At 30.0% G+C, this 40,574-nt stretch carries 41 protein-coding genes; 5 read left to right on the top strand and 36 right to left on the bottom strand.

What is annotated here, in order from left to right; genetic code table 11:
- Positions 1-213 precede the first annotated feature (213 nt).
- The 8 genes from N4A57_RS02190 to N4A57_RS02155 all read right to left on the bottom strand — a co-directional run bounded on the left by N4A57_RS02190 (position 214) and on the right by N4A57_RS02155 (position 6,701).
- Positions 214-723 carry a GNAT family N-acetyltransferase gene (locus N4A57_RS02190; protein ID WP_293655819.1) on the bottom strand — a complete coding sequence of 170 codons (510 nt, stop codon included), beginning with the start codon at positions 721-723 and terminating at the stop codon, positions 214-216.
- A 462-nt stretch (positions 724-1,185) separates the two neighbouring features.
- Positions 1,186-1,929, bottom strand: coding sequence for an ABC transporter permease (locus N4A57_RS02185; RefSeq protein WP_293655818.1), 744 nt, complete (start codon positions 1,927-1,929; stop codon positions 1,186-1,188).
- Positions 1,916-2,647, bottom strand: a complete 732-nt coding sequence (locus N4A57_RS02180; RefSeq protein ID WP_293655817.1) for an ABC transporter ATP-binding protein — start codon at positions 2,645-2,647, stop codon at positions 1,916-1,918. Before N4A57_RS02180 ends, N4A57_RS02185 begins: the two co-directional genes overlap by 14 nt.
- Positions 2,648-2,709: 62 nt before the next feature.
- On the bottom strand, positions 2,710-3,474 hold the full coding sequence (locus N4A57_RS02175; RefSeq protein WP_293655815.1) for a MerR family transcriptional regulator: 765 nt from the start codon (positions 3,472-3,474) through the stop codon (positions 2,710-2,712).
- A gap of 411 nt (positions 3,475-3,885) precedes the next feature.
- Positions 3,886-4,545, bottom strand: coding sequence for a type A chloramphenicol O-acetyltransferase (catA, locus tag N4A57_RS02170; protein ID WP_293655813.1), 660 nt, complete (start codon positions 4,543-4,545; stop codon positions 3,886-3,888).
- 126 nt (positions 4,546-4,671) lie between these two features.
- Positions 4,672-4,983 (bottom strand): YciI family protein, encoded by a 312-nt coding sequence (locus N4A57_RS02165; RefSeq protein WP_293655811.1) that lies wholly within the window; start codon positions 4,981-4,983, stop codon positions 4,672-4,674.
- 5 nt (positions 4,984-4,988) lie between these two features.
- Complete coding sequence (locus N4A57_RS02160; RefSeq protein ID WP_293655810.1) at positions 4,989-5,555, bottom strand: flavodoxin family protein; 567 nt, start codon at positions 5,553-5,555, stop codon at positions 4,989-4,991.
- Between the two features lie 294 nt (positions 5,556-5,849).
- On the bottom strand, positions 5,850-6,701 hold the full coding sequence (locus tag N4A57_RS02155; RefSeq protein ID WP_293655809.1) for a MerR family transcriptional regulator: 852 nt from the start codon (positions 6,699-6,701) through the stop codon (positions 5,850-5,852).
- An 82-nt stretch (positions 6,702-6,783) separates the two neighbouring features.
- Between N4A57_RS02155 and N4A57_RS02150 the strand changes: the two genes are divergently transcribed.
- Complete coding sequence (locus tag N4A57_RS02150; protein ID WP_293655807.1) at positions 6,784-8,130, top strand: MATE family efflux transporter; 1,347 nt, start codon at positions 6,784-6,786, stop codon at positions 8,128-8,130.
- Between the two features lie 239 nt (positions 8,131-8,369).
- On the opposite strand, the gene N4A57_RS02145 is transcribed toward N4A57_RS02150, so the two are convergent.
- The 9 genes from N4A57_RS02145 to N4A57_RS02105 all read right to left on the bottom strand — a co-directional run bounded on the left by N4A57_RS02145 (position 8,370) and on the right by N4A57_RS02105 (position 15,396).
- On the bottom strand, positions 8,370-9,026 hold the full coding sequence (locus N4A57_RS02145) for a (Fe-S)-binding protein (RefSeq protein ID WP_293655805.1): 657 nt from the start codon (positions 9,024-9,026) through the stop codon (positions 8,370-8,372).
- 341 nt (positions 9,027-9,367) lie between these two features.
- Positions 9,368-9,793 carry a hypothetical protein gene (locus N4A57_RS02140; protein WP_293655804.1) on the bottom strand — a complete coding sequence of 142 codons (426 nt, stop codon included), beginning with the start codon at positions 9,791-9,793 and terminating at the stop codon, positions 9,368-9,370.
- Between the two features lie 518 nt (positions 9,794-10,311).
- Positions 10,312-11,109 carry a GNAT family N-acetyltransferase gene (locus tag N4A57_RS02135; RefSeq protein WP_330671425.1) on the bottom strand — a complete coding sequence of 266 codons (798 nt, stop codon included), beginning with the start codon at positions 11,107-11,109 and terminating at the stop codon, positions 10,312-10,314.
- Between the two features lie 378 nt (positions 11,110-11,487).
- On the bottom strand, positions 11,488-12,117 hold the full coding sequence (locus N4A57_RS02130; protein WP_293655803.1) for a CatB-related O-acetyltransferase: 630 nt from the start codon (positions 12,115-12,117) through the stop codon (positions 11,488-11,490).
- A 192-nt stretch (positions 12,118-12,309) separates the two neighbouring features.
- Positions 12,310-12,483, bottom strand: coding sequence for a hypothetical protein (locus N4A57_RS02125; RefSeq protein ID WP_293655802.1), 174 nt, complete (start codon positions 12,481-12,483; stop codon positions 12,310-12,312).
- 32 nt (positions 12,484-12,515) lie between these two features.
- Complete coding sequence (locus tag N4A57_RS02120; protein ID WP_293655801.1) at positions 12,516-12,761, bottom strand: hypothetical protein; 246 nt, start codon at positions 12,759-12,761, stop codon at positions 12,516-12,518.
- Positions 12,762-12,777: 16 nt separating this feature from the next.
- Entirely contained in the window at positions 12,778-12,897 is a 120-nt protein-coding gene (locus N4A57_RS02115; protein ID WP_330671424.1) for a DUF6144 family protein, read from the bottom strand.
- A gap of 207 nt (positions 12,898-13,104) precedes the next feature.
- Positions 13,105-14,526, bottom strand: a complete 1,422-nt coding sequence (locus tag N4A57_RS02110; protein ID WP_293655800.1) for a S41 family peptidase — start codon at positions 14,524-14,526, stop codon at positions 13,105-13,107.
- A 390-nt stretch (positions 14,527-14,916) separates the two neighbouring features.
- Positions 14,917-15,396, bottom strand: a complete 480-nt coding sequence (locus tag N4A57_RS02105; protein ID WP_293655799.1) for a tetratricopeptide repeat protein — start codon at positions 15,394-15,396, stop codon at positions 14,917-14,919.
- A 517-nt stretch (positions 15,397-15,913) separates the two neighbouring features.
- Between N4A57_RS02105 and N4A57_RS02100 the strand changes: the two genes are divergently transcribed.
- From N4A57_RS02100 to nhaC, 3 genes are all read left to right on the top strand, one after another.
- Entirely contained in the window at positions 15,914-17,275 is a 1,362-nt protein-coding gene (locus tag N4A57_RS02100; RefSeq protein WP_293655798.1) for a sigma-54 interaction domain-containing protein, read from the top strand.
- Positions 17,276-17,682: 407 nt separating this feature from the next.
- Positions 17,683-18,606, top strand: coding sequence for an agmatinase (gene speB, locus N4A57_RS02095; protein ID WP_293655797.1), 924 nt, complete (start codon positions 17,683-17,685; stop codon positions 18,604-18,606).
- A 116-nt stretch (positions 18,607-18,722) separates the two neighbouring features.
- Positions 18,723-20,129, top strand: coding sequence for a Na+/H+ antiporter NhaC (gene nhaC / locus N4A57_RS02090; protein ID WP_293655796.1), 1,407 nt, complete (start codon positions 18,723-18,725; stop codon positions 20,127-20,129).
- 235 nt (positions 20,130-20,364) lie between these two features.
- Here the strand turns inward: nhaC and N4A57_RS02085 are convergent, their stop codons facing one another.
- The 10 genes from N4A57_RS02085 to N4A57_RS02040 all read right to left on the bottom strand — a co-directional run bounded on the left by N4A57_RS02085 (position 20,365) and on the right by N4A57_RS02040 (position 28,109).
- A complete protein-coding gene (locus tag N4A57_RS02085; RefSeq protein WP_293655795.1) occupies positions 20,365-20,910 on the bottom strand; it encodes a hypothetical protein in 546 nt (181 codons plus the stop codon).
- Positions 20,911-21,091: 181 nt separating this feature from the next.
- Positions 21,092-21,514, bottom strand: a complete 423-nt coding sequence (locus tag N4A57_RS02080) for a VOC family protein (RefSeq protein ID WP_293655793.1) — start codon at positions 21,512-21,514, stop codon at positions 21,092-21,094.
- 348 nt (positions 21,515-21,862) lie between these two features.
- Entirely contained in the window at positions 21,863-22,387 is a 525-nt protein-coding gene (locus N4A57_RS02075; protein WP_293655791.1) for a GNAT family N-acetyltransferase, read from the bottom strand.
- A gap of 87 nt (positions 22,388-22,474) precedes the next feature.
- Positions 22,475-23,281, bottom strand: a complete 807-nt coding sequence (locus N4A57_RS02070; RefSeq protein WP_293655789.1) for an MBL fold metallo-hydrolase — start codon at positions 23,279-23,281, stop codon at positions 22,475-22,477.
- Between the two features lie 324 nt (positions 23,282-23,605).
- On the bottom strand, positions 23,606-24,208 hold the full coding sequence (locus tag N4A57_RS02065) for a nitroreductase family protein (RefSeq protein ID WP_293655787.1): 603 nt from the start codon (positions 24,206-24,208) through the stop codon (positions 23,606-23,608).
- A gap of 123 nt (positions 24,209-24,331) precedes the next feature.
- On the bottom strand, positions 24,332-24,892 hold the full coding sequence (locus N4A57_RS02060) for a TetR/AcrR family transcriptional regulator (RefSeq protein WP_293655785.1): 561 nt from the start codon (positions 24,890-24,892) through the stop codon (positions 24,332-24,334).
- Between the two features lie 327 nt (positions 24,893-25,219).
- A complete protein-coding gene (locus N4A57_RS02055; RefSeq protein WP_293655783.1) occupies positions 25,220-25,915 on the bottom strand; it encodes a DinB family protein in 696 nt (231 codons plus the stop codon).
- A 328-nt stretch (positions 25,916-26,243) separates the two neighbouring features.
- Positions 26,244-26,693 (bottom strand): peptide deformylase, encoded by a 450-nt coding sequence (gene def / locus N4A57_RS02050; RefSeq protein WP_293655781.1) that lies wholly within the window; start codon positions 26,691-26,693, stop codon positions 26,244-26,246.
- Between the two features lie 188 nt (positions 26,694-26,881).
- The gene (locus N4A57_RS02045; RefSeq protein WP_293655779.1) at positions 26,882-27,403 is read right to left on the bottom strand and encodes a hypothetical protein; all 522 of its coding nucleotides are present in this window, start codon (positions 27,401-27,403) and stop codon (positions 26,882-26,884) included.
- A 112-nt stretch (positions 27,404-27,515) separates the two neighbouring features.
- A complete protein-coding gene (locus N4A57_RS02040; protein ID WP_293655778.1) occupies positions 27,516-28,109 on the bottom strand; it encodes a TetR/AcrR family transcriptional regulator in 594 nt (197 codons plus the stop codon).
- Positions 28,110-28,209: 100 nt separating this feature from the next.
- Between N4A57_RS02040 and N4A57_RS02035 the strand changes: the two genes are divergently transcribed.
- Positions 28,210-28,494 (top strand): YciI family protein, encoded by a 285-nt coding sequence (locus tag N4A57_RS02035; RefSeq protein WP_293655777.1) that lies wholly within the window; start codon positions 28,210-28,212, stop codon positions 28,492-28,494.
- A 56-nt stretch (positions 28,495-28,550) separates the two neighbouring features.
- Here the strand turns inward: N4A57_RS02035 and N4A57_RS02030 are convergent, their stop codons facing one another.
- The 9 genes from N4A57_RS02030 to N4A57_RS01990 all read right to left on the bottom strand — a co-directional run.
- A complete protein-coding gene (locus N4A57_RS02030; RefSeq protein ID WP_293655776.1) occupies positions 28,551-29,228 on the bottom strand; it encodes a class I SAM-dependent methyltransferase in 678 nt (225 codons plus the stop codon).
- A 280-nt stretch (positions 29,229-29,508) separates the two neighbouring features.
- Entirely contained in the window at positions 29,509-30,858 is a 1,350-nt protein-coding gene (locus N4A57_RS02025) for a TldD/PmbA family protein (RefSeq protein ID WP_293655775.1), read from the bottom strand.
- Complete coding sequence (locus N4A57_RS02020) at positions 30,858-32,249, bottom strand: TldD/PmbA family protein (RefSeq protein WP_293655774.1); 1,392 nt, start codon at positions 32,247-32,249, stop codon at positions 30,858-30,860. Before N4A57_RS02020 ends, N4A57_RS02025 begins: the two co-directional genes overlap by 1 nt.
- A gap of 236 nt (positions 32,250-32,485) precedes the next feature.
- Positions 32,486-34,210 (bottom strand): methyl-accepting chemotaxis protein, encoded by a 1,725-nt coding sequence (locus N4A57_RS02015; protein ID WP_293655820.1) that lies wholly within the window; start codon positions 34,208-34,210, stop codon positions 32,486-32,488.
- A gap of 42 nt (positions 34,211-34,252) precedes the next feature.
- Positions 34,253-36,835: a Xaa-Pro dipeptidyl-peptidase gene (locus N4A57_RS02010; RefSeq protein WP_293655773.1), complete on the bottom strand. Its 2,583-nt coding sequence runs from the start codon at positions 36,833-36,835 to the stop codon at positions 34,253-34,255.
- Positions 36,836-37,271: 436 nt separating this feature from the next.
- Positions 37,272-37,745, bottom strand: coding sequence for a PTS sugar transporter subunit IIA (locus N4A57_RS02005; protein ID WP_293655772.1), 474 nt, complete (start codon positions 37,743-37,745; stop codon positions 37,272-37,274).
- 11 nt (positions 37,746-37,756) lie between these two features.
- Positions 37,757-38,512, bottom strand: coding sequence for a glucosamine-6-phosphate deaminase (gene nagB, locus N4A57_RS02000; RefSeq protein ID WP_293655771.1), 756 nt, complete (start codon positions 38,510-38,512; stop codon positions 37,757-37,759).
- Complete coding sequence (gene nagA / locus N4A57_RS01995) at positions 38,493-39,662, bottom strand: N-acetylglucosamine-6-phosphate deacetylase (protein WP_293655770.1); 1,170 nt, start codon at positions 39,660-39,662, stop codon at positions 38,493-38,495. Before nagA ends, nagB begins: the two co-directional genes overlap by 20 nt.
- A 95-nt stretch (positions 39,663-39,757) precedes the next feature.
- Positions 39,758-40,574 (bottom strand): PTS transporter subunit EIIC (locus N4A57_RS01990; protein WP_293655769.1); only part of this gene is annotated, 817 nt, incomplete at its 5' end.

The raw sequence follows: 40,574 nt of genomic DNA, 5'->3' as shown, positions 1-40,574 counted from the left end.
TTGACAGCATCCTGTTTGAATTCGGCACTATACTGCTTAGTTCTTTTTCCCATTTGTAACCCCTCCTAATACTGTTTTATATTATAGCCTAATTTTAGGAGTTGTACGAGTTTTAGTTGTCCGATTTATATTCTAACAGCAGAATAATGCATAATTAATTTGCCAGAAATAATGTTTATTAGATATAATTTTGAACCCTTACTCACCTATACTTTATATTGCATATTTTTTTGAGAAATCATTAAGCTTTTCTCCATTCATACGATAAACACGAATATTTTTTACCATACTTGCCCCCCAATTAACATATCTCTCAATTGCAACTGTGTTCCAATCATGGCACCACCATTCTAAACGATCACAATTTCTTTCTTTAGCAATATGTGCTAAATAAGAAAGCATCATTTTTCCAAAACCATTACCTCTTGAATAGGGTTCTATATATAAATCTACTAAGGCAATCCCTGGTTTCCCTAAAAACGTAGAGAAACTTTTGTGAAAAAAAGCGAATCCTATGGGTTCTCCTTTATATTCACCAATAAGGGCTTCTGCTCCACCTTGATCAAACATATATTTTTCTAAGATATCTGGTGTTACAGTAACTTGATCTAATTCGTTTTCGTAAGACGCTAAATCACGAATATACTTTACAATCAAATTCGCATCTTTCTTTTCCGCAAAACGAATCTGAAAATCCAGTGTTTTTGTTTCAATTCTATCCATCTTATTTTCCTCCTTTAGATCTCAATATTTTACTATTGTGTCGTATATTTTGTCTTTTTTATAATTTTATACCAGTTTTTAACATTTATCAATTATATTTTCTGATTATTCAACACATATAAATATCTTCCTTATTTCATTGATAGTTTCTTTTTCCTTATGCTTGTCCATCCATCCCTCATAAAAAAAATGATTCAATCCCATAACATACCCTCACCTTAAAAATAGCCATTAACTCACAGACGGGTTCACCTCTGCTATTCCTATAAAAGCAGGCTTTATTTTCTGATCAACTAACATAAATCCATAAATAAGTACTAAAAAATAAGTAACATGCTAATAAATGCTTTTAAGCTACCTTTTGTCTGTTTACGGTGGTATCTCCTATAACGCAAAAAATCACCCCCTTCTTATATAAATATGATATAGGTGGGTGATTTAGTTACAATTTTAATTTGGTTTTTATTCCCATTTGAAAAATCGAAGAGCTACCCCAGTACATATTACCCCAAGAGCAATCATTACAATAATGGGTATCATCACACGATCTACCGTCAAACCAAGTGAAGCCGCCTTTAAAAGCTTTATTCCTTGTGTTAAGGGTAATATATTGGAACACTTTTGAAGTGCTGTTGGCATAATTTCATAGGGCAGCGTTGCTCCTGAAAAAATCAACATAGGGAAATATAATATACTTGCTGCAACACTTGCTATCTTTAAATTTGGATCAATTCCGCCTACCATAATGCCTATACTAAACATAGATCCCATTACCAAGAAATAAGCACCTAAAAACTGTAGCCAAGAACCATTGAATCGAAAGCCAAAGAAAATCGCTGCGGTTCCATAAACAAGTATAAGTGAAGCAATCGCATATAATGCATAAATGACTACCTGCACTGCTAAAATCACAGCAGGACTTATAGGTGTTACTTTAAATCTCTTTAGAATTTTTTTATGACGATAGTCGGACACCACCAATGGTAATCCCATGACTCCCCCTGCACATATTGCAATTGTAGTGATAGCTCCAAATGATTGTTCTAAAAAAGTATATCCTGCACCATCAAAGGCTAATTTATTTCCGTAAATAATACCAAGAAGTATTGTTACCACTACTGGCATGCAAATTGCAAAAATAAACATATCCATCCCTCGAAGGGACAATTTCAGTTCTGTTTTCAACATTGTTCTAAATGCTCTCATGATCATATTCCTCCTCTTCTGTATACCATAAATAAGCTTCTTCAAATTTTTCATAAGGGCTTGCTGCAATTGCTTCCTGCACCGTTCCATAGAAAATACTTTTTCCTTTTTTAAGAATACAAATCCTATCACACAATGCTTCTACCTCATCCATGAAATGGGAAGTTAAAAAGATAGTAATTCCTTTCCTTTTTAAATCCAAAAGTCCTTTCCATACCTCTCTCCTTGCTCTCGCATCAAGTCCTGTTGTTAATTCATCTAAAAACACAACTTCTGGGTTAGGAATTAAGGCAAGTATAATAAATAAATGCTGCTTTTGCCCTCCTGAAAGCTCACTCACTTGACTTTTACATTTATCCAAAAGACCAAACTGTTTTAACAATTCTCTATAATCCCCTGGCTGTTTGTAGAGGGATTGTGTTACTTTACAGAGCTCTGCTACTGTTAGTTTATCCTGATAGCTTGATTCTTGAAATTGTACGCCAACTTTCTGATATAATTTCTTTCTTTGTTTTTCTGGATGCATTCCTAAAATAGAAATGGAGCCGTGATCAAATTCCTTTGTCCCTAAAACACATTCAATGGTGGTACTTTTCCCAGCTCTATTGGCACCAAGCAATCCAAACACTTCTCCCCTTTTAATAGATATGCTAACATGATCTACGGCCTGTATATTTCCGTATGTTTTGCATAAGTCATGAATTTTAACTGTTTCCATGTATAAAAACCCTCCTCTTTTTTAATATATAAAAAAGAATAACACCATCATAAAGACTGGTGTTAAACTGTAGGGTTTATATTAAATTTTCCTTCCATGTCTTTTAACTGATTTAAAACGCAATTTGCATTTAATTCCGCGTTACTTAGTGAAGTAAGAAGCTTATCACATGCTGTTACAATATCTTCGTCCCCTTTTGGTGTATTAAGAACCTGTCGTACATCGATCTCTGAATTCTTTGATAGGGCACTTACCATACGCAAAATGGCTGCAAGTGAATAATTTGCACAACGTAAAGAACGGATGATCTTTAATAATTGAATATCATTTTTAGTATATACCCTATAGCCATTTTGTTTTCTCTTTACAGAAAGTAACCCATTCATTTCCCAATTTCTTAACGTATCTATGGTAACTTTTAAGTACTCTGCCGTTTGTTTTCTTGTGAAAGCTACATCCTTTTCTTTGTCTTGTATACCTGAGAGTAATTTTTTTGTGATTTCTATAGCCTCTTCTACATTCTTCTGTTCTATTTTAATTTGATTGATATAGTTATTTGTATATGCAATTGCCTTTTGAAATTTACCTTGGGCAGATAATTTAATAATATGAATGATGTTTTTCCTAAGACCATTTTGCAATACCTCAACTTTAAGTGCTGTCCTAGCAATCTTAAATTGTGCAATATGCAAATCTGAAAAAACGCGATATCCATTGGATAATCTTTGAGGTTTAGGGATCAATTCTAGTTTTTCATACAACCTCACTGTATTAGGGTGTATACCTATTACCTTTGCTGCCTGTGCTGTCTTATATTTATTTTCCATAATATCTTCACCTCCATTTATCCTTATTATAATGCAGGTTTAAAGTCTGGTGTTATAGTGTATACTTTATCATTAATGAAAAAAAAGCAAACCCAATATTCAATCACTTGAGTGCAAATGAAGTTCGTATTTTTCTACTATTATGTAGTATATATTTTATCTTTTTCATAATATTACAGATAACGCATCTACAATATTATAAAAAAATTTAGTATTTATCAATTCTATTTTTCAATTATTCAACACATGTAACAGCATAGCATGTTTGTTCGATTTAATTGTTTTTTGTCTATGCTTGTCCCCCCCTTCTTATATATATGATGGTAAGGGGTGATTTAGTTACATTTTTAATTTAGTTTTATTCAATACGTAATATGAGAAATATACGAAAACTATAACTAAAATTTATGCTCAGTTGCTTAGTAACCACTCATCACAGTTCTGTGACAATATTTGTAATTCGTTAAAAAATCTGCTTGTATGGTATCCATCACAAACTGCATGATGCACTTGTAAAGAAACTGGTAATAATATTTTTCCATCTTGTTCAAAATATTTACCATATGTAATTATTGGTAAAAGATAAGTTCCATCTGCATAAATGTTGAGGTTAAATCCTGTAAAACTTATCCAAGGAATACAAGAAACAGGAAAGGTGTTTTTAGGTTTATTTTCTTTTGCAGAATAATTTTTTACATTACCATATTTTTTAATATCATCAAGATAATTACAATAAAATAATCTAAAATCATCAGAACAGATTGTCCAAATATTAGTAAATGTTTCGTTATCCTTATGAAAAACAGTAAAACATGGATTCATATTTTCCCAATAACCAAGATTACCACTTTCATCAAAACAAGTACGAAATTCTTCGTGTCTGTTTATTATTTTTGTAGCCATATAAATCAAAACAGGATATAATTTTATGTTATTATTTTTTAGTTTAATAAGCAAAACTGTAATATCAATATTAGCTGTCATGCTGTATGTACATCTAACATTATTCAGAAAGTGGTCAAAATATGGCTTTCTACTCCAGGTTTCTTTATCTATTAAATTAAATTTCATTAAAACCCTCTCCTTACGTACAAAATATAAATAATCTTTACTTCACTATATAATCACCCTCCTCTTCTTATATAGACATGATAAGGATGGTGATTTAATTACAATTTTTAGCTTCCTAAACATTATTTATCTTGGAATGTTCCTTTTTTTTTCAATTTCTTCAGAAAGAATTACTAAATCCCATTCAAATAACTCGTATCTATATAAACTCCGTTTTATTAGAGGATCATTATCAGCAACTTCTTTTGCTTCTGCTAAATCTTTAGCTTCAAAAACTATCATTCCACCAACTGTATTTAAAAATCCACCTCCAATAAAATATCTCTCGGATGCTACTTTACTTAAATACTTAATATGATCATTAAAATCATTTGAATTAGTTTGAGTTCCTTCTACTTTAGAATCAATTCTTACAAACAACTTATCGCCTTTTTTCATTTCAATTATGCCTCCAAACTTTTAATTATCCAAGCTATATTTTGTGCAAATCGTACAATATATGATTTTGCCTTTTCGTCCTTTTCAATATCTCCTTTATGTACTCCAACACCAATATTCCAATATGTAGAACTCGGAATAATCATTTCATTTACAAGATAGAAATCAATTAAACAATTTATGGTTGTTAACTGTCCACTTTCTCCTGCAATAGCAATTGGACCCCCTATTTTTTTAGATAATGGACGATTATTATTAAATGCAACATAAGTTAATCGCTGCAGAAAAGCCATTAATAAAGATGTTGGTGCTCCTACATATACAGGACTCCCCACAACAAATCCCTTATTTTCTAAAACTTCATCATATATACTATTAAAATCATCTTTTTGAATACATCTATTAATGCCTATACACTTATCGCAGTTTAGGCAATGATTTATCTTTTTACCAGATAAGCTAATAAATTTTGTACCTATATTATTCTTTTTTAATTCTTTATCAAATACTGACAATAATATCTCAGTATTGCCTTTTTTTCTTGGAGAACCAGAAACTATTAAAACTCCCATCAGTACCCTCCTGTAATTAATATATTAGTAAATATTTCATATATTTTAATTTGTTTTATAGTTTATTTTAGTATATTTGTGTCATATTTTTCTACTATTATGCAGTATGTATTTTATGCATTTATAGTATTTTGATCTTACAGATAACATATTTATAATGTTATACCAAAATTTAGTGTTCATCAATTGTATTTTTTATTATTCACTATATGTACTTATTAACCTTATATCACAATAACTTCTTTTTACCTATGCTTGTCCATCTATCCTCCACAAAAAACAACCCATTTTCAATCAACCCCATAGCACACCCGAAAGAGGGTCATTTTTAGATTTTTCTACCTGTATAGATATTTTCATCAAATGTTCTTCTTCACTTTTTTGAGTACAAGTATCCATTAAAGCTTCTTCATATGCATTGCCTACAATCACATAATCATTTAGTTTTATGTACTTCATAAGTCTCTTATAAGTTAAATACGTCGTATCATAATGCCCCTTATGAAAAGCTATTGCATACAAACCTTCTGGCTTAATCACTGTATTTTTACAAAGTATATTTGTTTTTGCATAAAAATAGGCAACATTATAATCCTGCTCAGCTAATAGCTCACTTTTTTCTACTATTGCACCAATACAAAAGGATTTACTATTGTTTTCACGCATGTATTTTTCTAAATTACTAATTGCTTTCTCATGCTCTACTTCCTCATAGTTTCTAACATAGTCACTAATTATAATTTTTTCTTCAGGCATATTAACAATATGGATCTTTTCAATATTGTTTATAGTCATACCTTCTTTCGTCATATTTTTTCTTTCTTCAATCATCTGTGCTATTTCTTTAAGTTCTTTCATCCTTTTATTTACTTCTTTTTGTTTTTTATCCAATAATTCTAGAAAGGAGTATGTGCTTTTATTTTCAAGATATTCCCTAATTTCCTTCAAAGATGTGTCCAACTCTCTCAGCATAGCAATTACCATAAAAGCCTCACATTGGGATAGAGAATAATATCTATACCCTTTTTCATCTACATAATGAGGATGAAATATTTCCATTTTATCGTAATAGATCAAAGTCTGTTTAGAAACATTGCAAAGCTTTGCAAATTGAGCTGTCTTGATTAAATTTTTATAACGACTCATAAAACACCTCTTGACTATATAGTTACTATATACGTTATACTAACATAATGTATTTAATCAATCAAGAAAGAGGTGCTTTAAAATGTTCAACACGCATATTACATCAAAAAGCTTTATAAAATTTGTATTTCCCTCTATTTTAATTATGGTATTTATCTCTTTTTACACATCAATAGATAGTATATTTATATCAAGATTTGTAGGGTCAAATGCCCTTGCTGCTGTAAACATTGCACTGCCTTTATATAGCGTTGCCTTTGCTTGTGGCATTATGTTTGCTACAGGTGGTGGTGCCATTATTGCAATAAAACTTGGTCAAAACAAATTAGATGAAGCTAGTAAAAATTTCACTTCATTGTTAATCATCGGTATCCTTTTCGGAATACTAGCAACTATCATATGCCTACTATTTGAAGAAACTCTTATTACAGCTTTGGGTGCTAGTAAAAATATTAAAACTCATGCTCTTGCCTATAGCTTTTATTTAATATTATCTTTTCCTTTTTTAATTATAAAGGTAGTCTTTGAAAGTATTCTAAGGGTAGATGGAAAACCTAACACAGCATTATTTATGACTTTATTAGGTGGAATACTTAACATTATATTTGACTATATATTTATGGTTCCTATGCATATGGGAATAGCAGGTGCTGGTCTTGGTACATTCCTTGGGATTGTTCTATCAAATCTTGTAGGATTCTACCATTTCACTTCCAATAAATCCTTACTTAAATTCAAAACTGCAAAGCCTGATTTTAAATTTATTCTTAGTACCATTACAAATGGTTCCTCCGAAATGGTAAATGAATTTTCTATTGCTTTAACAACCTTTATCTTCAATATGCTTACGATGAAGTATATGGGAGATAACGGTGTAGCTGCAATTACAATTATTTTAGGATTAAATTTTTTAATTATTTCAGTATTTATCGGCTTCTCTACGGGCGTTGCCCCTTTAATCAGTTATAATTATGGTCGTGGCAACGAAAAAAATATAAGAACCATCATAAGATTTTCTAAAAACTTTATCCTTATAGGCTCAGTCCTATTGTTTATAATTAGTATGAGTATTACAAATCAACTTGTAAACATATATACGGATAAAAGCAATGCTGTATATCCTATAGCTGTTGCAGGGTTACAATCCTTTTCTATTAGTTTTTTATTTGTAGGAATCAATATTTTTGGTTCTGCCTTCTTTACAGCTTTTGAAAATGGAAAGATCTCAGCACTGATCTCATTTGTAAAATCCTTTGTTTTCTTTATCATTGCTGCTTGGATTTTACCATCACTATTTAAAGTAGAGGGGATCTGGCTAATCACTCCTGTATCTGAATTTTGTTCTATGTTTATGGTACTTTTGTTTATGCTTAAGTATCAAAAGGTATATAAATATAATCTCATAGGAAAACTGGCTAGATTGAGATAAATATTCACTTTTATATCTCTCCACATTTTTTGTAGTGATTTGTGTTCTTGTTTCATTTTTTCAACGCTCTTTTTATAGATAATACAATGCTCAATGATGGTTATAAAAGCCCAAATTATTCTTTACTATATTTAAGTTTATCAGATATTTTTATTATCCTATATTCATATTCTTGATGTGATATTTTTCCTTCTTCATATTTCTTGTTTACTTTTATAAACGGTCGTAGTAATTCTCCCTTAATGTTTATCAATATAATCTTGTAATTGTTCGTGCCACTGTATAGTGTCGTATATCTGTGGTTCAGTTGTTTCACCCATTAAAAGATCAATCATATGTCTAGGTTTTTTACCTCCAATATGCATTGATTTGATACATGAAACGCAATATACACAAACATCATTACAAGGCATAGAATCTGCTCGTTCTTTCATTTTTTCGTGAACCTTTTCAACTGGTAGCTTAGGATAAAAAGTATCTCCGCAGCATATTGATCTCGTGCCAAAAAACTTTGTTTCCACAACATCAATGTTCATCTTTCTAAGCAGATTTCGTACAGCCTTGTGCACCTGTGGCTTCTCACGTACAGGACAGGCATCGTGTACCGACAACTTCAATCCTTTATAGTCAGGATATTGAAATATATCCAATCCATCAAATACTTCCCACAAAGAGATTGTTGATATTCCCTCGTATAAGGTTCTAAAACGTTTGTCACATCCAGCACAGACATTGATAATCAACGATCCTGCTTCAAGTTGTGGGTCATGTTTACAGCATATTTTATGCAATGCAACCTCCCCATAGTTTTCATTCAAAAACTTTAAAATTTTATTTTCTATTTCAGGCTTATATATACTTAAAGCACAGCCTGGATTAAAATATGTTTTTATCATAATACATTATCCTCCTGTCTAAAGTTGACTTTTATTAGGGTACCTTTTGTTTACTCTTTAATTTTAACAGGAGATAAGCAAAAAAATCTTCTCGATTTTGGATTTCTAATTTTTATGGTTGGAATTTTCTGTGTTTTCTTGAAAATATCTAATATAAATACTCTCTATTACAGTTTATCCTACTATCACGAACTAAACATATTCACATTCACTACATAGAATTCCACATCTTGATTCAATCACTTTTACTTCCTTCAATAATATCCTTTTGCTTTTTTTACTCAAAGATTTTAATACTAATTCATATGACATATCTATTAGTCTAGTGTAGGGGTGTATATCTATAAGATATTAAATTTACTTTTATTACGCCATAAGTAATTGATTGACCATATTGAAAATAATCCAAATGGAAGAAAAATAATATCTCCCGGAGTAATTAAACCCGTATATATATCTCGAGCCCATAAAGAAGTAAGAGAATATATCCATAGTATATTGGCCATTTGAGCAAATGTCCATCCCCACGAACTCAATCTTAAAAGACCTGGAATACTAATCATCAATATTGGAACAGCTAAAAAAACATCTGCAATTAGAAACCCTAAAGTAGATGCTTTAGACATTATATCCATTGTAATTCCAGTATTGGATTGTATAAAAATTTTAAACATCACTAGAATCCAGAAAGTAAGGCTAATTACTGCAGCAATACTATTTACCCCAATTATTACTTTAATACCTTTGGTTAATATTGATTTCTTCATATTTTTCCTCCTTCACAATAGATTAGACATATTTAACAACACATTTATAAATAACCATAATTCATCTCCTTTCTTTGCAAACACAGTAAGTGCTACAGAATCAATTTTTTTCTTTTATTTTATCTTTTTTATATTGAATCATATAATCCTCTCAGCAAAAGCGAATTTATTATTCATTTTTATTATATACTAATTTTTCTATTTGTAAATACTTAAATATCCTTCTTGCAACACGCTTATCTTGCAAAATGATAGTATACTATGCTTGTCTACCCATTCCTCATAAAAAAGTCAATCAATCCTAAAAGTATTAGTAATCTGCTAATAAATGCTTTTAAGCTACCTTTTGTCTTTCTATGGCGGTATCTTCTCTAACGCAAAAAATCACCCTCTTCTTATTTAAAGATGATAAAGGTGGGTGATTTAGTTACAATTTTAATTTTGTTTATATTCAATGCATAATATAAGGATATTAAGTTACAATATTTTACAAGTGATAATCCATTTCTCTAAAAAACTTATAATTTTGAAATCATTTCATACTGCCCAATAATATATTTAAATCCTAGCTTGATTAAAAATTCTTTCGTAGATGTAGACTCTTCGTCTACATTAGTAACATTAATGCTGCATGATCTTGTATTTTTTAGCAAATCCGTAACAATGCTTCGTGCAATCCCTTTACGTCTATAATTCTTATCTACTGCTATTTGAGGAATATCTCCCGTTTTCTTATCAATAATTCCATAGCCCACAATGTTATCGTCAAAATGTATAATAGAATATATAAATATATCTGATGTGGCGTTGATTGAATCGATAGAGTTTTGCCAAGATGGTTCAAAATCCCAAAATTTGATCAATCGTTCCCAATTAGTTGAATCAATTTTATCCATATGTTTCACTTTGTAGCTTGTCATGGACCTATATTTATTCTTATCTAACTGAAAACATGAGAAATTTCTTACAATCTCAAATCCTTGTTTTTTGTAAAGTTGAAATGCGGATGTATTAGATTGAATTACTTCAAGTAAATATTGATCCACTTTTTTTTCTTTGATTAACTCTCTAATACTTAAAAGCATAGCACTTGTTATCCCTTGTTTTCTATATTCACCTACAACACCTGTCCCTATGTCATACACGGTTAGCTTCCCATTCCAGTTTCTAAATCCATTTAAAACAAATCCCACTAACTCCTCATTTTTAAACGCACCTATGGAAAGGCATGAGACATAACCTTTTCTTTGAAGCATTTCTTTAAACTTCCAAAATGGCAAATCGATTTTAACTTGATAATCTGAAAATGCTCTTATGAATATTTGATGTAGTATTTCTATATTTGTATTTTCAAGCGTTTTATAAATAAATATATTTATCGCCCCCTACCTTTAGGTTAGAGTAAAATACTTTTGTGACATATTTATCTACTATTACGTAGTGTAATTCATATTTTTCATAATTATATACCAATTTTTAACATTTATCAAATATATTTTCTGATCCCCCAATAGAAATCCATAGATCAGTATTGAAAATATAAGTAATATGCTAATAAATACTTCCAAGCAATCCTTTGTTTTTCTAGGGCGATATATCCTATAACATAAAAAATCCCCCCTTCTTATATAAATATGTTTCTTAGGGGTGATTTTCTGCTTTATTTTTATTATCCATTATCCTTTACTGAAATATCACTCTAACTTATCAATGTTTCCTAATTGAATATATTGAATACTAGCTTGGATTTTTTCATATGGCCAATCCCACCACTTAATTTTTAGCAATTTAAAAATTACATCATCGCTAAACCTTTTCTTTATAACTTCTGCTGGTACTCCTCCAACAATCGTATAAGGTGGAACATGATTAGTGACTACCGCTCTAGTTCCAATGATTGCACCATCTCCAATTTTCACCCCTGACATGATTATAGCGTCATATCCTATCCACACATCGTTACCAATTACAATATCACCTTTATTATCCCAAGCATCTTTTGGTTTTAATGTTTCATCCCATTCTTCTCCAAAGATTGGAAATGTATAGGTAGATAGTGATTGCATTGTATGATTTCCGCTCGTCATAAGAAACTTTGCTCCGCATGCTATTGAACAAAACTTTCCAATTATTAATTTATCATTATTTACAGGATAATGATATAATACATTATTTTTTTCAAAATCTCTCGGATTATTATACAAATCATTATATATTGTATAATCTCCAACTTTTATATTATTTCTAGTAATTACATTTTTAAGATATACTGTTTGGTAATCATTACTTCTTGGATACACTTTATTTGAATTTGGAATAGTCACGTTTAATTCTCTCCTTTATATTATAATGGTATTTTATGACTACCCCATTATTACAATGCATTTTTTCATAAAATCACTCCTTAAATAACCTTTATCCATTAGTTTATGCAGTATTCTTCTATTTGCAAAAACATATTTCTATTTATATCTCATTTTAAAAAAATTGTGCATTATTATGACTACAGATTATACTCATTTTCTTTTGTTATAACTTTTAACAATAAAAACAATAAGAGATCCTGCTGACAATACCATAAATACAATTGCTAACCAATCAGGTATTGGTCCTACAAAACGATTTGTCAATATTGTTCCTGAACTAATTCCCAAAGATAATATTAAATAAAATAAATTCTTGTTTTTCACTTTTTTCTCCTTATATATGAGTAGTCTTTTCTTCATAATTGCAGTATGTATTTTATCTGTTTATAGTATTTTGATCTTGCAGATAACATATCTATGATATTAAACCAAAACGTTCCTATCATATAATAATCTAATTTTCCTTTTCTTTTTACACAATTTAAAGACTCAACACCTTTTATATTTTCTATCTTATTCTCATTAACTTTATTAACCCTTTCATTAATCAAGTTCTTATTATAAATATCTTTATTCTTTGAGCTATCACCATCTTTATGCATTCTACAAATTCCTATACTATGCGGTCTTTTTACTTCCTTCAATTCCATATCCACACTGAGACTTCATTCTAATCTTCTTAGTAGTTACCTTATCAAATTTGCTTTCTAATCTCTTCATTGTAGAATTTACCCATATAGTTTAGATCAAACCTTAATAATTAACATAAATCCCTGTTAGTCCAAATTCTTATACTATATACAACAATATGCTATACGAAGCATGCTAATATAAGCAATAAAATTGTATTAATGGATAAAATATCCAAACAAACTTCAACTAATTTCATTAGATACTTTTCATTCTATTTATCATTCACTATACTCTTTCTTTAACCCACTATGCTTACTTTATTTTGTATTCTTTAAAAAAATCCATCAATTCACCATCAAATATATAATCTGGCATTACCGAATTGCCTTCTATTCCTTTATCATCCATTAATAATTTTCTATCTCGAAGAGGTATATGTATAATTGTTTTTGTATTTTTTAGTTCAAAATAATCCGTCCCTCCACCTGCACCTGCTGTTGGCAATCCAAATAATACGCCTCTACGATTCAACTGCATCCATCTTGTAAAATAATCCCCCCCACTAGCAACCATTGGGTTTATACGAATAAATAATTTTTTATCCCAATTCTTCTGATAATGAATTTTTTTAGAAATAAAATCAAAATCATCTACTCCTGTTGTTCTTTCACCTGTTTCTTTATCGATAAAGTCATACTGAAAATCAAAGGGTTTTTCTACATTTAGTACATGAGCAAGATACAATACTTGATTAAAATTCCCTCCAGCTGTATCTTTTAAATCTATGACTAATACATCTGGATTTTCTTCTTCAATTAATTCAAAAGTTTTTTTCAAATCTTCAATTTCCCACTGATAGAAATCTCTTGGATGAAGTATAACATATTTTGTAGCATTAATTTTTCTTGTATAAAATATCAAAGAAGGATGTATGTATCTTGCATCATCTGGAATATCTTCTAAAGAAGCTTGCATCCCTTTTGTTAATAATAGCATATGTGGATTTTTTGACTTTTTTATTTTATTCACAGTAATTGTTGCACTACAATCTTTCCAAGTAAGGGTAGTTTCTTTGATTTTTCCCTCTTTATTCCTATAAGTTATCTTAACTGGATCAAAGTTTTCCCTAAGGGGCTGAAATGGAATTTCTAAAGTCAATCTTCTTGCAACTTTTTCATTGGTACTAGCCTTTGTAGATGCGGGAATGATTCTCCCCATTCTTTTGATTTCTTCTTTGATAACCTTCCCATTCCACGTTAAAATTTCATCCCCTATAGATAATTCATCTGTAAAACCTTTATATGCCTTGCCCACATAAATCTTGTCATCCTTATTCAAAGTTAAAACAACCCCTAAAAACCTCCCCTTTTCATAAGGCCACAGCTCTTTTTCTAACTGCCAATAAATATGTCCATCTTTAAACTTTGCCATAAGTTTTCTAATTTCACTTACAAAAGTCTCTTTTCCGCTGCTCCAATCAACTGTTTCTGCATGATCTATACATTCTTTTAAAAATTCATCTCTTGACACGTTTAACTTTTCCTCTAGGTATATATAGTTTTTTGCAAGAAGTGTACAAGCCTCTTTGTAATCTTCTTTGTATTCATTCACTTTCTCCTTACAGTTGATACACCCTTTATGATTTACAGTTTTAATTGGTTGTGAAAATGTTTCATATACAGGCAATTGTATAAGTAACAGGGTTAAAAAAATTGTTAGAATATTTGTTTTCATAATATTTACTCCCTCATTTTTCATTTTATAAATCTCAATCTAGATTAATCATCATAGGCTCAATCCCCCAATCGTGAATCTTACTACCTACATAAAGTAACGTAATAGGTTGCAAAAAGCTCACAGACGGGTTCACCTCCGCTATTGCTATAAATGCAGGTTTTATTTTCTGATCAACCAATAAGAATCCATAAATAAGTATTAAAAATATAAGCACTACACTAATAAATGCTTTTAAGCTACCTTTCCTTTTTTTATGACGGTAGTCCTATAACAAAAAAATCACAAATCACCCCCTTCTTATATAAATATAATGACAAGGGGTAATTTAGTTACAATTTCAATTTAGTTTATATTCAATACACAATATAAGAATATTATTCATTAAGATTACTCTATTTCATTCAACTTGTCAGAATAGAATTCTATTGCATCTTTATAATTTTTTATGTTTTCATCTGAGGATGTTTGAGCTAAATTAGTTAGCAGAATTTCTATTGCTTTAGCATATTCATTTAGGTTATATAAGGTCATAGCATAGAAAACTTTCATAGCTCTATTCTCTGTAAATTTAGCTAAACCTTTCTCAAGCACTTCTTTTGATTTTTGATACTGTCCTAATGTTCTATATGTACTTCCCAAACCTAAGAAAGCACCTTGCAAATCCTTCTCTGGCAAACCAATTGAGATAGCTTTTTCATAATAAGGTACTGCTTCTTTTTCTAAACTCAGCACATCAAAACTCCAAGCACATTGATAATTAATTATTGAACTGTCTGGATAGTCATTTGCAAGATTTATTAAAATTTCATTCGATTCTCTTAATTTTCCTTCTTTCCTTAGCTCAATAGCTATCTCTAATTCTTTCAAAACTAACCCCTCCTTAATCTTGCATAGTATTCTACTATTGTGCAATATATTTTTCCTTTTTTATAATGTTATACCCATTTTTAACATTTATCAACCGTATTTTCTGCTTATTTAACACATGTAAATATGCTCCTTATTTTATTAGTAGTTTCTTTTTACCTATGCTTATCCACCTATGCCTTATAAAAAATCAATCCCAACCTCCCACAGGTTTATTGTACCCTAACTCTCCTGTGTCCAGCAAATCGGGTATGGCTCATAGTATACGATCCTAATAATATTGAATACTATTCCCTTTGTTTTTCATATTTGAGAAATATGCTATAATTTTACTAAAGTTATTATTCATATTTACTTTTACTCTAGTATTTAAATAATAATCTAATTCTTTATGTCAATTATGTATAAATACTTACAATTAACTTTCCATGGTCAACTATCAAAACAGTTTTACATATTTCAACTAAACGAAAAGTAAGAAATTTTTTATTATTTCTTTAAGAAAGTAGGTATAGAAATGATAACACAATATTTAGAATACATGTCAAAACTATATGGGCAAATAGATGCCCTTATGATTGTCAACAAGCAAGGGATTATTGAATATTCTGCTATGACATGTGACAAAACAAATAGTTTCCAAAATGAAGGTATTACAGGAAAACATATTTTAGAAGTATACCCTTCCCTTACAGAAAAAACAAGTAGCGTCCTAAGGGTATTAAAAACCGGCAACCCTATTTATGACGAAAAACAAACTGTAACTGATTCTAAAGGTTTTTTATGGTCTTTTGTAAACTCTACATTTCCTATTGAATACAATAATGAAATTATTGGCGCTGTTGAAGCTTCCATATCTGCATCCAAATGGAAACAAAAAAATCATACTGTTCTTCAAAATTCGAAAAAGCAAAAATCCAATAATTCCTTATATACCCTTGATAATATTATTACAAAAAATCCATTACTCCTTCATACAAAAGAAAAAATCAAAAAAATTGCTCAAAATAATTCTTCCGTACTGATTTGTGGAGATACAGGCACTGGAAAAGAAATGGTTGCTCAAGCCATTCATAGTCACAGTTTAAGAAGGAATGAGCCATTCATATCTCAAAATTGTTCCGCAATTCCTTCTACGCTACTTGAAAGTATATTCTTTGGTACAGTAAAGGGAAGTTATACTGGATCAGAAAATAAAAAAGGGTTATTTGAATTAGCGAATAGAGGAACACTCTTCTTAGACGAAATAAATTCTATGGATATAGGCATTCAAGCAAAAATTTTAAAAGCAATAGAAGAAAAAAAAATTCGTCGTGTTGGTGGTGAATCCTACATTAATATTGATATTCGAATCGTTTCTGCTATGAATTCAAATCCGCTCAAAACTATTGAAGATGGACTCCTCCGGAAAGATCTCTATTATCGATTGAGTGTAATTCAAATAAATCTTCCGCCTCTTATAAATAGAACAGAGGATATTACACTTTTAACCGATTATTTTATAAAAAAATACAATAATGAAATGAATAAAAACATTACTGCTATAAGTGAAATGGTTGAAAAAACCTTTTATAATTATAATTGGCCAGGAAACATTCGGGAGTTTAAAAATGCTATTGAATCTGCTTTTAATCTTGCAACAGGAAATACAATTACCTTAAAAGATATTCCAGAATATATTATCTATCCTCAAAAAAGTGAAGAACCCCTTTTTAGAGAAGTATCGAAAAATAAATCTCTTCCTAAATTAGTACAAAGCTATGAAAAAGAAATTATCCTTGAAGCATTATCTACCTCAAAGAATATAACAGCAGCAGCAAGAAAATTGCAGATCACTAGACAATCCCTTCAATATAAAATGGAAAAATATAATTTATAAAAAAAGCTTATTACAATATAACAGAAATTATATATAAACAACCCATAAATTTCTTAATTTTAGTATTTAAAACACAAAAAAGCAAAAAAACTTGCATAAATTACGCAAGTTTTTTTGCTTTTTCTATATATTATCTTTTCTTTTCTTCTATAAAAATCTGTAAGTCATTTGAAATTCTATTATTTATATGTTTGATTCATTTTGGCATACTTATTGCTTATTCTTTTTATAGGTGAAATTTTTAAAAGTCCAGCATTTATAACCTCCTCTTATAATGGTTTTTATGCTGGACCAAATGATCCATATTTTTATTTCACTATTTCCAAAACTTACTGTTCCTAACTAAAGAGTTCCTTACTCTTACTAAAAATCTAAAAATATTTATAATTTAAAAGGAGGAATCACTTATGTCAACTGTAAATGAAATTATTAAAAATCACCAATTATGGGGAGGTTTGAATAAACCTGAAATATCCCTTACCAAAGCAGATATTGTTGTTTTTGGTATTCCTTTTGATGGAAGTGTTAGTTTCCGTTCTGGATCAAAAGATGCACCAAAAGCTTTAAGGGAAATTACCTATACTATTCCCCCCACAACTGAAGACTTTGAAGATATTTCTGCTCTAAAAGTATTAGATTTAGGAGACTGTGAAGGCAAAAACAGAGATGAAATATTTCATCTTGCAGAAAAAGCAGCTTACAACGCAGTAAAATCTGGTAAATTCTTCACAATGGTTGGAGGAGACCATTCGGCTACCATTCCAGTACAGAAAGGAATTGATCGTGCTCTTAACGAACCTTTTGGTATTATTCATATAGATGCACATTTTGATCTTTGTGATGCTTTATGTGGAGATAAATTATCTCATGGTTCAACAGAAAGAAGAGCGTTAGAATTAAAAAATATTCCTGATAGTGAAAGTCTTTTCTTTTTAGGTATACGATCCATTGAGCCTGATGAGTTAGATTTCATGAATAATAATAAAGTTAATGTACTATCTGCTAAAAATATTCAACATAAAGGTATTGAAAAAACATTAGAAATAGTAAAAGAAAAGATGAAAAGATTTAATAAAATATATGTTACATTAGATATTGACTGCTTAGATCCTGCCTATGCAGCAGGAACAGGAACTCCTCAGTTTGGTGGGTTAACTAGTAGAGAATTACTAGATTTATTACATGGACTATTTGAATTACCTATTATTGGCTTTGATGTGGTTGAAGTAGCTCCAAACTTAGATCCTTCATTGACTTCTCTTTTCGCCGCACGAAAAATCATTACAGAATGCTGGGGACATTTTCATAGAAAGAATAAATTTATTAAATAATGCTGGGCTCAAATTTTGAGCCCCCAGAATATCAATCTAAAATAATTCTATTATAATTTATGAATTTCTAAGGAATAAGTCTTTATTTAAAAAATATAAAAAGGAGTGTCTATTATATGACAACAAATACTAAAAAACAAATGACTTTTTACAAAGCCCTTATCCCTATTATCTTCCTTGCAGTTTCATTATTTTGGTCTCTTAAATATGGAACAGGATATTCTCAGATCCCTCTAGTAGCAACATCCATAGTAGCAGCCCTTATCGCTGTTAAATCTGGATGTAAATGGGAAGATTTAGAAACTGGTATTCTCAATACCATTCAGGTATCTATGCAAGCACTTCTAATTCTTCTAATTATTGGAATGATTATTGGAACATGGATTTTAGCGGGTGTAGTTCCTTCAATGATTTACTTCGGACTTAAAATCATTTCTCCAAAAATATTTTTGCTTGCTACATTACTTATATGTTCCATTGTATCTTTAGCATGTGGAAGTTCATGGACTACTGCAAGTACAGTAGGTATTGCTCTTTTAGGCGTTGCTCAAGGACTTGAAATTCCTGCACCTATAGCAGCGGGTGCAATTATCTCTGGTGCTTATTTTGGAGATAAAATGTCTCCTTTATCAGAAACGACAAATTTAGCTCCAGCTGTAGCAGGGTCTACTCTTTTTGATCATATTAAACATATGGTCTATACATCTGGTGTTAGTTTAATTTTATCTGCAACTATATTTGGAATTATTGGTCTTAAATACGGAAATTCTCAAATTAATAGCGAATCTATTCAAGTAATACTTGATGGATTATCTTCTCAATTTACAATTTCGCCTATTTTATTCATTCCTCCTATTGTTGTTATTTTTATGGTTATAAAAAAAGTCCCAGCTATTCCTGGACTTCTTGCAGGGGTAGTGTTAGGTGGATTATTTGCAGTATTCTATCAAGGTGCCGATCTAAAAAGTATTGTTGAAGCTGCACATTTTGGGTATACTTCCAATACAGGAGTAGAAGTCATTGACAGTTTATTAAGTCGAGGTGGACTGGATAATATGATGTTTACTGTTTCATTAATACTATGTGCCATGGTTTTAGGTGGTATTTTAGAAACTTCTGGAATGCTTTATGCCATATCTGAAAAGATCTTATTATTAGTACATGGTACAGGCTCTCTTGTTTTAGCAACTGTTTTAACAGCAATTGGTACAAATATTATAACCGGCGATCAGTCTTTATCTATTATTATCCCTGGAAGAATGTATAAAAATATATATGAAGAAAAAGGATTAAAACTTAAAAACTTATCTAGAGCCTTAGAAGATGCAGGTACAGTTACATCCCCTATAGTTCCCTGGAATGTTTGTGCTGGATTCATGGCTTCTACTCTAGGAGTTGCTACAATTGCTTATTTACCATTTGCCTTTTTCAATCTATTAAGTCCAGTTGTCTCTGTCATTTACGGTTTTACAGGAATAACTATGGAAAAATGCGCTAAAACCGAGTTAGAGACAAAACAATAGTAAAACATTTAATAATTGATAAAAATAATCACTATAAAATTTATAAGTACAATTATTAAAAATTTGTAAAATGATCTTATTATTTGAATCTGTCAAGGTTAATTTATCTTATATTGCTTCAATTCTCTATCTGTTTTAAAAAGTTTTTTCCTTTCTTGTTCAAGTGTACTATATACAAAAGGACAGTTCCCTTGTATTCTTTCAATACAACAGAACCGTCCTTTTCTTTGTCTTACTAATTGATATTAGCTTTTAATATTTTATCTACACACTCAAATTTGGTTACAGGTACTTTTATATTATACTCTGTACCTTCATAATAAATATTGAGCTTATAATCTACTTCTTCTTTCCATTGAAAAGATTGTATATTACTAAATTCCAATACTTTACCACACCACACTATTCCTTCATCATAAAAATATATTCTTCTATCATCATTTAGAAGATTCAATAATATCAATGGAGTAAATATAAAAATAAATCCATCAAATTCTTTATGATATTCTTTAGTAGCCATTAGAAACACATATTTAATTAATAGCATAATAGAAATAATCACAATAACCCCTCTTAGATATTTAGATATAACAGGTTTATGTATATAATAATGAGGTTTTGGAAGATTAATTTTTATTATTCTTAATATTGTAATAATCACATTTATCCACAATAAAGCTGATACCATACAAATAGCTATAGCATTATGCCTATAAAACATAAATACCACAAAAAATAATGCTAAAGTAACTATAAATAAGATATCTTCAATTTTTTTCATTTCTTATCAATTATCCCCCCAATTTGTTTTATTATCCGTAATAAAAACTACTAGCTTAATATCTCATATGATAAATAATACCATCTTAACTAAAGCTTTTTAGGAGAATTAAACGTCCTTTCTCATTTTGGTGAATGACATGTATCACATATCTTAAGAATATTGTTCTTTTATTAACAGGCTACTTAATTCGTTTCAAAACTGGATGACCCTCTTTCAGTTCTACCAAGTCCCATAAATTCCCATATAAATCCTTAAATACTGCAACTATTCCATAAGGTTGTTCCTTTGGCTCTCTCACAAACTCTATACCTTTTGAAATCATTTCATTATAATCTCTCCAAAAATCATCAGTGTTTAAAAATAGAAAAACTCTACCACCTGACTGGTTACCTATAAATGACTCTTGTTCAGGTTTAGATGCTCTTGCAAGTAATATAGTAGTTCCCACTGAACCAGGTGGGGATACTACTACCCACCGTTTATCTTGTTCAGGCTGATACGTATCTTCAATTAATGTAAAATTAAGCTTCTTCGTATAAAATTCGATTGCCTCATCATAATCTTTCACAACTAAAGCTATATGAATAATTGATTGAACCATTTTCTCAACTCCTTGTATTTTGGGATTTTCTTATTCAATCCATATTTTTATTTCAATTTTTACATCGTAATATTATACTATTGTGTAGTATATATTTTATCTTTTTTACAATCTTACAGACAACACCTCTATAATATTATACCAAATTTTAGCATCTATCAAGAATTTTTAACTATTTCCTACCTTTAAAGGTATTTACATCCTATCACAGTGTAGCCTTGAGCTTCATGATAAAAGCTATAATCAACTACAAGCATAGGCACTATTGAAATTGTAAAGGAAAACAAGGAACAACCTTTAGTAGAAGTATTAGATATTAAAATCACCCCCTTCTTATATAATATAACCTTAACCTAAAGTTATCCAATATCTTTGTGTAATTCGGTTTCCTTCTGGGATTTCATTTTCCAATTCTGCACCATTATTTATTATGGTCTTTGCCGATGCAATATTATCTCTATCGCAAGTAATTAGAACTTTTTTAATATTTAATTTTACACATTCTATTAAAGCTAATGATAACATTTCAGTTGCATATCCTTGTTGTCTTTCTGATTTTCTAACACTATAGCCTATATGTCCGCCTAAATTTAGCAAATAATTATTTAACCTATGTCTAATATCAACCATACCAATTAAACGGCCGTCCTCCGTAGAAATAGCCATATATGTAGTTGCAGGAACTAAACCGTCTCTTACAGTTTCTTCTTTTAAATTATCGCAAAATGCACTATACCATTCTTCAAAAATTTCAGCATTTCTCAAGCCCGCAGTACCATCCATACTATCTCCACTTTCAATAAATTCTCTTTTATAATCCATAAGTTTTTCTTTATACTCTGGTGTGGGTAAAACTAATTTCAATCTGTTCATCCTTTTCCTCCAATTATATAAATAATTTTTAATTCGTCATATAAGAATATTATACATTACTATAATAAGAGTTCATTTCGTATACTTTTACCAGTTTATTTCTAAACCTACTCCAACTTCTTTTACAGGCAAAGTTTTATGTATTTCTGCTCTAACAGCAAATGAAGTGCAGTGGCAGGGATATAATTCCTTTAAATTATTCTGTTTTAGATAATCGATAGTTTTATTAACCTGTTCAGTCACCTCAAATAAATGAAATCCTCCTATAACTCCCAATACTCTATCATCTTTACATACTTTTTTTGCATATTCTATTATATTGCATATACCACTATGAGAACATCCTGTAATAATATAAATGCCATTTTCACTTTTATATACAAGGGCTGTATCATCTATTACATAATCATCAACTGCAGCTTCACCGACAATTTGTTTACCAATAGGCTTTCTATTTTCGAAGTCGTTTATCTGAGGTATTTCCCCTAAAAAAGTTATATGTTTACTAACTTTAATAGGTTCTTTCGAAAGAATCAAATTACATTTTCCTTTTAGTTCTTCTTCTAAAATAGGAGAACAAATTTTTAAATTATCTATTATTTTTTCTTTAAATGCATCTGGATGAGCAATGATAGAAATACTATTTTCATGTTTTTGTTCAAAGTAATATTTTAACCCTCTTGTATGGTCGTCGTGACCATGTGAAATAACAATAGTACTTATATTTTCTAAATCTACACCTAATGCAGTTGCGTTTCTTAGAAATAAATCAGAATATCCTACATCTAATAGTAAGCTAGTTTCCTCATCTTCAATATAATACGAAACAGCCGGTTCTCCACAATAATATTGGTCAATGTATGTATTATTATCTACTAAAACTTTTAATTTCACCTTTTATTTCCTCCTTCGCTTAACACGAATAAAATTCGCAATATTTTACAATTGTATGATATGAATTTTATTTTTTCATATTAAATATAACACCTCTACACCATTATATCAAAGCTACCCTTCGTTTTTCTACAGCGGTATATCCTATAACGCAAAAAATCACCTTTTCCTTATATAAATTAAGAAGAGGGTGATTTAGTTGCAATTTCAATTTAATTTGTATTCAATACGCAATATAAGGAGATTCTGAATCCTATACTACAAATTCGTTACAACTATTTAAATAATGTACTAAACTTGAAATGTATAATTATTATTTATAGTCTATAATATTATGTCTTGAATAGATAGCTTTTTTATCGACTTTGGTTCCTCATCTGGATAACCTAAAGTTAGTAGATTTACAAATTTTATATTATCATTCCAATTAAATATTTCTCTAATTTTTCTCTCATCCACTGCCTTTACCCAACAACTGCCAAGACTAAGTTCAACTGCTCTCAATACAATATGTTCAACTGCTATGGCCACATTAAAGGAAACTTCTGAAACTAATTTTTCTACTTGCACATTTTTAAGACCATCGGTTCTATACTTGAGCATTTTATAAAAGTTATTATCAATCATATCTAAGTTATAAAGTTCCTCATTGCCAGATAAAGATCCTATAATATAATCATTTATATTCCCACAGCATACAATTACTACTGGAGCCTCTGCAATATGTTTTTGGTTAAATGATGCTTGAGATAATAATTGTTTTGTTTCACAATCTTTAATTATTTTAAAACGCCAAGGTTGAGCATTACACGGAGAAGGAGCAAATCTAGCACAATCAAGCAAATCATGTATTAGTTCATCGGATATGTCGTCTTTTTTATACTTTCGTATACTCCTCCTCGTTATTATACATTCTTTTAAATTCATCATTCTTTCCTCCTTATTTTACCATAATAGACTGGTCAGTTTATCGAACATAAAAAATAACTTCCTAGAAATATATAGTTAATACAACTATATTTCAAATAAAATCAGCTAAAAATTTATTAATTATACTAATGACAATAAATCTTCAAGAATGTAATCAAAGACACTTTCATCTTTGCTTATTCTATAACAAAGTATGTATCCTTCATAAAGAGCAAAGGCTTTTCTTGCAATTGTATTGGCTTCCTCTTTTGTTAATCCAGATACTTGTAAAGAGTGTGAAAAAATATTAATTAGTTTTGTAATTCCATTTGCATATGCATTTGAAGAATTATTCTCAATGAATGTCATATCTAAACCTAATACAGCTATTGGGCATCCAAAGTAATTACCTTCGGATACTGAACTTTTTATATCAGCTACCATCTTGTTTATAAATATATTCCAAGGATTATTTGATAGAGGTTCTAACCAATTAAGAAGTATTGTCTTTCCGTAATAGTTTGCTACTTCAATTCCAAGTTCTTTTTTACTAGAAAAATAAAAATAAAAAGACCCTCTTGACATATCAGCTTCCTGCAATATATCATTTATTCCTGTATTTGCATATCCCTTTCTTAAGAAAAGTTTAGCAGCTATTTCTATTAAATGCTGTTTTGCTTGTTCACCTTTAGTTGATTTCATTATATATTTCCTCCATAAAAGCTATTTACTATATAATAAACCAGTCAGTATATTTTGTCAATGCCACAAAAATTCAATCAACTCATCTTGATTTACCATAAACTATTTTAGTTTCATTCAATACGTACTATAAAAACAATGTGATCTACCCTTTACTATAAATTATGTTTATCCTATTTCCTCAATCTTTAGTTTCATGGGTAAAACCTTATATCATCAACAATCCGTTCTGATTTAACATCTTTCATCTTCATCCTTTCTCTAATAAACATTCTCAACATCTAAAAAATAAAAAAATTGCGTATTTGATCAAGCCGAAAATTATATTTAAATTCTATAAAATGTTTTTTTCCTATCGATTGACTGTTTTAACTTAAAGCAATCATTTAAATGCATTATTTGATGTCTTGTAATTGGCATTAAAATAATACCTGCTATATCTTTTTTTCCCCAATAATCTAATAACCAAATAGAATCTGGATGACTCAATACACCACCCTCATTTAATATCTTCTCTGTATCTTTCTTTTCAATTTTATGTTTAGTATCTTCAAATTTTAAACACGACAAAATCTTTTGTGTTTGTATCCCAACAGCAACTCTATATCTTAGTAATTCCTCTATATTAATGCTTTTGCTGAAATTCATTATTTCATCATCTGTCATTGCATTACCAGTATCAGTTATATCAATATTTAACCTTTTAAGCCAATCACTATTTAACACTTGCTCCGATTGATCTACTAAAATATTAATCGTTAAATCTTCAATTCTCGTAATATGCCAAATATTCCAAGCAATAGTAACATCTTTATCTGTTGGCATAATAGCATAATCTCTTTTCTGTAATCCAGTCATAAGCCTATCGATAATAGTCAGTTCATTTAAATTGCTTACTTTTGCAAAATGTACTGATCCATGCATAGAAAGAAATAATTTCTTGGCTTCATCAAACTTTTCGAATTTCCTTATTGTTTCTTTTAATCGTTTTTGTTTTAAATTCCATTCTGATGTAATACTCACTATATTCCCTCCCACTCATAGATTATATAATTCCCCCTGATATACATTGTTTTATGAATGTATATTATCATTACTACAAATTAGATTCATTTTCTTTTGTTACAATGTCTAATAATGCAAGCAATAAAATATCCTGCTGACAATACCATAAGTATTTTTTTATAATATGTTCCCAATACAAACAAGACAATCCTTCATATTCCCTATATTGTACAATGTATTTTCTCATAGATAAAATATCAAAATAGTAGCCCCAGTTATATTTGAAAAGCTACTATTTTCGTAATTAGGAGTATATGCATTTACTTCACTATGTTTCATATTATTCTTATATGAACTCTGTTACTTTATCTATAAAGAGTACTCCATCTAGATGATCAATTTCGTGACATAAACATTTTGCTAAATCTCCTTTTCCATTCACTATAAATTCTTTTCCTTTTTCATTCAATGCTTTTACTTTTACCCTTTTAGGTCTTATTAGTTTGCCCCATTTATTCGGAATGCTCAAGCATCCTTCTACAACCTGTTGTGTTCCTTCAACTTCAATTATTTCCGGGTTAATTAGATATATGATTCCATCACCCATATCTATCACAACAACTCTTTTTAAAACCCCCACCTGTGGTGCTGCTAACGCAGCTCCATTTTCTGTACTATACAATGTATCTTCCATATCTTTCAGCAAAGTTAAAGTTCTCTCATCTATCTTTTCTACCTGCCTACATTTTTTCCTTAATATATCATCGCCTAAAATTCGAATATTTCTTAATGCCATTTGATAAACCTCCCTTTTCAAATATTATTCTTTTTATCATTTCCCCAACTTTTATGATGTACAAATCAGGGTTATAAAATCTAATTACCTTTTGTCCCCATGGATATTCTATCTTTCTGCCTTTTTTATAATATTATACCAATTTTTAGCATTTATCAAATATATTTTTTATTTTTATAAAGTAACAATTAGAACTCATATATTTTATTTCCATTTTTATCATATACACATCCATCACTCGTAATATCTGAAGTATTTTCTATCTTGTATATATCTAATACATAATTTTCAAGTTTTTGCTTTGTATAGGTATTTCCACTACTATAAAACTTGTAAGAATTAGCTTTTAAATCTATATTATTACCATATACAATGATCAATCCCCATGAAGATGATTGTCCAAAATTAAAGGTATCAAATTGAAAAGAACTAGAGGCACCCCCAAAGTACTCGTATCTATTAGAAAAAATACTATCTTTTTTTAAAACAATGAGATGATTCTTCGTTCCGTTATTATAATAGACGGCTAAAAATTCATCTTGTATTTTAGTTGCCAAAATGTTCACTTGCTCAACCTTCTCTTTCTTAGAAATAAAATTGATTAATTCTTGTTCGTCAGAAATACCTATTGACGATATATAGTGGGAACAAAAAAAATATACAGCTAAAAAAAATGCAACACCTATGCTACTTATAAATATTTTTTTCATTACGCTTCTTCCTCTTTCCTTGATTAGATTCATTTCTATTTTATCTAGTTGATAGGAGAACTACATGCTATTTTTTACTATAATATAAAAAATCAGTCAATGCCTATTATACTCATAATTTTTTTAAAATTTCTCTAATATATGTTTCTCCTTTTTTCACAATATCAAATTCTGCATTTGAAAAACACCATGAAGCCATAAGCCCTCTTACAAGACTTTCTAGATATAAAAATATTTCTTCTCCTTCTTGCTCTGTATCAAATGCCTTTTGATTAATCCCTTCTAAAATTAACACTTTTAACTCTTTAGTAAATCCTCGTCTCTCAAAATGTTTGCTATCTTGAGATATACATTCTGCTAAATTACTCACATAAGCCCGACATGTCATTTCATATCCTGCATGATTAGTAAACATAAGTTCTGCTATAAGAAATTTTTCTATTTTATCCTTAACACTCATATTTTCATCTTGTGAAATTAAATTTTTATATTGTTTTAAAACAAACTGACCCATATCAGAATAGTAACTTTCTTTGATAATATCTTCTTTAGATTTATAATGAACATAAAAAGTCCCCTTTGCAACCCCCGCTTTCTTACAGATCTCACTTACAGTCACATTGTCATATCCTTTTTCTTTAATTAGTTCAATAGCAGTTTCAAATACCTTATTTTTCGTAAGAGCAGCTTTTTCTTTTCTCATCATATTTATTCCTTGACTCCTTTTCATTACAAGTGTATAATAATGACCATAGTCACCGACTACAGTCATTATTATAATAAACTATTTAAAGGAGAAAATCAATATGTTTATACTAAATCTTACCTATATTAAACCTATTATGGAAGTAGAAAAATATTTGTCTAATCATATAGCATTCCTAGACAAATACTATAACACTGGAAACTTTATTTGTTCTGGAAGAAAAAATCCACGTACAGGTGGAATCATTCTTTGTAATGCTCAAGATCTTAATGAAGTTAATACGATTCTACAAGAAGACCCCTTTTACAGAGAAAAAATCGCTAGCTATGAAATTATGGAATTCCTTCCTACCAAATATGCACCTGATTTCAAATCTTTTATATAATTACAATGAAAACTTCCCAGTTTCACTATGCTATAACTGGGAAGTTTATAAACAATCTACTTTTTGTGAATAATTAGAAAAACACTTGACTCATCTGTCTCTTGAATTTGGTAATCATGTCCAGATAAACATCCAATCATTTCTAAATCTTTTACTGTATGCGTAATTGCTTTAAAACCATCTTTACAAATTATAACACCATCCTTTGTTTTGTCTAAATCAATCTCACCTAGTAACCCCTTCTGAGCCTGCTCTTTGAACCACATTAGTCGATACGCCCAAAATTTTTCACTGTAAGTACTAAAATAAACTTTTCCACCGCTCACAACCATTCCCAAAATCTTTTCAATTACATCCGACGATGTAACTTTCATTGAAGACAAACCGTTTTGTAGACAAAGTATTACATCAAACTTTTCTTGAAATGTAAGATTATGTGCATCCATGGTCATAATTTCTGCATTAGGACTATCCTTTAGATATTCTTTTCCCAACGAAACACTTTCATCGGAAATATCAATTCCAACAATTGATTTACAATTACCTGATAATTCCTTTACGATGCGTCCATAACCTGCACCTAATTCCAAAACTCTCTCGTTTCCTGTCAGATGCTCTCTAACAAAAGAGATTTCTGAATCTAAATACTGTTGTACTCTAGGAATTTTAGTTTCATACACTTGAAACAGCTTCTGTGAATTTAGTTTTTGTGCATAATAATTGCTCTCTATCATTCACAATACCCCCTTATTTTATCTAAATGTTATTTCCTTTACTTATTATATTTTCTGATCAATACAAAAAATCCTCTCTTCTATTACTAATATGTTTCTTTTAATGCATTTAATTACAATAAAATTAACGTATCAACTATTTTTAATGTATTTCTAGTTGTCCTATAAATACTACCCTTTATTATGTAAAAATAAAGATAAACAAAAAAGAAAACGCCCGAAGGCGTTAATACATCAGTCTAGCGCAATATAAGAACAATAAATGTCTTTTCAAAAACTTCTATTCTCCTGCAATAGAAAGTTTTTTAACTTTAATAGAAGGAGACCCTATAGCTCCTGCTGATGGCATAGTAAAGAATAAGTCATTTCCAATCTCTTCAATATTCTTTAATAGCTCGAAAAAATTTCCTGACATAGTAATTCCATTTACAGGTTTTTTTATTTTACCATCCTTTATAAAGTAAGCTGTCACCGATAGTGAAAAATCGCCAGATACTGTATTTAATCCAGAATGTAGACCTTGAACATCTATAATCATTAACCCTTCATCTATAGTTTTTAATATTTCCTCTAAGCTTTTATCCCCTTTTTCAACATACATATTGCTAGGAGCTATAGATACAGTCCCTTTATAGGACCCTTTATAAGCATTTCCTGTTGACGCAACTTTAGCATTCTTCGCACTTTTTAAATTATGAAGATATGTTTTTAAAATGCCATTATCTACAACTTTTTTATATTTCGTAGCCACTCCTTCTCCATCAAAAGATGAGGCTATCCCTTCCTTATAAAAAGGATCATCTACAATAGTAATCTTTTGATCTGCTATTTCTTTATTTATTTTATTCTTTAAAAGAGATAGGCCTTTTTCTACATTTTCTCCATTAAATATAGGACTAAATGCTTTAAGTATATTTGCAAAAGTATTATTTCTAATTACAACGGGATAATCATTAGATTTTATACTTTTTGCTCCAAGAAGGGATAAAGCTTCTTCTACAGCTTCCTCAGATAATTTCTTATGATCAAATTTTGAAAAATCATTAGATAATATATATTTATAGGCTGTTTTTATGTCATCATTTTCTTTTACAACAACAGAAAGATAGGAATATGCAATATTGCTTTTATTTTCTAAATCAAGTCCCTTCGTATTCACTAAAAGGGTATAGCTTTCTTCTTCCCCATATGAACAATAATTCACAGCGTCCACTCTAGGGTCTAATGCTAAAGCATGTTTTTCTAAGTTCTTTAAAAAATCAATTTTATCTTCTATCTCTATTTTTGCTAAATCTTCGTTGAAGTTATTTATCTTTTTGTATTCCTTTGAGCCTTCAAATATATACTCTTCATCATGACTATCTATTACTTTACTATTTTCTATAGCTTCATAAATAAGTAGCTCTACTGAATCCACATCTATCTTTTCCGTATATGAATAGCCCATCTTACCATTATAGATTCCTCTAAAGGATAATCCTCCTTCATCAGATCTGCTAAAGTTATCTATCTCTTTTTTGAAAACTTTTAAATTAAGACTTTTATCCTTTTGAATGAAAACTTCCATATCTTCAAACCCTTTAATTTTCCCTTGATCAAATAGAGTTTTTATTATTTTTCTATAATCCATTATTCTTCCTCCTTTCTTCCTCCTACAGTCATAGCTTCAACTCTTATTACAGGCTGCCCTACATTTACAGGTATAGAGCCACTAGATGAACCACACATGCCTTGCCCATGTGCTAAATTATTTCCTACCCTATCTATTTTCTTTAACGTTTCAGGTCCATTCCCTATTAAAGTTGCTCCTCTTACGGGTTCACATATCTTTCCATTTCTTATGATATACCCTTCCATCACTGCAAAGTTAAAATCTCCTGTGGCTGGATTAACAGAGCCACCTCCCATTTTTTTAGCATATAATCCATATTCTGTTCCCTCTATGATTTCTTTAAAGGTGGACTTGCCATTTTGTATATAGGTATTTGTCATTCTTGATGTAGGTGCATACTTATAAGATTGTCTTCTCCCTGAACCCGTACTTCTCATACCCATTTTTATTCCATTTAACTTGTCTATCATATATCCCTTTAATATTCCATTTTCAATCAACACATTTTTCCTCATGGCTATTCCTTCATCATCTATATTTTGAGAACCCCATGCATTTAAAATAGTTCCATCATCTATAGCTGTTACTACATCTGATGCAATTTTTTGACCTATTTTTCCTGCAAATACAGAGGTTCCTTTGGCAACAGATGTTGCTTCTAGCCCATGACCACAAGCTTCATGAAATAATACTCCACCAAAACCATTGTCTATTACTACAGGCATTTTTCCACTAGGACAATATTGTGCATTTACCATTGTTTTTGCAATCCTTGCTGCTTCTTTAGCACAATCTTCAATGTTTATTTTTTCATAAAACTCAAATCCCATGTGGGCCCCTGGTGCACAATTTCCTGATTGCATCTCACCATCTTTAGAAGCCACTGCATTGATTGCTGTTCTAGTTCTTACTCTTCTATCTTGAACAAATAGTCCTTCAGAATTGGCTATAAGGACCTTTTGGTCTTCATCCATATATCTTACTTTTACTTGAGAAATAATATTGTCATATTCTTTTGCACTATAATAAGCTTTTTTCATAAGTTCTACCTTTTTAGATTTATGAGTATCTATTGGATATTGTTGAATCAAATGGCTATTGTTTATGAAATTTTTCATTAAATTCATGGTTATATCTTTTTTTATAAAACCCACTGCCTTAGCTGCTTCTTTAGCTACTTTTATTAAGTTTTCTTTAGAGGAGTCATTTGTATAAGCATAAATGCTATTTGTTCCATAAAATATTCTGATTCCTACACCATAATCCCTCCCTGATATGGCATTTTCAATTTTACCTCCTACCATATTAAGAGCTGTATTAAATTTATCCTCTACAAATACTTCAGCAAAATCTCCCCCTGTAGCTAAAGCACTATATAATACATCTTCTATAATCAACTTATTTAACATATCTGAACCTCCCTTGGCAATATTTTCATATTCTATTAAGAATTATATCTTATTTTTATTGTTTTTCAAAGTAACTCTAGCTTTATACGGTTAAAATCCTTACAGTCATTTGTAAAACTTTATATATCCAAAAAATCATCCCATTCAGATATCTTTCTTTGGGATGATTTCTTGTTTTCTTATATAATTTTAATAACGATCCTCATGTCCTACAACTAATCATTAAATTCCATCTCTTAAATTCTAAATTTAGAAATACATCCATTTAATATTTTAGCTTCTCTATTAAGGACTTCAGACATAACCTTTAACTCCTCCGCTGATGCCATTTCTTCTTCAGTTGATGATGCTAAATTTCTAGTATTTGAATCGATAATTTTTGATACTTTTTCAATTTCATTCATATTTTCATTTATATTAGCAATACTTGATACTATTTTACTAGCCGAGTTTTCTGTTTCAACTGTTTTATTTTCTATCGTTACATTTGAATTTTTTATTATTTCAAATGTATTGCTTACATGATCTGTATATTCTTTCCCTTCCCGTGTTCTATTGATACTAGTTGTAATAGCTTGTAAAACTTTATTTGTTTCTTCATTCATAAACGTAATAATTGCTACGATTTCACTAGCTGCTGTATTTGATTCTACAGCAAGCTTTCTAACTTCATCTGCAACGACTGCAAATCCTCGTCCATTTTCTCCTGCTCTTGCAGCCTCTATAGCTGCATTAAGTGCAAGAAGGTTTGTTTGCTCTGCAATACTTGATATTGTTGTAAGTATCCCTTGTATTTTGCTCATATTCTGTGTTAAATCTGTAACCACTAGATTTGCATTATGAATACTTTCTTCAATTTGATCTATTTTTTTGTTCGTATCTTTGACTACCTCTGTTCCATTATTAGCATCTTCTAATGTTTTATATGCGATTTTATTCGTATCCTTTATTTGACTAAAAACATTTTGGATATCAGCATCTAATTTATTTAAAACATCTTTAACTTTTTGTGTCTGTATAACTTGCTCATTAGATATAGATGAAATTTCATTGGTAGATATAGCCACTTCCTCTGAAGCCTTTGATGTATCTGACGAACTGATCAATATCCCCTGGGATGCTTCTGTAACTTTTGTACAAGATACTTTGATCTTTTCTACCATATCTCTTAAAGAAGCTACTGTTTTACTTAAAGCTATATTAATATTTCCTATTTCATCCTTTCTTGAGGTATCAATGGATAAAGTTAAATCTCCATTAGCGATGGTGTTTATTGCTTCTACAAGTTTATTTATTGGTCTAAACATGATCTTTAGCGCAATTGAGTTTATTATTATGGAAATTACAATGATCCCAACCATACTTAAAAGGATTATCATCTTTAATTCATTGATCTTTTGAGAAAGCTCTTTACCTTCGAAGTCATATTCCATTACACCCACTACTTTATTAGATGCGTTTACTATTGGTACAAAAGCTGATATGTAATATTTTTTAAAGGTTTCAACATAATATGGTTTACTTGTATATGCCTTCCCTGTTTGAAAAGCCATTTCAACCTCTTTCGCAAAATCAGATTTTTTTTGTTCATATCCTATTTCTACAGTTGCACTTCCATCAACTACATATGTATAATTCTCAGAATCATTTGATACAATTGCATATAACATACCATTCCCTATACTGGTATTTAATTTTTGCAATTTATTTCTTGTATTGATGTAAAATGGATCCTTGGGATTTAAAGATTTTGAAAGTTTTTCAAATTCATTGCCATCAATTATCATATTAGCTGATTTTGCAATATTCAGAGCCTCTTCTTGTAATAGCTTTGTCGTATGTAAATACGTATTATTATAAAATATCCAACCCATAATACTACTTGATAGCATTATAATCATGGATGTTATTAAAATAATTTTAACTTTAAGAGATAATGAGATCTTTGACATTTGTTTCACATTCAATTCAAGCACCTCCTTCTATGGTTTTTGCAATACTTATTACCATTTATTCATACCATTTGCAACTGGAATTTCAATAAAGCTTTCACTTGTATTAAATATAAAGTTTGTAACTTTCAAAGGTCTTATTGTACATTCAGCATCTGTAGATAATATGATTAAACCAAGTTTATGACCTTTTTTAACAGTATAATCCATAGGCTGCATATCTAGCTTAAAGGTATATTCTTGTCCAGGTTTTATAGGACTTACACAATAGTTTTCCAAACGATTTTGTGCATCCATCCACCCACGAGAAATAACTTTATAATCTGTCTTTTCCTTGCTCGTAATAAAATTGATGATATCTTCTGAACCTGCGTTACCTCCATATACAATTCCATTTGGAACTATAACTTCTGTTTCCGTTGTAGGTCTGTATTCAGAACCATAATCCACAAGCATCGCACTTATATTTGCAGTAGGCTGATTTATAGAAGCTTTAATGGTAACATTTACAGTTCCGCTTATTCTTATATCCTTTGTAAGATCTTTACTTACATAACACAAACGGTCAGGTCGTTTGCTTTGAGGATTTTTTACTATTGTATCTAGCCATTTTGAAAAATCTGGATTCTTCCTATCAAATTCAGATAAGGATAAATCATCAATAAATTTTTCTTTTACTCCTTTTTTAACCGAACTAAAGTTTAATTTACCTAATCCATCTTCATTATCAAGATAAAGTTTAGTATTTTCTGCTTTCACAGGCCAATTGTCAAAGGACTCCCACTTTAGATCTATATTATTTTGTATAGTTGCCGTAGGAATATGTTTCATTGCTTGATTGTCTATATTATAAAGCCAATAATCAAACCATCTATTGATTGTGTCATTAAAATCTATTCCTGCCAAATTATTTATACTCATATGTGCACCTTGATGTAAAATGATTTTGCGAGGTACATTATTCTCTTCAAGCTTTTTCCACAATCCATCAAATTGTTTCGTTTTTACATTCCAGTCATTAAGACCATGTACAATAAATACACTGGCTTTTATTTTATCTGCATTATTTAAATAATTACGCTCATCCCAAAAAGTATTATAATCACCGGTAGCACGATCCTCATCTATCATCATCTGTTTCATGTTTTTTTCAAATAATTGTCTTACTTTTGCATAATCCTTAGGATCTAACATTCTACTCATACAATATATTGCAAGCAAATCAGCATCATCTCCTTGCCAACCAGCTGCTGGAACACATACCCCATTTGATCTATAGTAATCATACCAATTACTTATTGCTGCTATAGGAACTATTGTTCTTAAACCTTCTACTCCTGTTGCTGCTGCAGCTATAGGCAATGTTCCTCTGTATGAGCGCCCTGACATACCTACATTTCCTGTGCACCAGTATGGGCGAACTTCTATATTATCCGTTTTATTTGTAAATGCTTTAGTTCTTCCATTTAACCAATCTATTACAGCAACAGTTGATATGGTTTCATCAACTGAACCACAAGTCGTAATCCCCTCAGATCCTAATGTTCCTATTCCCCCTGAAAATACTACTGCATATCCACGTGGTAAAAAATAATCATACCAACCTCCAAAATCAAAAGGCTCAACCTTTGCATCTTTGGCTTTGCCCATAACCTTTCTCGGAGCAGGTAATTTTTTTTCCTTAGGTACATATTTTATATCGTCATAAGTTTTATTGCTCTGTGGGCTTACCTTTAAATCTACATCCACATTATGAGTCACATATAAATCATCATTTGTTCCACAACGATATGGACTTGCTTCAAATATAGCTGGAACTTTCATTCCTTTTTCAGTTTCAGCAGGTCTTTTAATCCATACCCCTATCAAATCACGTTTTCCATCAAGATCTGTATCCTGGGGCGATTCCACATATACTTTTTCATAAATAACATCCTTGTATTTAAATATAGGCTGAGTTTTTCCATCAAATACAAGTACTTCTGGTACTTCCTTATTTGTATTATAATCACGCATAAATCCAGATTCTAACAAAACTTCAAAGTACTCACGACCACTCTTTGTTTTTGATTTTAAGCAATCATTAAGTCCTTTAGCAAGGTCATCATTTGTAAATATATTTGTTCCAGAAGGATTAAGTTCAATTGATTTTGCAAACTTTATTACATCTTCGTTTATAAAATCAACATTTTCCTCATATCCAAGTAATTTAACAATAATCTTATAAAATTCCTGTTCTTTTATCTGTTGATTAGGTCTGAAATGCTCCTCATCATCTACAAGTAAACATGTTTTAGGATTTTTCTTTATATAAGCAAGTATGTTCTTATCTTCTATCCTAGTTACTAATTTTGAATCTAAAAAATTCTCTGTTCCTGTAAAAGATTTTGCTTCTTCTTCAATTCCTTGTAATCTTAAAAGTATAACTGCCATATCCATTCTAGTTGGCTGCTTTGCTGCATATTGAGTCGTAAATTTTTGATTATCCCATTGAAGTAGTCCAAGATTATTCATACTAATCATTTCTTTACTGACAGTCTTAGTTGATGATTTTAGATCATCTACAGCGGATACCACTAATGCTGATGAAAGTATTAAGGTTAAAATTAATACAATAGATACATTTTTTTTCATAAATTAGCCCCCTATTTAATGTATAATTTATTGTGAAATGCTTATTTCCTTACATATCTAAATCTCAAGAGGTACCAATATTTATTCTCTTTAAAATTCAAATCAAATTTATAAAATAAACATTTTATATAATTGTATAAAAATATAAATATTTGTTTTAAATAACATTTTTTACAATATTTTTCCACAGATCCAATATTATCATTTTTCGAATAAATAATCAATTATCTTGTATAAAAAAAATATAATTAAGTATTATTTTTATATTCTATACATTTTTATGTATTTTTTTGTCATATAAAACTACTCATATACAAAAAAAAACAATCCTGATCCATAAATAAATTCATTCAGCATAAGTTAAAAATTTTTCTCTTAACAAAAAAAATCACCTTCTTCATACTTATACGTTACAAAAGGTGATTTCTATAGCTTTTTATTTTTTTATTTTTATTTTTAAAATTTCTTCACGATCATTTAAATTTTTATCTATTCTTTCTACTTGATCCATATTCGTAATCACAACAGGCGTTATACTTTCTTTTCCTGATTGCTTTATATATTCTAAATCAACTTCAATAATGGCTGTTCCCTTTTTTACATTCGTTCCTACTTCTACAAGTCTTTTAAAGCCTTCCCCTTTTAAATTTACTGTATCTATTCCAATATGAACTAGTATTTCCAACCCTTCCTTTGTAGTTATTCCAAAAGCATGATTTGTAGGAAATATTTGCGTGATTTCTCCATCACAAGGAGCAACCGCCGTATTACTAGTAGGTTTTATAGCTACACCCTCTCCAAGCATTTTACTTGAAAAAACAGGATCACTCACTTCTTCAATATCTACTATTTTTCCTTCAAAAGGAGCTTTTAATACGATTTCCTTATTTCTATTAAAAAAGTTAAACATTTTTCATCCTCCTACAAGTATTCTTCCTTTAATTTTTCTAAATCTAATTTTGATGCAGCATCTTGATCCATAACAAAAACTACATCAGGATGCAATTGTAAAACAGATGCAGGAAGTTCAGGGGTTATTTTTCCATAAATCGCGCCATAAATAGCTTCTGCTTTTTCTTTACCACTTGCTAAAAGTAATATCTTTTTTGCGTGCATAATGGTTTTTATTCCCATACTTATAGCTTTTGTAGGTACATCTTCTATGGAATCAAAAAATCTTGAATTATCCTGTATTGTCTGTTCATCTAATTTTACCATATGAGTAAGGGCTTCAAACTTTATATCTGGTTCATTAAATCCTATATGTCCATTTCTACCAATTCCCAGTACTTGCAAATCCACGCCCCCACATTTTCTAATCTTTCTTTCATATTCTAAAGATTCTTTATGAATATCTCTCGCCATACCATTTGGTATATTGACTTTTTTCATATCTATATTTATATATTGAAAGAAATTCTCATACATATAATAATAGTAACTTTGTTCATTTTCCTTATTTAGACCATAATATTCATCTAGATTAAAGGTAGTCACTTCTTCAAAATCAATGTGCCCAGCTTTATAGGTTTTCACAAGTTGCCTATACATTCCTAAGGGTGTAGCACCTGTAGCTAATCCCAAAACACTATTTGGTTTTAAAATCAATTGACTTGCTACAATGTTCGCAGCTTTTTTGCTCATTTGATTATAATCTTCAACGCAAATGATCCTCATGTGTGTTCACCTCATATACAATATTTCCATCTATTATGGTATTTATCACATTCATATTTTTATCAAAAATAACTAAATCTGCACATTTCCCTTTTTGGATGCTTCCTAATTGATGATCCATCCCTATAGCTTTTGCTGGATTCAAGCTTGCCATATTGATTATTTCGTTTAATTTGTAATTTGTATGATCTCTAATATTCCTTACAGCTTCATTTAACTTAAGTATGCTACCTGCTAGGGTTCCATCCTCAAGCCTTGCAGATTCTTTATCTACAATCACCTTTTTTCCTCCTAATTCATATTCTCCAGAGGGCATACATCCTGCACGTATAGCATCTGTGATTAAAATAACAAATTCCTTTTTATTTATATCTATAAAAGCTTGAAAAAAGCCTTTATGAACATGAATCTTATCTGCAATGATTTCACAAAATATCTTCCTTGAAAATAATGCTCCTATAACCCCAGGACTTCTATGATGAAGCCCTGTCATACCATTAAAGGTATGGGTTACATAATGAATACTATGATCTATAGCTTTTAATGCTTGTTCAAATGTAGCTTCTGTATGTCCCATAGATAGCCTTATGTTTTTATGGTTTTTCATCTTCTCTATAAATATGTTATTTTCATCTTTTTCCGGCGCAAAGGTAATGATTTTTAATAGATCTAAATAAGGCTTCACTAGCTCATACTCAGGTTTTATAATATATTTTTCATTTTGAGCCCCTTTATATTTTTCACTAATAAAAGGTCCCTCTAGATGTGCACCTAAAACTTTTGCACCTTCTAATTTTTTATGCATACAATCTCTGATATTATCTAGTGCTTTTTTTATAGCTTTTTTAGACATAGTCATTGTTGTGGGTAAAAAGGATGTTACACCTGTTTTAACAATAGACTTTGAAATCGAATTTATTGCATCAAAAGTGGCATCCATCGTATCAAAGCCTGCTGCTCCATGTATATGAAGATCAATCAATCCAGGAGATACATAATTTCCTTTTGCATCTATCATTTTCTCTACATGATCTATTTGCTTTAAATCATTTCCTTTAACAATATCTATAATGTTATTGTTATATAAAAGTATACAATCATTTAAAATGCTTTCTTGTAAAATGATTTTGCCATTGATAATGGCTTTCATGAGATCCTCTCCTTGTTCTTTATCTATGAAGTTAAATACATTTATAAAATTTACAAACCTATTTAAATTCATAAATTGATTAAGTGAAGAAGCTGTTATAACAGCTTCTTCATTTTAGTAGACAATACTTCTACCTTTGTTCCTACAATAACTTGCACGTTTTTATCATTGATTTTTAGTACCCCTGATGCTCCAAGATCCTTTAGAGCTTTTTCATCAATTATTCCTGCATCCTTTAATGTCAGTCTCAATCTTGTAATACAAGAATCTAATTCTACAATATTTTCTTTTCCTCCTAAAGCGAGCAAGTATTCCTTCGCCAATCCATCTAAATCATCTACCTTTGTAAGATCTACTCCATTTTCCTCTAATTCTTCTCTTCCTGGCGTTTTAATATTAAATTTCTTGATTGCAAAAACAAATATAACATAGTATACCGCAAAAAATGCTAAACCTACAGGTATTAATAACATTCCTTTTGTGGCTAATCCCATATTTACTACATAGTCAATTGCCCCAGCTGAAAAACCAAAACCATGATGAATCCCTAAAACATTGGTCACAGCCAATGAAACCCCTGTTAATACTGCATGAATTGCATAGAGTCCTGGAGCTAAGAACATAAACATAAATTCAATAGGTTCTGTAATTCCTGTTAAAAATGCTGTAAATGCTACAGATAATAAAGCCCCTCCTACTGCCTTTTTATTTTCTTTTTTAGCTGTAGTATACATAGCAAGTGCTGCTGCTGGAAGACCAAACATCATTACAGGGAAAAATCCAGTCATAAATACACCTGCATTTGGATCTCCTGCAAAAAATCTTCCTAAATCTCCTGTAGCTCCATTAAATTCTCCAAATACAAACCAAACAACACTATTTAATATATGATGAAGTCCTGTAGGAATTAAT

This window comes from Anaeromicrobium sp. (genome assembly GCF_025210435.1).
GTDB lineage: Bacteria > Bacillota > Clostridia > Peptostreptococcales > Thermotaleaceae > Anaeromicrobium.
Note: the sequence above shows the minus strand (reverse complement) of the source record. Positions and strands in the feature narration are given on the sequence as shown.

Coding starts and splice junctions, on each gene's coding strand:
- N4A57_RS02060 (WP_293655785.1), bottom strand. CDS start 24,892: ATGAAATCAACTAAAGGTGAACAAGCAAAACAGCATTTAATAGAAATA.
- N4A57_RS02110 (WP_293655800.1), bottom strand. CDS start 14,526: ATGAAAACAAATATTCTAACAATTTTTTTAACCCTGTTACTTATACAA.
- N4A57_RS02190 (WP_293655819.1), bottom strand. CDS start 723: ATGGATAGAATTGAAACAAAAACACTGGATTTTCAGATTCGTTTTGCG.
- N4A57_RS02040 (WP_293655778.1), bottom strand. CDS start 28,109: ATGATGAGAAAAGAAAAAGCTGCTCTTACGAAAAATAAGGTATTTGAA.
- N4A57_RS02160 (WP_293655810.1), bottom strand. CDS start 5,555: ATGGGAGTTTTAATAGTTTCTGGTTCTCCAAGAAAAAAAGGCAATACT.
- N4A57_RS02030 (WP_293655776.1), bottom strand. CDS start 29,228: ATGATAGAGAGCAATTATTATGCACAAAAACTAAATTCACAGAAGCTG.
- N4A57_RS02120 (WP_293655801.1), bottom strand. CDS start 12,761: ATGCATAAAGATGGTGATAGCTCAAAGAATAAAGATATTTATAATAAG.
- N4A57_RS02085 (WP_293655795.1), bottom strand. CDS start 20,910: ATGAAAAAAATTGAAGATATCTTATTTATAGTTACTTTAGCATTATTT.
- N4A57_RS02075 (WP_293655791.1), bottom strand. CDS start 22,387: ATGAACAGATTGAAATTAGTTTTACCCACACCAGAGTATAAAGAAAAA.
- N4A57_RS02005 (WP_293655772.1), bottom strand. CDS start 37,745: ATGTTTAACTTTTTTAATAGAAATAAGGAAATCGTATTAAAAGCTCCT.
- N4A57_RS02155 (WP_293655809.1), bottom strand. CDS start 6,701: ATGAGTCGTTATAAAAATTTAATCAAGACAGCTCAATTTGCAAAGCTT.
- N4A57_RS02065 (WP_293655787.1), bottom strand. CDS start 24,208: ATGAATTTAAAAGAATGTATAATAACGAGGAGGAGTATACGAAAGTAT.
- nagB (WP_293655771.1), bottom strand. CDS start 38,512: ATGAGGATCATTTGCGTTGAAGATTATAATCAAATGAGCAAAAAAGCT.
- nagA (WP_293655770.1), bottom strand. CDS start 39,662: ATGAAAGCCATTATCAATGGCAAAATCATTTTACAAGAAAGCATTTTA.
- N4A57_RS02025 (WP_293655775.1), bottom strand. CDS start 30,858: ATGGATTATAGAAAAATAATAAAAACTCTATTTGATCAAGGGAAAATT.
- def (WP_293655781.1), bottom strand. CDS start 26,693: ATGGCATTAAGAAATATTCGAATTTTAGGCGATGATATATTAAGGAAA.
- N4A57_RS02100 (WP_293655798.1), top strand. CDS start 15,914: ATGATAACACAATATTTAGAATACATGTCAAAACTATATGGGCAAATA.
- speB (WP_293655797.1), top strand. CDS start 17,683: ATGTCAACTGTAAATGAAATTATTAAAAATCACCAATTATGGGGAGGT.
- N4A57_RS02165 (WP_293655811.1), bottom strand. CDS start 4,983: ATGAAAAAAGGCGATAAGTTGTTTGTAAGAATTGATTCTAAAGTAGAA.
- catA (WP_293655813.1), bottom strand. CDS start 4,545: ATGAAATTTAATTTAATAGATAAAGAAACCTGGAGTAGAAAGCCATAT.
- N4A57_RS02185 (WP_293655818.1), bottom strand. CDS start 1,929: ATGAGAGCATTTAGAACAATGTTGAAAACAGAACTGAAATTGTCCCTT.
- N4A57_RS02010 (WP_293655773.1), bottom strand. CDS start 36,835: ATGAAAAAAAATGTATCTATTGTATTAATTTTAACCTTAATACTTTCA.
- N4A57_RS02035 (WP_293655777.1), top strand. CDS start 28,210: ATGTTTATACTAAATCTTACCTATATTAAACCTATTATGGAAGTAGAA.
- N4A57_RS02080 (WP_293655793.1), bottom strand. CDS start 21,514: ATGGTTCAATCAATTATTCATATAGCTTTAGTTGTGAAAGATTATGAT.
- N4A57_RS02045 (WP_293655779.1), bottom strand. CDS start 27,403: ATGAAAAAAATATTTATAAGTAGCATAGGTGTTGCATTTTTTTTAGCT.
- N4A57_RS02180 (WP_293655817.1), bottom strand. CDS start 2,647: ATGGAAACAGTTAAAATTCATGACTTATGCAAAACATACGGAAATATA.
- N4A57_RS02145 (WP_293655805.1), bottom strand. CDS start 9,026: ATGATAAAAACATATTTTAATCCAGGCTGTGCTTTAAGTATATATAAG.
- N4A57_RS02140 (WP_293655804.1), bottom strand. CDS start 9,793: ATGAAGAAATCAATATTAACCAAAGGTATTAAAGTAATAATTGGGGTA.
- N4A57_RS02020 (WP_293655774.1), bottom strand. CDS start 32,249: ATGTTAAATAAGTTGATTATAGAAGATGTATTATATAGTGCTTTAGCT.
- N4A57_RS02175 (WP_293655815.1), bottom strand. CDS start 3,474: ATGGAAAATAAATATAAGACAGCACAGGCAGCAAAGGTAATAGGTATA.
- nhaC (WP_293655796.1), top strand. CDS start 18,723: ATGACAACAAATACTAAAAAACAAATGACTTTTTACAAAGCCCTTATC.
- N4A57_RS02150 (WP_293655807.1), top strand. CDS start 6,784: ATGTTCAACACGCATATTACATCAAAAAGCTTTATAAAATTTGTATTT.